General features: G+C 65.2%; 47 protein-coding genes (1 of these 47 running past the window's edge). 28 read left to right on the top strand and 19 right to left on the bottom strand.

The features are described 5' to 3' along the window. Nucleotides 1-34: 34 nt before the first annotated feature. The 3 genes from HU760_RS17590 (at nt 35) to HU760_RS17580 (ending at nt 3,652) form a co-directional block, all read left to right on the top strand. The gene (locus tag HU760_RS17590) at nt 35-496 is read left to right on the top strand and encodes a DUF6196 family protein (RefSeq protein WP_186679483.1); all 462 of its coding nucleotides are present in this window, start codon (nt 35-37) and stop codon (nt 494-496) included. Nucleotides 497-670: 174 nt separating this feature from the next. Next, nucleotides 671-2,707 carry an NADPH-dependent 2,4-dienoyl-CoA reductase gene (locus HU760_RS17585; RefSeq protein WP_186679481.1) on the top strand — a complete coding sequence of 679 codons (2,037 nt, stop codon included), beginning with the start codon at nt 671-673 and terminating at the stop codon, nt 2,705-2,707. 51 nt (nt 2,708-2,758) lie between these two features. Then, a complete protein-coding gene (locus HU760_RS17580) occupies nt 2,759-3,652 on the top strand; it encodes a 1-aminocyclopropane-1-carboxylate deaminase/D-cysteine desulfhydrase (RefSeq protein ID WP_186679479.1) in 894 nt (297 codons plus the stop codon). Here the strand turns inward: HU760_RS17580 and HU760_RS17575 are convergent. After that, nucleotides 3,643-4,188 carry a cytochrome b gene (locus HU760_RS17575; protein ID WP_186679477.1) on the bottom strand — a complete coding sequence of 182 codons (546 nt, stop codon included), beginning with the start codon at nt 4,186-4,188 and terminating at the stop codon, nt 3,643-3,645. The genes HU760_RS17580 and HU760_RS17575 overlap by 10 nt on opposite strands. A 123-nt stretch (nt 4,189-4,311) precedes the next feature. Beyond that, entirely contained in the window at nt 4,312-5,289 is a 978-nt protein-coding gene (locus HU760_RS17570; protein ID WP_186679474.1) for a DUF1853 family protein, read from the bottom strand. Nucleotides 5,290-5,332: 43 nt separating this feature from the next. Between HU760_RS17570 and HU760_RS17565 the strand changes: the two genes are divergently transcribed. The 11 genes from HU760_RS17565 (at nt 5,333) to HU760_RS17515 (ending at nt 17,323) form a co-directional block, all read left to right on the top strand. Continuing rightward, nucleotides 5,333-6,223 carry an NAD(+) kinase gene (locus HU760_RS17565; RefSeq protein ID WP_011532967.1) on the top strand — a complete coding sequence of 297 codons (891 nt, stop codon included), beginning with the start codon at nt 5,333-5,335 and terminating at the stop codon, nt 6,221-6,223. Beyond that, nucleotides 6,223-7,194 (top strand): metallophosphoesterase, encoded by a 972-nt coding sequence (locus tag HU760_RS17560; RefSeq protein WP_186679471.1) that lies wholly within the window; start codon nt 6,223-6,225, stop codon nt 7,192-7,194. The genes HU760_RS17565 and HU760_RS17560 overlap by 1 nt, the downstream gene beginning before the upstream one ends. Then, the gene (locus tag HU760_RS17555; protein ID WP_186679469.1) at nt 7,191-8,069 is read left to right on the top strand and encodes a rhomboid family intramembrane serine protease; all 879 of its coding nucleotides are present in this window, start codon (nt 7,191-7,193) and stop codon (nt 8,067-8,069) included. Before HU760_RS17560 ends, HU760_RS17555 begins: the two co-directional genes overlap by 4 nt. A gap of 13 nt (nt 8,070-8,082) precedes the next feature. Continuing rightward, a complete protein-coding gene (locus HU760_RS17550; RefSeq protein ID WP_003247224.1) occupies nt 8,083-8,343 on the top strand; it encodes a YeaC family protein in 261 nt (86 codons plus the stop codon). After that, complete coding sequence (locus HU760_RS17545; RefSeq protein ID WP_186679462.1) at nt 8,340-9,170, top strand: DUF2797 domain-containing protein; 831 nt, start codon at nt 8,340-8,342, stop codon at nt 9,168-9,170. The genes HU760_RS17550 and HU760_RS17545 overlap by 4 nt, the downstream gene beginning before the upstream one ends. 13 nt (nt 9,171-9,183) lie before the next feature. Further along, nucleotides 9,184-11,841, top strand: a complete 2,658-nt coding sequence (gene pepN, locus HU760_RS17540; protein WP_186679461.1) for an aminopeptidase N — start codon at nt 9,184-9,186, stop codon at nt 11,839-11,841. Between the two features lie 293 nt (nt 11,842-12,134). Next, complete coding sequence (locus HU760_RS17535) at nt 12,135-13,154, top strand: WD40/YVTN/BNR-like repeat-containing protein (protein ID WP_186679460.1); 1,020 nt, start codon at nt 12,135-12,137, stop codon at nt 13,152-13,154. 20 nt (nt 13,155-13,174) lie between these two features. Further along, a complete protein-coding gene (locus tag HU760_RS17530) occupies nt 13,175-15,550 on the top strand; it encodes an efflux RND transporter permease subunit (protein WP_186679549.1) in 2,376 nt (791 codons plus the stop codon). A gap of 84 nt (nt 15,551-15,634) precedes the next feature. Continuing rightward, nucleotides 15,635-15,925, top strand: coding sequence for a DUF5629 family protein (locus HU760_RS17525; RefSeq protein WP_186679458.1), 291 nt, complete (start codon nt 15,635-15,637; stop codon nt 15,923-15,925). Further along, nucleotides 15,891-17,021, top strand: a complete 1,131-nt coding sequence (locus HU760_RS17520) for a lactonase family protein (protein WP_202883416.1) — start codon at nt 15,891-15,893, stop codon at nt 17,019-17,021. Before HU760_RS17525 ends, HU760_RS17520 begins: the two co-directional genes overlap by 35 nt. Nucleotides 17,022-17,143: 122 nt before the next feature. Further along, nucleotides 17,144-17,323, top strand: a complete 180-nt coding sequence (locus HU760_RS17515; protein WP_186679456.1) for a hypothetical protein — start codon at nt 17,144-17,146, stop codon at nt 17,321-17,323. Between the two features lie 48 nt (nt 17,324-17,371). Here the strand turns inward: HU760_RS17515 and HU760_RS17510 are convergent, their stop codons facing one another. From HU760_RS17510 to HU760_RS17470, 9 genes are all read right to left on the bottom strand, one after another. Beyond that, entirely contained in the window at nt 17,372-17,965 is a 594-nt protein-coding gene (locus tag HU760_RS17510; RefSeq protein ID WP_186679454.1) for a glutathione S-transferase, read from the bottom strand. Then, the gene (locus HU760_RS17505; RefSeq protein WP_186679452.1) at nt 17,962-21,606 is read right to left on the bottom strand and encodes an AAA family ATPase; all 3,645 of its coding nucleotides are present in this window, start codon (nt 21,604-21,606) and stop codon (nt 17,962-17,964) included. The genes HU760_RS17510 and HU760_RS17505 overlap by 4 nt, the downstream gene beginning before the upstream one ends. Further along, the gene (locus HU760_RS17500) at nt 21,603-22,841 is read right to left on the bottom strand and encodes an exonuclease SbcCD subunit D C-terminal domain-containing protein (RefSeq protein WP_186679450.1); all 1,239 of its coding nucleotides are present in this window, start codon (nt 22,839-22,841) and stop codon (nt 21,603-21,605) included. The genes HU760_RS17505 and HU760_RS17500 overlap by 4 nt, the downstream gene beginning before the upstream one ends. Before the next feature lie 431 nt (nt 22,842-23,272). Continuing rightward, on the bottom strand, nt 23,273-24,907 hold the full coding sequence (locus HU760_RS17495; protein ID WP_186679448.1) for a BatD family protein: 1,635 nt from the start codon (nt 24,905-24,907) through the stop codon (nt 23,273-23,275). Next, nucleotides 24,904-26,622 (bottom strand): tetratricopeptide repeat protein, encoded by a 1,719-nt coding sequence (locus HU760_RS17490; RefSeq protein WP_186679445.1) that lies wholly within the window; start codon nt 26,620-26,622, stop codon nt 24,904-24,906. The genes HU760_RS17495 and HU760_RS17490 overlap by 4 nt, the downstream gene beginning before the upstream one ends. Continuing rightward, nucleotides 26,619-27,695, bottom strand: a complete 1,077-nt coding sequence (locus HU760_RS17485; RefSeq protein WP_186679432.1) for a vWA domain-containing protein — start codon at nt 27,693-27,695, stop codon at nt 26,619-26,621. Before HU760_RS17485 ends, HU760_RS17490 begins: the two co-directional genes overlap by 4 nt. Beyond that, nucleotides 27,688-28,182 carry a DUF4381 domain-containing protein gene (locus tag HU760_RS17480; protein ID WP_186679430.1) on the bottom strand — a complete coding sequence of 165 codons (495 nt, stop codon included), beginning with the start codon at nt 28,180-28,182 and terminating at the stop codon, nt 27,688-27,690. Before HU760_RS17480 ends, HU760_RS17485 begins: the two co-directional genes overlap by 8 nt. 13 nt (nt 28,183-28,195) lie before the next feature. Further along, nucleotides 28,196-29,140: a DUF58 domain-containing protein gene (locus tag HU760_RS17475; RefSeq protein WP_170029014.1), complete on the bottom strand. Its 945-nt coding sequence runs from the start codon at nt 29,138-29,140 to the stop codon at nt 28,196-28,198. 4 nt (nt 29,141-29,144) lie between these two features. Then, nucleotides 29,145-30,104, bottom strand: a complete 960-nt coding sequence (locus HU760_RS17470) for an AAA family ATPase (RefSeq protein ID WP_186679428.1) — start codon at nt 30,102-30,104, stop codon at nt 29,145-29,147. Nucleotides 30,105-30,332: 228 nt separating this feature from the next. Between HU760_RS17470 and HU760_RS17465 the strand changes: the two genes are divergently transcribed. After that, nucleotides 30,333-31,628 (top strand): phospholipase effector Tle1 domain-containing protein, encoded by a 1,296-nt coding sequence (locus tag HU760_RS17465; protein ID WP_186679426.1) that lies wholly within the window; start codon nt 30,333-30,335, stop codon nt 31,626-31,628. A gap of 66 nt (nt 31,629-31,694) precedes the next feature. On the opposite strand, the gene HU760_RS17460 is transcribed toward HU760_RS17465, so the two are convergent. Beyond that, entirely contained in the window at nt 31,695-32,555 is an 861-nt protein-coding gene (locus tag HU760_RS17460; RefSeq protein ID WP_186679424.1) for a CAP domain-containing protein, read from the bottom strand. Nucleotides 32,556-32,796: 241 nt separating this feature from the next. Between HU760_RS17460 and HU760_RS17455 the strand changes: the two genes are divergently transcribed. Beyond that, entirely contained in the window at nt 32,797-33,942 is a 1,146-nt protein-coding gene (locus HU760_RS17455) for a sensor histidine kinase (RefSeq protein ID WP_186679423.1), read from the top strand. A gap of 80 nt (nt 33,943-34,022) precedes the next feature. Beyond that, on the top strand, nt 34,023-34,580 hold the full coding sequence (locus tag HU760_RS17450) for a GNAT family N-acetyltransferase (RefSeq protein ID WP_186679421.1): 558 nt from the start codon (nt 34,023-34,025) through the stop codon (nt 34,578-34,580). A 29-nt stretch (nt 34,581-34,609) separates the two neighbouring features. Here HU760_RS17450 and HU760_RS17445 read toward each other — a convergent pair whose 3' ends face one another. Next, nucleotides 34,610-36,175, bottom strand: coding sequence for a winged helix-turn-helix domain-containing tetratricopeptide repeat protein (locus HU760_RS17445; RefSeq protein ID WP_186679419.1), 1,566 nt, complete (start codon nt 36,173-36,175; stop codon nt 34,610-34,612). Between the two features lie 243 nt (nt 36,176-36,418). Here HU760_RS17445 and HU760_RS17440 point away from each other — a divergent pair, with 243 nt between their 5' ends. From HU760_RS17440 to tcuB, 5 genes are all read left to right on the top strand, one after another. Then, a complete protein-coding gene (locus HU760_RS17440) occupies nt 36,419-37,162 on the top strand; it encodes an SDR family oxidoreductase (RefSeq protein ID WP_186679417.1) in 744 nt (247 codons plus the stop codon). A 38-nt stretch (nt 37,163-37,200) separates the two neighbouring features. After that, nucleotides 37,201-37,614, top strand: a complete 414-nt coding sequence (locus HU760_RS17435; protein WP_170029028.1) for a cupin domain-containing protein — start codon at nt 37,201-37,203, stop codon at nt 37,612-37,614. Between the two features lie 62 nt (nt 37,615-37,676). Beyond that, nucleotides 37,677-38,597 (top strand): LysR family transcriptional regulator, encoded by a 921-nt coding sequence (locus tag HU760_RS17430; RefSeq protein WP_186679415.1) that lies wholly within the window; start codon nt 37,677-37,679, stop codon nt 38,595-38,597. Between the two features lie 145 nt (nt 38,598-38,742). Next, the gene (tcuA, locus tag HU760_RS17425; RefSeq protein WP_186679413.1) at nt 38,743-40,197 is read left to right on the top strand and encodes an FAD-dependent tricarballylate dehydrogenase TcuA; all 1,455 of its coding nucleotides are present in this window, start codon (nt 38,743-38,745) and stop codon (nt 40,195-40,197) included. Beyond that, nucleotides 40,178-41,359 carry a tricarballylate utilization 4Fe-4S protein TcuB gene (gene tcuB / locus HU760_RS17420; protein ID WP_186679411.1) on the top strand — a complete coding sequence of 394 codons (1,182 nt, stop codon included), beginning with the start codon at nt 40,178-40,180 and terminating at the stop codon, nt 41,357-41,359. Before tcuA ends, tcuB begins: the two co-directional genes overlap by 20 nt. A gap of 60 nt (nt 41,360-41,419) precedes the next feature. Here the strand turns inward: tcuB and HU760_RS17415 are convergent, their stop codons facing one another. After that, nucleotides 41,420-42,313, bottom strand: coding sequence for a LysR family transcriptional regulator (locus HU760_RS17415; RefSeq protein WP_170029032.1), 894 nt, complete (start codon nt 42,311-42,313; stop codon nt 41,420-41,422). Between the two features lie 146 nt (nt 42,314-42,459). Here HU760_RS17415 and HU760_RS17410 point away from each other — a divergent pair, with 146 nt between their 5' ends. The 4 genes from HU760_RS17410 to HU760_RS17395 all read left to right on the top strand — a co-directional run bounded on the left by HU760_RS17410 (nt 42,460) and on the right by HU760_RS17395 (nt 47,660). After that, complete coding sequence (locus HU760_RS17410) at nt 42,460-43,539, top strand: 4-oxalomesaconate tautomerase (protein WP_186679401.1); 1,080 nt, start codon at nt 42,460-42,462, stop codon at nt 43,537-43,539. A 72-nt stretch (nt 43,540-43,611) separates the two neighbouring features. Then, nucleotides 43,612-44,919: a dicarboxylate/amino acid:cation symporter gene (locus HU760_RS17405; protein WP_186679397.1), complete on the top strand. Its 1,308-nt coding sequence runs from the start codon at nt 43,612-43,614 to the stop codon at nt 44,917-44,919. Nucleotides 44,920-45,036: 117 nt separating this feature from the next. Continuing rightward, a complete protein-coding gene (locus HU760_RS17400; RefSeq protein ID WP_186679394.1) occupies nt 45,037-46,341 on the top strand; it encodes a CitMHS family transporter in 1,305 nt (434 codons plus the stop codon). A gap of 65 nt (nt 46,342-46,406) precedes the next feature. Continuing rightward, on the top strand, nt 46,407-47,660 hold the full coding sequence (locus HU760_RS17395; RefSeq protein ID WP_186679391.1) for an OprD family porin: 1,254 nt from the start codon (nt 46,407-46,409) through the stop codon (nt 47,658-47,660). A gap of 184 nt (nt 47,661-47,844) precedes the next feature. On the opposite strand, the gene soxR is transcribed toward HU760_RS17395, so the two are convergent. From soxR to lysA, 3 genes are all read right to left on the bottom strand, one after another. Further along, on the bottom strand, nt 47,845-48,300 hold the full coding sequence (gene soxR, locus HU760_RS17390) for a redox-sensitive transcriptional activator SoxR (protein ID WP_186679388.1): 456 nt from the start codon (nt 48,298-48,300) through the stop codon (nt 47,845-47,847). Between the two features lie 33 nt (nt 48,301-48,333). Beyond that, a complete protein-coding gene (locus HU760_RS17385) occupies nt 48,334-49,071 on the bottom strand; it encodes a GntR family transcriptional regulator (protein WP_186679385.1) in 738 nt (245 codons plus the stop codon). Nucleotides 49,072-49,144: 73 nt separating this feature from the next. Continuing rightward, nucleotides 49,145-50,368 (bottom strand): diaminopimelate decarboxylase, encoded by a 1,224-nt coding sequence (gene lysA, locus HU760_RS17380; protein ID WP_186679383.1) that lies wholly within the window; start codon nt 50,366-50,368, stop codon nt 49,145-49,147. A 123-nt stretch (nt 50,369-50,491) separates the two neighbouring features. On the opposite strand from lysA, the gene HU760_RS17375 reads away from it, so the two are divergent. Beyond that, on the top strand, nt 50,492-51,397 hold the full coding sequence (locus HU760_RS17375) for a LysR family transcriptional regulator (protein WP_186679381.1): 906 nt from the start codon (nt 50,492-50,494) through the stop codon (nt 51,395-51,397). A gap of 104 nt (nt 51,398-51,501) precedes the next feature. On the opposite strand, the gene HU760_RS17370 is transcribed toward HU760_RS17375, so the two are convergent. Next, the gene (locus HU760_RS17370) at nt 51,502-51,855 is read right to left on the bottom strand and encodes a hypothetical protein (protein ID WP_186679378.1); all 354 of its coding nucleotides are present in this window, start codon (nt 51,853-51,855) and stop codon (nt 51,502-51,504) included. 274 nt (nt 51,856-52,129) lie between these two features. On the opposite strand from HU760_RS17370, the gene HU760_RS17365 reads away from it, so the two are divergent. Next, the gene (locus HU760_RS17365; protein WP_186679375.1) at nt 52,130-56,995 is read left to right on the top strand and encodes an NAD-glutamate dehydrogenase; all 4,866 of its coding nucleotides are present in this window, start codon (nt 52,130-52,132) and stop codon (nt 56,993-56,995) included. 170 nt (nt 56,996-57,165) lie between these two features. Here the strand turns inward: HU760_RS17365 and ppsR are convergent, their stop codons facing one another. Next, on the bottom strand, nt 57,166-57,671 hold the 3' portion of the coding sequence (ppsR, locus tag HU760_RS17360; protein ID WP_016714844.1) for a posphoenolpyruvate synthetase regulatory kinase/phosphorylase PpsR. The gene runs 313 nt beyond the window's last position; 506 of the gene's 819 nt are visible here — the last part of the coding sequence; the start codon falls outside the window, past its right edge; its stop codon occupies nt 57,166-57,168.

Here is a 57,671-nt window from a genome sequence, read left to right as displayed (position 1 = left end):
AGCGCTGCGCGCTTTACTGAACGGAGAGTCTGGAATGGTGAACATTTCCCATGAAACGGTCGAAGATACGGAGCGCCGCTTGTTGCGCGTCATTACCCAAGCCCATGTGCGATTCTTCCCTGGCTCTTACACCTTTTTGGAGTTTCCGTTTTCATCGTTTCCTGATGCTGCCTGCCGCGATGCGCTGGCGCTCGTACGGGATGACCAGGTATGGAGTCAACTGGTCCCCTGTGGTGATGTCGAGCAAGAGCTGTTCGGTGTTTTCCGATTCCATTTTCCGCAAGGCGCCGACAACAGCGGTTTCGTGGGCTGGTTGGCAATGCGCCTGAAGCAGAAGTTTGGGACCGGCGTTTTTGTGACCTGTGGCCAGAATCGAGATGAGGGTGGGATCTTCGATTATTGGGGCGTCCCGGCCAGCCTGGCTTCAGATGTCTTTGCAGAGATCCAGGCTTTGGTGGACGGCCGAGCGGACGGGGAGGTGGGAGTTTCCTTGTAGCGGATGCGTTCGCGTATGCCGAGATCTTAGCTGTGCACCAGGATCATCAACTTGTCAGTTTCGATCATTGAGCCGGTTCAAACGGCTGTTTAATGTCGCAGGCAGACAAACGACGGGGGCCCATCGGCTGATGAGGCGCCCGCATCCCGTGATCACGCCACCAGGGGACCTTCCATGGCCGCCGACCGCTACCCACACCTGCTTGCCCCGCTGGACCTGGGCTTCACCACCTTGCGCAACCGCACCCTGATGGGCTCGATGCACACCGGCCTGGAAGAGCGCCCTGGCGGCTTCGAGCGCATGGCCGCGTATTTTGCCGAGCGCGCACGAGGCGGCGTAGGCCTGATGGTCACGGGTGGTATCGCGCCCAATGATGAAGGCGGGGTGTACTCCGGCGCGGCCAAGCTCAGCACCGCGGAGGAGGCCGACAAGCACCGCATCGTCACCGAGGCGGTACACGCCGCCGGCGGCAAGATCTGCCTGCAGATCCTGCACGCCGGGCGCTATGCCTACAGCCCACGGCAAGTGGCACCCAGCGCGATCCAGGCGCCGATCAACCCGTTCAAGCCCAGGGAACTGGACGAGGCGGGGATCGAGAAGCAGATCGCCGACTTCGTCAATTGCGCCGTGCTCGCCCAGCGGGCCGGCTACGATGGCGTCGAGATCATGGGTTCGGAAGGCTATTTCATCAACCAGTTCCTCGCCGCCCACACCAACCAGCGCACCGACCGTTGGGGCGGCAGCTATGAGAACCGCATGCGCCTGGCCGTGGAAGTCGTCAGCCGGGTGCGTGCCGCGGTAGGGCCGAACTTCATCATCATCTTCCGCCTGTCGATGCTCGACCTGGTCGAGGGCGGCAGCACCTGGGACGAGATCGAGTTGCTGGCCAAGGCCATCGAACAGGCCGGTGCGACCCTGATCAACACCGGTATCGGCTGGCACGAGGCGCGCATCCCAACCATCGCCACCAAGGTACCGCGCGCGGCGTTCAGCAAGGTTACCGCCAAGCTGCGGGGCGTGGTCGGCATTCCGCTGATCACCACCAACCGCATCAACACCCCGGAAGTGGCCGAGGCGGTGCTGGCCGAGGGTGATGCCGACATGGTCTCGATGGCCCGGCCGTTCCTGGCCGACCCGGACTTCGTCAACAAGGCCGCCGCCGGGCGCAGCGACGAAATCAATACCTGCATCGGCTGCAACCAGGCCTGCCTGGACCACACCTTCGGCGGCAAGCTGACCAGTTGCCTGGTCAACCCGCGTGCCTGCCACGAGACCGAGCTCAACTACCTGCCGGTGCGCTCGGTGAAGCGCATTGCCGTGGTTGGCGCTGGCCCGGCCGGCCTGGCCGCTGCGACGGTGGCAGCCGAGCGCGGCCACGCGGTGACCCTGTTCGATGCCGCCAGCGAGATCGGCGGGCAGTTCAATGTGGCCAAGCGGGTGCCGGGCAAGGAAGAATTTCATGAAACCCTGCGTTATTTCCGCAACAAGGTAAAAAGCACAGGCGTGGACCTGCGCCTGAACACACGCGTCGATGTGCAGGGCCTGGTCGCCGGAGACTACGACGAGATCATCCTGGCCACCGGCATCGCTCCGCGCACGCCGGCCATTCCGGGTGTCGAGCATGCCAAGGTGCTCAGCTACCTGGATGTGCTGCTTGAACGCAAGCCGGTCGGCAAGGCTGTCGCGGTGATCGGCGCGGGAGGTATCGGCTTCGACGTTTCCGAATACCTGGTGCATCAAGGTGTGGCCACCAGCCAGGACCGTGACGCGTTCTGGAAGGAATGGGGCATCGATAGCCAGCTGGAAGCACGCGGTGGCGTCGCCGGGGTGAAGCCCGAGCCCCATGCCCCGGCGCGGCAGGTTTACCTGTTGCAGCGCAAGAAATCCAAGGTGGGCGACGGCCTGGGCAAGACCACCGGCTGGATTCACCGCACCGGGCTGAAGAACAAACAGGTACAGATGCTCAACAGCGTCGAGTACCTGGGCATCGACGATGCCGGCCTGCACATTCGCGTGGCCGATGGCGAGCCGCAGGTGCTGGCGGTGGACAATGTGGTGATCTGTGCCGGGCAGGAGCCTCTGCGCGAGCTGCAGGAAGGGCTGGTGGCGGCGGGGCAGTCGGTGCACCTGATTGGCGGCGCGGATGTGGCGGCGGAGCTGGATGCCAAGCGGGCGATCAATCAAGGTTCGAGGTTGGCGGCTGAACTCTGAAACCGCCGGGGGCGCAAAGCGCCCCCAGGATTTCCCTGTAGACTGCGATTCATGCATGCATTCGACCTCCCCCAAGCCCCGCTGCACCCTCTGAATCTACCCTGGCTGGAAAACGCCAGGGTCGAAGCCGCCATCCTGCGCCTGGACCTGATCGACCCGCTGATCAGCGGCAACAAATGGTTCAAGCTGCGCCATCACCTGCAGCAGGCCACGGCCAGCAACGCCCCCGGGCTGATCAGCCTGGGCGGCAATCATTCCAACCACCTGCACGCCCTGGCCGCCGCCGGCAAACGCTTCGGTTTTGCCACCGCCGGGCTGTTGCGCGGGCACGCCCAGGACACGCCGACCGTGCGTGACCTGCAGGCGCTGGGCATGCAGCTGCACTGGCTAGGCTACGGCGGCTACCGCGCGCGCAACCAGCCCGGTTTCTGGCAACCCTGGCAGGCGCGCTATCCGGGTTGGCAGTGTATTCCCGAGGGCGGAGGCGGGCTGGCGGGTGCGCAAGGCTGTGCCCTGATCCTGCAGCAGGCCCGCGCGCAACTCGCCGCACTCGGCTGGGCTGACTATGACGCCTGGTGGCTGGCCGCTGGAACCGGGACGACCTTGGCCGGCCTGGTGCTGGCCGAGGAGGGGCGGCATGCGGTGCATGGCGCATTGGCCGTGCCCCGGGATCATGGGGTGGCGCAAGTGCTGACGGAACTGGCGGGGAGGCAGGGCTATCAGCTCCACGACGCCTGTCGTGGCGGCTTCGGCAAGTTCGACGATGAGCTGCTGGCATTCATCGCCGACTGCGAGCGGCACACTGGCGTGCCACTCGAAGCCCTTTACACCGGCAAGGCCCTGCTGGCCCTGCGGCAACAGGTCGAGGCCGGGTTGTTCGCGCCCGGCACTCGCCTGATCGTGGTGCATACCGGCGGCCTGCAGGGCCGGCGTGGTTATTTGTAAGGCAGCATGCGCAACAGCGTGTTGTCGCGCTGGATGTAGTGATGGTACAGGCCGGCCACGGCATGGATGCCGATCAACCAGTAGCCCAGGCTGCCGATGCGTTCATGCCAGCCCTTGATGAACTTGGCCTGGTCCGGGTTCGGGCCGATCAGGTGCGGCAGCTCCAGGCCGAAGAACGGCACTGGTTTATCGGCGGCGCTGAGGATCAGCCAGCCGGCCAGTGGCAGGCCGATCATCAGCAGGTACAGCGCCAGGTGTACCAGGTGCGCCAGCCCGGTCTGCCAGGCCGGCGGCTTTGGCGTGATCGGTGGTGTCGGGTTGCTCAGGCGGATGGCCAGGCGCAGCCAGACCAGCACGAACACGCTGAGCCCGAGCATGAAGTGCAAATCTTTCATCAGGTTGCGTTCGACGCTGTCCTTGGGGAACAGGCCGCGTAGCTCGATGAGGGCATAGACAGCAGCCAGCAGCACCAGCATCAGCCAGTGCAAGGCAATGGACAGGCGCGCGTAATGGGGCGCGGGGGTGGTTGAAACCATGATCGGTCCTCGTCATCAGGGTCGGGAAGGCGCTCTTGTCGGCGCTCAGGTACAACTGTAAAGGTTATCGGGAAGTGAATCTTTGCGCTGGGTCTGTGAAAATTGTGTCACCTGCGCCCAACCTCATGCCTCGGACGCAAGCGGCCAGCAGTCAGCCACCAGAAACACCCGCTCGGCTTCCTGCCAGACCCCATCGGCCTCCTGCTCCAGCCTGACCAGCAATTGCGCTGGCGCCTGCCGCTGCAGTACGTGCAGCCACGCCGCAAACTGCTCCACCTCCCAGCATTCCTGCGCTTCGATCCGCGCCGGTGCCAGCCAGGCATGCCGCTGCAGCGGCTGCCAATGCTCACCTTCAGCCAGCACCCAGTCCCGCCGCCGCAGCCAGCGCCCGCGCAGGTGCTGCGGGTTGGCGCCCTGCGGTGGCTCGGCGTGGCCAGGCCACGGGTAGAACAGATACCCCCCCAGCCAAACATGCGCCTGCACCTGGCCAACCCCCAGCTGCGCCAACACTTCGCGACTGTGTGCACTGTTCGACATGGGCAACTGGTGCCTCGCCAGGTGCGCCAGCTTGGTGCCCAGCCGGTCATGGCAACCCGGCCCCAGCCAGGTGGCAGGGTCCTGCCCGGCGTGCTCCGGTCCCAGGTACAGCTTGATGGCCAGTTCCAGGTGGTGCACGCCGTCGCGGTCGCGCAGCAGCATATCCAGCTCGCCCAAGGTGCGCCCGCCATCGCGAATCGCCAGGTTCGCCGCCAGCACTTCGATGCCCGGCGCCTGGCCCAGGGCGAATTGCCACAGGCGTTCGTAGTAATGGCCCAGGCGCCGGCTACCCAGTTGCGCCAGCCACTCGCGCAACGGCCGGTCATCGTCGTCCAGGGCCCGTAACCAGCGTTCCAGGCGTTGCGGCTGGTCTGCCCACAGGCTGCCTGCCAGCGGGTGGCGCTGGGGGCAGGGCGGGGCGCTGAGCAACGGCGGCGACAACAGCGCCCAGGCCAGGTCGCGCACAGCGGGGCGGCGTAGCTGTCGGGGCAGCGCGTGGAGCAGGGCGAATGGCATCATCCTGCGAGCATAGCCGGTTTGCCGCTGCCCGGTGGTTTCGCCCATAATCGGCGCATTGTCACCCGCCGCAGAGCCTCGCAGGAGCCCCATGGAGCAATTTCGCAATATCGGTATCATCGGCCGCCTTGGTAGCTCGCAGGTGCTCGACACCATTCGCCGACTGAAAAAATTCCTCCTCGAGCGCCATCTGCACGTGATCCTCGAGGACACCATCGCCGAAGTGTTGCCCGGCCACGGCCTGCAAACCTCCACCCGCAAGCTGCTGGGCGAGGTCTGCGACCTGGTCATCGTGGTCGGCGGCGATGGCAGCCTGCTTGGCGCTGCCCGCGCCCTGGCCCGGCACAACATTCCGGTACTCGGCATCAACCGCGGCAACCTGGGCTTTCTCACCGACATCCGCCCGGATGAACTGGAAGAGAAGGTCGCCGAAGTGCTCGACGGCCACTACCTGGTGGAAAACCGCTTCCTGCTGCAGGCCGAGGTACGCCGCCACAACGAAGCCATCGGCCAGGGCGATGCGCTGAACGACGTGGTGCTGCACCCGGGCAAGTCCACGCGCATGATCGAGTTCGAGATCTACATCGATGGCCAGTTCGTCTGCAGCCAGAAGGCCGACGGCCTGATCGTCGCCACGCCTACCGGCTCCACCGCCTACGCGCTGTCGGCTGGCGGCCCGATCATGCACCCCAAGCTCGACGCCATCGTCATCGTGCCGATGTACCCGCACACCCTGTCGGGCCGGCCGATCGTGGTCGATGGCAACAGCGAACTGAAGATCGTGGTGTCCAAGGACCTGCAGATCTACCCGCAGGTGTCCTGTGACGGCCAGAACCACTTCACCTGCGCCCCCGGCGACACCATCACGGTGAGCAAGAAACCGCAGAAACTGCGCCTGATCCATCCGCTGGACCACAACTACTACGAGGTCTGTCGCACCAAGCTCGGCTGGGGCAGCCGCCTGGGAGGCAGGGACGACTGATGCTCGATCCGGCGCGAAGTTTCGACATCATCGGCGATGTGCATGGCTGTGCGCTGACCCTCGAACGCCTGCTCGACGCCCTCGGTTACAAGCGCCAGGCCGGCGTCTGGCGTCATCCGTGGCGCCAGGCGCTGTTCCTGGGCGACATCGTCGACCGCGGGCCACGCATTCGCGAGGCGCTGCATATCGTCCATGACATGGTCGAGGCCGGCCAGGCGTTCTGCATCATGGGCAACCATGAATACAACGCCCTGGGCTGGGTGACCCCGGCGTTGCCTGGCAGCGGCAAGGCCTATGTGCGCGAGCACACGCCACGGCATGCCCGGCTGATCGACGAAACCCTGACCCAGTTCGCCCATCACCCGGCTGACTGGCACGACTTCGTCAACTGGTTCTACGAGCTGCCGCTGTTCGTCGACGCCGGGCGTTTCCGCCTGGTGCACGCCTGCTGGGACCCACGCCTGATCGAGCCGCTGCGCCAGCAATACCCCGATGGCTGCATCGACGAGCACTTCATCCAGGCTTCGGCGGTGAACGGCAGCTTTGCTGCCAACGTGTGCAACCGGCTGTTGCGCGGTACCGACATGCGCCTGCCGGACGGGCTGACCCTGACTGGCGGCGACGGCCTGACCCGGGCATTCTTCCGCACCAAGTTCTGGGAAGAAGACCCGCAGACCTACGGCGACATCGTGTTCCAGCCTGACGCCCTGCCGGCGGAAGTGGCCAATACCCCACTCAGCCACAGCCAGAAGAACGCCTTGCTGCGCTATGCCGAAGACGAGCCCATGCTGTTCGTCGGCCATTACTGGCGCAGTGGCCGCCCGGCACCGATCCGTGCCAACCTGGCCTGCCTGGACTACAGCGCCGTGCTCTACGGCAAGCTGGCCGCCTACCGGCTGGATGATGAAACCCGCATCGACCCGCACAAGTTCGTCTGGGTCGATGTCGACCGCCCACAGGCCAGCCAATGAACATTATCGAAGTGATGCGCCTGCCGCTGTCGGTTGACCTCAGCGGCTTCGTCCAGCTGCTGCAGCGCCTGCAGGTGCCGCACCGGGTCAGCGAGGAGGGTGAGGTCCAGGTGCTCTGGGCCCCCGACACCCTGGCCGCAGACGTCCGCGAACTCTACCAGCGCTACCCCGACGGCAACGCCGACCTGCCGGCCACCACCGATCCTGTGGGAGCGGGCGAGCCCGCGAAAGGGCCCTCCCTGGCGGAACAGGCCCGCGCCTGCAAGATCACCACCCTGACCCTGCTGTTGTGCTTCATCGTCGCCGGCCTCACCGGCCTTGGCGACAATTTCACCACCATCAGCTGGTTCACCTTCCTCGACTTCCGCGTGCAGGGCGACTACCTGTACTTCAGCCCACTGGCACAAAGCCTGGCGCAAGGCCAGTGGTGGCGCCTGGTCTCGCCCATGCTGCTGCACTTCGGCGTGCTGCACCTGGCGATGAACAGCCTGTGGTACTGGGAACTGGGCAAACGCATCGAATTGCGCCAGGGCCCCTGGGCGCTGCTGGGCCTGACCGTGCTGTTCAGCCTGGTGTCCAACCTGGCCCAGCACTACACCAGCGGGCCGAGCCTGTTCGGCGGCTTGTCCGGGGTGCTGTACGGCCTGCTCGGGCACATCTGGCTGTACCAGTGGCTGGCGCCCAACCGTTACTTCAACCTGCCCAAGGGCGTGCTGGCCATGATGCTGATCTGGCTGGTGGTGTGCCTGACCGGTGTGGTCGGTACCCTGGGCCTGGGCCAGATCGCCAATGCCGCGCATGTCGGCGGGCTGCTCATCGGATGCCTGACCGGGCTCTTGGGTGGGGCGCTGGCCAGGCGTAAACTGTCGGCTTGAATCAGGAGACACTATGTCCACTTTCGCGCAAATGATCGAAAACATCACGCCCGAGATCTACCAGAGCCTGAAGCTGGCGGTGGAAATCGGCAAATGGTCCGATGGCCGCAAGCTCACTGCCGAGCAGAAGGAGCTGTCGCTGCAGGCGGTCATCGCCTGGGAGATGAAAAACCTGCCCGAAGACCAGCGCACCGGTTACATGGGCCCGCAGGAATGCGCGTCGAAGTCGGCACCGATTGCCAACATTCTGTTCAAGTCGGACTCGGTACATTGATCGAACTCGCACGTGGCTCGTTGAGCAAGATGGCGGTAAGCCTGCAGGCGCCAGTGGTGCAGTACAGCTTTCGCCTGGATGACACGCAGGTGCCGGTCAACCCGCTGATCGGCCAGCGCCTGCGCCTTGAGTACCTTGGCGCCATTCACTGCAGCCATTGTGGCAAGCGCACCAAGACCAGCTTCAGCCAGGGTTACTGCTACCCGTGCATGACCAAACTGGCCCAGTGCGACGTGTGCATCATGGCCCCGGAAAAATGCCACTACGACGCCGGCACCTGCCGCGAACCGTCGTGGGGCGAACAGTTCTGCATGACCGACCATGTGGTCTACCTGGCCAACTCGTCGGGGATCAAGGTCGGTATCACCCGCGCCACCCAGCTGCCCACCCGCTGGCTCGACCAGGGCGCCAGCCAGGCCCTGCCGATCCTGCGCGTGGCTACCCGCCAGCAGTCCGGCCTGGTGGAAGATCTGCTGCGCAGCCAGGTGCCGGACCGCACCAACTGGCGCGCCCTGCTCAAGGGCGACGCCGAGGAGCTCGACCTGGTGGCCATTCGTGAACAGGTCTTTGACGCCTGTGCCGAGGGCCTGCGCGAGCTGCAGGGGCGTTTCGGCCTGCAGGCGGTTCAGCCGCTGGCCGATGCCGAAGTGGTGCAGATGAAGTACCCGGTCGAGGCCTACCCATCGAAGATCGTCAGCTTCAACCTCGACAAGGACCCGGTAGTGGAAGGCACGCTGCTGGGCATCAAGGGCCAGTACCTGATCTTCGACACCGGTGTGATCAATATTCGCAAGTACACGGCCTACCAGTTGGCCGTACTCCAGTAAAAAGGACCTGCACATGCGTACCGAACAACCGCAAGTGATCTACCTCAAGGATTACCAGGCGCCCGAGTATCTGATCGACGAGACGCACCTGACCTTCGAGCTGTTCGAGGACCATACCCTGGTTCACGCGCAACTGGTCATGCGCCGCAACCCGGCACGCGGTGCCGGCCTGCCGCCACTGGTACTCGATGGCCAGCAGCTGGAACTGCTGCGCGCCTCGCTGGATGACCAGGAACTCCAGCCGGGCGACTACCAGCTCGACGCCGACAGCCTGACCGTGCAGCCCAAGGCCAAGCACTTCACCCTCGACACCAGCGTGAAGATCCACCCCGAGAGCAACACCGCGCTGGAAGGCTTGTACAAGTCGGGCAAGATGTTCTGCACCCAGTGCGAGGCCGAAGGCTTCCGCAAGATCACCTACTACCTCGATCGTCCGGATGTGATGAGCACCTTCACCACCACGGTGATCGCCGAGCAGCATCGCTACCCGGTATTGCTGTCGAACGGCAACCCGATCGGCAGCGGGCCGGCAGACGATGGTCGCCACTGGGCGACCTGGGAAGACCCGTTCATGAAGCCGGCCTACCTGTTCGCCCTGGTGGCCGGTGACCTGTGGTGCGTCGAGGACAGCTTCACCCGCCAGTCCGGCCGCGACGTGACCCTGCGCATCTACGTCGAGCCCGAGAACATCGACAAGTGCGAGCACGCCATGGTCAGCCTGAAGAAGTCCATGCGCTGGGACGAGGAAGTCTATGGCCGCGAGTACGACCTGGACATCTTCATGATCGTCGCGGTCAACGACTTCAACATGGGCGCCATGGAAAACAAGGGCCTGAACATCTTCAACTCCAGCTGTGTGCTGGCCCGTGCCGAAACCGCTACCGATGCCGCGCACCAGCGCGTCGAGGGCGTAGTGGCCCACGAGTACTTCCACAACTGGTCAGGCAACCGCGTCACCTGCCGTGACTGGTTCCAGCTGTCGCTCAAGGAAGGCTTCACGGTGTTCCGCGATGCCGAGTTCAGTGCCGACATGAACTCGCGCACGGTCAAGCGCATCGAGGACGTCGCCTACCTGCGTACCCACCAGTTCGCCGAAGACGCCGGCCCCATGGCGCATCCGGTGCGCCCGGACAGCTTCATCGAAATTTCCAACTTCTACACCCTGACCGTGTACGAGAAGGGTGCCGAAGTGGTGCGCATGGTGCGTACCCTGCTGGGGGCCGAAGGCTTCCGCAAGGGCAGCGACCTGTACTTCGAGCGCCACGATGGCCAGGCGGTGACCACCGACGATTTCATCAAGGCCATGGAAGACGCCAACGGCGTCGACTTCACCCAGTTCAAGCGCTGGTACAACCAGGCCGGCACCCCGCGCCTGGAAGTCAGCGAGGCCTATGATGTGGCCGCGCAGACCTACAGCCTGACCTTCCGCCAGAGCTGCCCGCCGACCCCGGACAAGGCCGAGAAGCTGCCGTTCGTGATCCCGGTGGAGCTTGGCCTGCTGGATGCTGCAGGCAACGACCTGCCGCTGCAACTTGCCGGCGAAGATACGGCGCAGGGCACCAGCCGCGTGCTGTCGGTGACCGAGACCGAGCAGACCTTCACCTTCCAGGGCATCCAGGCCAAACCGCTGCCGTCGCTGCTGCGTGGTTTCAGTGCACCGGTGAAGCTGAGCTTCCCCTACGACCGGGACCAGCTGATGTTCCTGATGCAGCACGACAGCGACGGCTTCAATCGCTGGGAGGCGGGGCAGCAGTTGTCGGTGCAGGTGCTGCAGGCGCTGATCGGCCAGCATCAGCGCGGCGAGGCACTGAAGCTCGACCAGCGCCTGATCACCGCCCTGGGCACTGTGCTCGGCAACGAGTCGCTGGACCCGGCCATGGTTGCCGAAATGCTCTCGCTGCCGGGTGAGGCCTACCTCACCGAGATCAGCCAGGTGGCCGACGTGGACGGCATCCACGCTGCCCGCGAGTTCGCCCGCCAGCAGATCGCCGAGAAGCTGTTCGACGCCCTGTGGGCGCGCTACCAGGCCAACCGCGAAGTGTCGCGCAGCACCGCCTACGTGGCCTCGGCCGAGCATTTCGCTCGCCGCAGCCTGCAGAACATCGCGCTGTCGTACCTGATGCAGAGCGGCAAGCCGCAGGTGCTGCAGGCGACTTTGGAGCAGTTCGAGCACTGCGACAACATGACCGAGCGCCTGACCGCACTGGCCGTGCTGGTCAACTCGCCGTTCGAGGCCGAGCGGGCCAAGGCCCTGGAGGCCTTTGCCGAGCACTTCAAGGACAACCCGCTGGTCATGGACCAGTGGTTCAGCGTGCAGGCGGCCAGTGCGCTGCCGGGCGGGCTGGCGCGGGTCAAGGCGCTGATGCAGCACCCGGCGTTCACCCTGAAGAACCCGAACAAGGTACGTGCGTTGATCGGCGCCTTTGCCGGGCAGAACCTGGTCAACTTCCATGCCGCGGATGGTTCGGGGTATCGCTTCCTGGCCGACCTGGTGATCGAGCTGAATGCGCTGAACCCGCAGATCGCCTCGCGGCAACTGGCACCACTGACCCGCTGGCGCAAGTATGACACTGCGCGTCAGGCCCTGATGAAGGGCGAGCTGGAGCGGATTCTGGCTTCTGGTGAGCTGTCCAGTGATGTGTATGAGGTTGTGAGCAAGAGCCTGGCTTGAGCCTGGAAGAGCTTGGGGGTGCTGTGCAGCCCTTCGCGGGCACGCCCGCTCCCACAGGGTTATCACTGCTTTCAAGGCCTGTGATACCCCTGTGGGAGCGGGCGTGCCCGCGAACGGCCGCACGGCGGCCCCGGCTTTTGGAGCCGACAACAAAACATAACACCCCGCCCGTTGTGTTCCCGCAAATATCCCCGCTACGATCCCCTCAAGCTATTGCAAGCCTCTAGATCAGGCTTTTCGCAGTACCTGCAGTGCATTGACCCACCAGACAAGAACACAACAGGGGGACAGTCATGAGGGAACAGAGCAGGCGCTTTGCCTGGCCATTGGCAGCCAGCGCGGTACTGGCGCTGGGGCTCGGCGTGTGGGCTGACAGCGTGCAAGCCGCTGCCGCCGACGAATATTCCACCGAATCGGCCAAGGCCAGCCAAAGCCTGCTGATCGACGCCACCCATGCCGGCAAGCGCCTTGTGGTAGTGGGCGATCGCGGTCATATCCTTTTCTCCGACGACCAGGGCAGAACCTGGACCCAGGCGCGGGTGCCCACCCGGCAACTGCTGACGGCGGTGTTCTTCCTCGACGACAAGCGCGGCTGGGCGGTCGGCCATGATGCGCAGGTGCTCACCAGCAACGATGGCGGCGCCACCTGGAGCAAGCAGTTCGAAGACCTTTCCCGCGAAGCCCCCCTGCTCGATGTGGCCTTCCTCGACGCCCAGCATGGCTTTGCCGTGGGCGCCTACGGCGCCTTGCTGGAAACCACCGATGGCGGCCAGCACTGGCAGGACGTGGCCGAGCGCCTGGACAACCCCGACCAGTTGCACCTGAACGGCATTGCCCAGGTACGCGAGGCCGGGCTGTTCATCGTCGGCGAGCAGGGCGGCATGTTCCGCTCGGCCGACAACGGCCAGACCTGGGCCAAGGTCCAGGGCCCCTACGCGGGCTCGCTGTTCGGCGTGATCGGCACGGCACAGCCCCATGCACTGCTGGCCTACGGCCTGCGCGGCAACCTGTTCCGTTCCACTGACTTCGGTGACAGCTGGCAGCCGATCGAACTCAAGGCCGCACGCGGCAACCTCGAGTTCGGCCTGGCAGGCGCTACGCTTGTCGAGGATGGCAGCCTGGTGCTGGTCGGCAATGGCGGCAGTGTGCTGCGCAGCACCGACGATGGCCAGACCTTCAGCGTCTACAACCGCGCCGACCGCATTGCCCTGGCCGGTGTCAGTGGCCTGGCCAATGGCGGCTTGCTGCTGGTAGGGCAGGGAGGTGTGCACCTGGCCACTGCCCAGGGTGCCGACCAGGAGGTGCAGCCATGACCAGCAGGGAGAGCATCACCATGCACCCGCATCACCAGGACAAGGCCACGCTGCTGGAACGGCTGATCTTCAACAACCGCCCCGCGGTCATCGCCCTGTGCCTGCTGGTCAGCATTTTCCTGTTCTGGCAGGCCACGCAGATTCGCCCGTCCACCAGCTTCGAGAAGATGATCCCGCTGCAGCACCCGTTCATCGAGCAGATGATGGAGCACCGCAACGACCTGGCCAACCTCGGCAATACCGTGCGTATCTCGGTGGAAGCGGTGAATGGCGACATCTTCGACAAGGACTACATGGAGACCCTGCGCCAGGTCCATGACGAAGTGTTCTACATCCCCGGTGTCGACCGGGCCGGGCTGAAGTCGCTGTGGAGCCCCAGTGTGCGCTGGAGCGAGGTGACCGAAGAAGGGTTCTCCGGTGGCGAGGTCATACCCAACACCTACAACGGCTCCCAGGACAGCCTCGATACCCTGCGCGACAACGTGCTCAAGTCGGGCCAGGTAGGGCGCCTGGTGGCGAACAACTTCAAGTCCAGCATCGTCGACGTGCCGCTGCTGGAGAGCTACCCCGACCCGCAGGACCCGGGCAGGCAGGTGAAGCTGGACTACCAGCAGTTCTCGCACCAGCTGGAAGAGAAGATCCGCGACAAGTTCCAGGCACAGAACCCCAACGTCAAGGTGCATATCATCGGCTTCGCCAAGAAGGTCGGCGACCTGATCGATGGCCTGGTGATGGTGGCGCTGTTCTTCGGCATCGCCCTGGCCATCACCTGGGTGTTGTTGTACTGGTTCACCTGGTGCATCCGCAGCACCATCGCCGTGCTCATCACCACCCTGGTGGCGGTGGTCTGGCAGCTGGGCCTGATGCATGCGGTGGGCTTCGGCCTGGACCCCTACTCGATGCTGGTGCCGTTCCTGATCTTCGCCATCGGTATTTCCCACGGGGTGCAGAAAATCAACGGCATCGCCCTGCAGTCCAGCGACGCCGACAATGCCCTCACCGCGGCCCGCCGCACCTTCCGCCAGCTGTTCCTGCCGGGGATGATCGCCATCCTCGCCGATGCCGTGGGCTTCATCACCCTGCTGATCATCGACATCGGGGTGATTCGGGAACTGGCCATCGGCGCGTCCATCGGCGTGGCGGTGATCGTGTTCACCAACCTGATCCTGTTGCCGGTGGCCATCTCCTACGTCGGCATCAGCAACAAGGCTGTCGCGCGCAGCAAGCAGGATGCCACCCGCGAGCATCCGTTCTGGCGCCTGCTGTCGAACTTCGCCAGTGCCCGGGTGGCACCGGTGTCGGTGGCGCTGGCGCTGGTCGCCTTTGCCGGTGGCCTGTGGTACAGCCAGAACCTGAAGATCGGCGACCTCGACCAGGGCGCGCCGGAACTGCGCCCCGACTCGCGCTACAACCAGGACAACAACTTCATCATCAGCAACTACTCGACCAGCTCCGATGTGCTGGTGATCATGGTCAAGACCCCGGCGGAACACTGCTCGGTCCACTCGACCATGGCGCCGATCGACGAGCTGATGTGGACCATGCAGAACACCCCGGGGGTGCAATCGGCTATCTCCCTGGTGACCGTGTCCAAACAGGTGATCAAGGGCATGAACGAGGGCAGCCTGAAGTGGGAGACCTTGTCGCGTAACCCGGACATCCTCAACAACTCCATCGCCCGTGCCGATGGCCTGTACAACGGCGACTGTTCGTTGGCACCGGTGCTGGTGTTCCTCAACGACCACAAGGCCGAGACTCTGGAGCGGGTCACTGCCGTAGCCAAGGCCTTTGCCGACAGTCACAACAAGGAAGGCCTGCAGTTCCTGCTGGCGGCGGGCAACGCCGGCATCGAGGCGGCGACCAACGAAGTGATCAAGTCGGCCGAGCTGACCATCCTGATCATGGTGTACATCTGCGTGGCGGTGATGTGCCTGATCACCTTCCGCTCGTTCGCCGCCACCCTGTGCATCGTCCTGCCACTGGTGCTGACCTCGGTGCTGGGCAACGCGCTGATGGCCTACCTGGGCATCGGGGTCAAGGTGGCGACCCTGCCGGTGGTGGCGCTGGGCGTCGGCATCGGCGTGGACTACGGCATCTACATCTACAGCCGCCTGGAGAGTTTCCTGCGCGCGGGGCTGTCGTTGCAGGAAGCCTACTACCAGACCCTGCGCTCGACCGGCAAGGCGGTGCTGTTCACCGGGTTGTGCCTGGCGATTGGTGTGTGCACCTGGATCTTCTCGGCGATCAAGTTCCAGGCGGACATGGGCCTGATGCTGACCTTCATGTTGCTGTGGAACATGTTTGGTGCGCTGTGGCTGCTGCCGGCCTTGGCCAGGTTCCTGATCAAGCCGGAGAAGATGGTGGGCAAGGAAGGGGGCTCGATTTTCGCCCATTGAAGCGCACGGGGCCGCGTTGCGGCCCCATCGCCGGCAACGCAGCCCCAAGGTTATAATGCCGGTTCATTTCAGATTGGTACCGCCATGTCCCCCCTCGCCACCGCCCTGCAGTCCTGCGACATGCTCCTGATCGACGGCCTGCACGCTTTCGATTTCACCGCCGACGCCTCCGGCCTCAGCGTCGAATGCATGGACGGCCGCCAGCTGCGCCGCTGGGTGTTCACCGCCGAACAGGTCGCCGCAGCCGTCGCCATCGGTGACGAATGGCAACTCGACGATGCCAGCGGCGCGCATCGACTAGTCTGTATGAGTGCCTTTCGTGCCCCGGATGATAATGACAATGAACCGGATCTGGACGAGCCTGCTGGCCGCTAGCCTGATGAGCCTGAGCCTCAATGCCCATGCCGCCACCTTGCTGGTGGGCAGTTACACCGACGGTGCCAGCCAGGGCATCTACCGTTATCGCTTTGACAGCAAGACCGGCCACATCGACCCCACGCCGCTGCAAGTGGTGAAAAGCGTCAGCCCCTCGTGGCTGGTGCTCTCGGCCGACCAGCGCCAGCTGTTCGCGGTCAATGAAACCCCAGGCGGCCAGGTCAGCAGTTTCAGCGTCAGTGCCAAGGGCGAGATCAAGCCCCTCAACCAGGTGGCCAGCCAGGGTGACGAGCCGACCCATGCCAGCCTCAGCCGCGACCAGCGTTACCTGTTCGTCGCCAACTATGCGGTCAAGCCCGAGCCCGGCAGCAGCCTGGTGGTGATCCCGGTGGCCAGGGACGGCAAGCTCAAGCCGGTGGTGCAACATGCCCGGCACCAGGCCAGCGGGATCAACCCCGAGCGCCAGGCCAGTGCCCACGTGCATTCGCTGGTGCTGTCAGCGGACGGTCGGCACCTGTACGCCAGCGACCTGGGCGCCGACAAGGTGTTCATCTACCGCTACGACGGCGCCAGCGCCGACCACCCGTTGACGCCGGCGATCCCGGCGTCGGTGGAGCTGCCACCGGGTAGCGGGCCGCGCCACCTGTTGTTCGATGCCAAGGGCCGGCATGCCTACCTGACCTTGGAGATGAGTGCCGAGGTGGTCATGTTCGACGTGCAGGACGGCAACCTGGTCGAACGCCAGCGCCTGCCCCTGACCGAGCGCCAGCAGGCGGCGGCGAAAGCGGCGGGTGGCTTGCACCTGTCGGCGGACGGGCGCTTCCTGTACGTGAGCAACCGTGGCACGAGCAACGAGATCGTCGCCTTCAGCGTGGGCATGCAGGACGGCCAACTGAAGTTTCTGCAGCGGCGCCCGGTGGAGGGTGATCATCCCCGGGAGTTCGCTCTCGACCCGAGTGACAACTTCCTGCTGGTGGCCAACCAGAAGAGCAACCAGATCGTGGTGATACGCCGTGACCCGCGCAGCGGCGAGCTGGGGGAGACGGTGCAGACGCTGAAGCAGGACGCCCCTTCGGACCTGAAGTTCATCGAGTGATATCGATTGGCGTGATAACCGATACTGCCGCAATGAATTTCTGCCGGCGTCCTCGGCGGCGTAAGTTTGACCTAAGGCCCGATCGGGCCAACGTCAAACCACCGCCGTCGAGGTCAGCCCAGATGAACTTCAATCTCTTCCCGGTCATTGCTGCATCCGCCATTTCCGCTTCGGTCGTTCTGCCCACGCATGCCCATGCCGACAGCAGCGGCAAAGCGTCCGCTACCCACAGCTACACCGAGCAGTACCTGCGCCAGAGTGCCCATTTCCATGCGGCATTGAGTGGCAAGCACAACCACTGACTCAAGCCTGATACGGATCCTGTGGGACCGTGCAATGCTGATTATTGTTCATTTGGCCATGACTGACCTGAACAGCTCCGAAGCCAACCACCCCTCCAGCCAGCTCCGCACCCGCGGATAAGCCGCCTCGGCGAACCACTGCGGTTCGACCCCGGCAAACTGGCGCATCAGGGGTAGCAACGCGGCATCGGCAATGCTCGGGTGCGTGGCCAGCAAATAGGGCCTGCCTGCCAGCAGGCCTTCGAGTTCCGCCAGCCAGGCTTCGGCGTGCTGGCGGTAATGCTCGCGGGTATGCTCGGGGTAGCGCTCGGCATACTTGTACAGGTTCACCTGCGCCTTGAACGTGCTGTCGTTGCGCGCAATCAGTGTTTCAGCCTGCTGCGCCGCCGCAGGGTCGGCCTGCAGCCGCCAGTCCTGCGGGTCGTTTTGCGCCAGCGCCCAGTGCATGATGTCCAGGCTCTCTTCCAGCACCTCGGCACCGGTATCCAGCACTGGCACCGTGCCCTTGGGCGACAAGGCCAGCAGCTCTGCCGGCTTGTTCTTCATCGCCACCTCGCGAATCTCCACCTCGCACCCCGCATAGCGCAGGGCCAGGCGCGCGCGCATGGCCCAGGGGCAGCGGCGGAACGAGTAGAGGATCACCCGCACACCTCCACGTCACTCAGGCCGTTGCCCTGGCGGCGCACCTGGATCTGCACTGGGATGCGTTCGTGCATTTCCTGCACGTGGGAAATCACCGCCACCTTGCGGCCCTGGGCTTGCAGGCCGTCGAGGGCATCCATGGCCAGTTGCAGCGACTCGGGGTCGAGGCTGCCGAAGCCCTCATCGATGAACAGCGATTCGATGCGCAGCGTGCTGGAGGCCATCGAGGCCAGGCCCAGGGCCAGGGCCAGCGACACCAGGAAGGTTTCCCCGCCGGACAGCGAGTGCACCGAACGCAGTTCGTCGCCCATTTCGGTGTCGAGTACCAGCAGGCCGAGGGCGCTGCCGCCGCGCTTGAGGCGATAGCGGCGGGCCAGCTGGCGCAGTTGGGCGTTGGCGTGGTGCAGCAGCAGGTCGAGGTTGTAGCCCTGGGCGATCTTGCGGAACACATCGCCCGAGGCCGAGCCGATCAGGGCATTCAGGCGGGCCCAGCGCTGCCATTGCTGGTGGGCCTGCTCGATTTCCGCCGCCAGCGCCTGGTGCGCCTGTTGGCGCCGCTGGTCGTCGGCCTGCTGGGCGCGCAGTTCGGCGCATTGCTGCTCGTGGCTGGCCATGCGTTCGCGCAGTTCGGCCAGGGCCTGCTCCAAGGCATCGGCCGAGGTGTCCACGGTCATTTGCGCGGCATGTTGCTGCAGGCGTTGTTCACGTTCCTGCAGCAGCACGCGGCCCTGTTCGATGGCCTTTTCGGCGCCTTGCAGGCGCTGGCGCAGCTCATTGACCTGCGCGTCCTCCATGCCCAGCAGGCGATCCAGGCCGGCGTCGTCCAGTTCCGGGTGTTCACCGCGCCACTGGACGATCTGGCCCTGCAACTGCTGGCACTCGGCGTCCAGCGCCTGCTGCTGCTGGGTGTTGGCCTTGAGTTCGCTGGCCAGTTGCACGCCTTGGGTACGCAAATCCTGCAGGCGCTGGGCAGTGTCGGCATCGAGGGCGCGGGCCTGCTCCAGCGCGGCATCCATGTGCTGTTGCCAGGCTTCGGCGCTGGCGTGTCCGCCCAGCAGGTCGCCGAGCGAAGCCTGGGCGTGCTGGCGCTGCTCGTCGAGAGCGGCAAGTTTCTGCTGCAGCTGCTGCTGGGTCTGCACGCGAGCCTGTTGTTGGTCGCGCAGCTTGTCCAGCTGGGCCTGGCGGGCTTGCTGTTCTTCCTGTTCGTCCTTGCGCTGCTCCAGTTGTTGCAGGCGTTGGGCGATCTGCTGGTCCAGGGCGAGGAAAGCATTGGCCGGATCGTCGTTCAAGGCCTTGAGGGCCTCTTCGGGCAATACGCCGGCAAGGTCCTCAAGGCCTTGCTGCAACTGCTGCTCGTCGCTGGCCAGGGCCTGGTGCTGTTGCTCAAGTTGGCGCTGGGCCTGCTGTTGCGCCTGCTGGGCGGCCTGCAATTGCTGGTTGAGACGTGCTGCATCTTTTTGCAGGGCGAGCAGGGCGCTCTGGCGTTTCTCGTCCTGGCCGATTTCTTCCTCCAGGCGCCGCAGCTGGCTGTCGAGCCAGGCACTGCGGGCCTTGTCGTCCTGCGGGGCCAGGGCCGGCCACAGGCTGTGCGCCTGCACCTGGGTCACCAGCGGTTGCAGCTGTTCGCCCAGTTGCTGCTGTTGCTGCTGATAATCCTTGAGCTGGGCGTTGACCACGCCCAACTGGGTGCGCAGCTCCACCAGCTTGCTGTTGAGGGTTTCGACCTGCTTCTGCGCGGCCTGTTCCTCGGCCTGGTCATGGCGCCCCAGGCTTTGCAGCAGCGCTTCAGGCTGGTGGAACGGGTGCTCGGCGCTGCCGCACACCGGGCAGGGTTCGCCGTCGCGCAACTGGCCGCGCAACTCTTCGACGCTGGTGTTACGTGCCAGGCGCTGGCGTTCCAGCAACTGGCGGGTGAGGTTGAGCGCTTGCTCGGCGGCCTCCAGCTCGGCCTTGGCGGCGGTGCCTTCGGTAATCAGCTGCTGGCGCTGCTGCATGGCCTGCTGCTGACGCAGGCGCACGGCCTCCAGCTGCTGGCGCAGTTCCAGTTCACGGCCATGCAGGCGTGACAGTTCTTCCACGGCGCGCTGCTGCTTGCGGTTGTCCTGCAGCATGCCACCCAGCAGGTCGATCTGTTCTGCCAGGGCCTGGGGTTCGGCCTTGGCTTCGCGAAACAGCAGCTCGAAGGCATCGCGCTCGGCCTGCAAGTGCGCATTGGCCTGGCTGACCTGGGCCTGCAGGCCGGGCAGCTCTTCACGGCCCTTGGCCAGGCGGCCGCCGATCAGCATCACCTGTTTCAGTTGTGGCAGATAGGCATGCCAGGCGTTGGCCAGGCCTGCCAGGTGCTGGCTGTCGGCGAGCGCGGTATCGATCTGCGCCAGTTGCTGCAAGCTGCGCTGCTGGTTGTCTTCCAGCTGCTGCAGGTGTTGCTGGCCTTCGACGACCTGCTGCTCAGCCTGCTGGCTGGCGCTGCGCTGTGCTGCCAGCTCCTGGTCCAGGCGGGCCAGGTTGTCCTGGGCGACAAAGGCCTGGCGCAGGCGAGGGGCGTTCTCGCTGTGTTGGGCCTGGCTGATGGCAAGCGCCTGGCGCGCGGCGTCCAGCGCCTGTTCGAGTTCGCTGGTGCGCGCTTGCAGCTCGGCTTGCTGCTGCTGTTGCTCGGCGATCTTCGCTGCCACCGGTGCCAGTTGCGCGGTCAGTGTCTGCTGGCGGTGGAACTGGTGACGCTGCGGGGCCAGGCGCTCCAGGCGCACAAGGTCCAGGCGCTGGTCAGCCAGTTGTTGCCAGGCCTGTTCGGCGGCCTGCAGTGCGCTGCCGGCTTCGGCATGCTGGGCCTGCAACTGGCGTTGTTCATTCAGCCAGTTGCGTTGCTGTTCCAGCTGGCGCTCGGCGGCCTGGTCGGCCTTGAACTGCTGCTGTGCCAGCTCCAGCCGCTGGTCGAGTTCGGTGCGGGCTTCGGCGGCCATCGGCAGCAGGTGGCTGGCACGCTCCTTCAGGGCGTTGTGGGCTTCGCCGGCTTCGCGTGCCTTGCTGAAGGCGCGCTGGCCCAGGCGGGTGTAGATGGCGGTGTTGGTGAGTTTTTCCAGCAGCTCGCTGCGTTCTTTGTCGTCGGCCTTGAGGAAGGCGCCGAACTCGCTCTGGGCCAACATCACCGCGCGGGTGAACTGCTCGAAGTTCAGGCCCAGGCGGGCTTCGACCAGTTGTTTGTATTCGTTCTTGCCGCTGGCCAGCACCTGCTCGCTGTCCAGGTCGTAGAAGCTCTGGCGGCTGAGCTGCAGCTTGCCGTTGGCCTTGTCGCGGGCGCGGTTGGCCTCCCAGCGGGCACGGTAGCGGCGGCCGTCGATACCGACGAAGTCGACTTCGGCAAAGCCGCTACCGGTACCCCGGCGCAGCAGGTTGCGCGGGTCGGAGGTGGGAATGTCGCCGTCGGCGTCTGGTACCTTGGCCTCGCGGCCGATGTCGTTCAGCCGCGGTACGCTGCCGAACAGCGCCAGGCACAGGGCGTCGAGCAGGGTACTCTTGCCGGCGCCGGTAGGACCGGTGATGGCGAACAGGCCGGCGCTGGCCAGCGGCTCGGCGGTGAAGTCGATGTCGATCGGGCCGGCCAGCGATGCCAGATTCTTCAGGCGGATGGCGAGAATCTTCATGGCTGTTCCTCTTCCTGCTGCACGTCCTGCAACAGCAGGGCAAAGTCGGCCAGCGCCTGCTCGTCGACCGGGTTGCCGTAGGCCTGCTCCCAGGCGCGGCTGAACAGGTCCTGCGGGGTCATCTGGGCCAGTTCGACGAAGGCCAGGTCATCGTCTTCGGCGTTGTTGCGGCCGGCATATTCGGCACTGATGCGGACCAGGCGCACGGCCTTGCCGTGCAGGGCACCTTCGATCTGCTGGCGCAGGTCGGGTTGCGGTTCGTCGAGGATCACCCGCACTTCCAGCCAGGGCTGGCGGTTGGGGTCTTCGAGCAGGTCGATCACTGGCAGCTCGCCCAGTTGCGCCAGCAGTTCGCCCAGCGGTGCCGGGCCAACCCGTTGCAGGGCCACTGCGCGTGGTACCGGGCGCGGCTCGACGCTGACCAGGCCGCTGCCATCCAGTTCCACTTCCAGCACCTGGTGCGGGTAGTTGATCTCGGCGAACGACAACGGGATCGGCGAGCCGCTGTAGCGAATGCGTTCTTCGCGGTTGACCTTCTGCGGCTTGTGCAGGTGGCCCAGGGCGACATAGCTGATGGCTTTGTCGAACAGCTTGGCCGGCAGCGCTTCGGCGTTGCCGATGATCAGGCTGCGTTCGGAGTCCTCCGACACTGCGCCACCGGCCATATGCGCGTGGCTGATGGCGATCAGCGCCTGGTCTTTCTTGCGCTTCTTCTGCGCAGCGGCGATCAGTTGCTGGTGCACCTGGGTGATGCCTTGCAGGTAGTCATCGCCCAGTTGCGGGCCGGTCACCTCGGCCGGGCGCAGGAAGGGCAGTGCCAGGCACCAGGCAGCGACCTTGCCGCGGCCATTGGTCAGCGGGATCAGCAGGCGCTCGGCGTCCAGCTGGCCTTCGTCCAGCCAGTGCACGCGGCCCAGGGCATGGGTACGCAGGCGACGCATGAGTGCGGCGGGCAACTCGATGCGCGAGCCGGAGTCATGGTTGCCGGCGATCATCACGATGTCCAGCTTGGGCGATTGCTCGTGGGCCTGGACGATGAAATCGTAGAGGCGCTCCTGGGCTTTGACCGGCGGGTTGACCGTGTCGAAGATATCCCCGGCGATCAGCAGCGCATCCGGCTGACGCAGGCGCAGCTGGCCGAGCAGCCATTCGAGGAAGCAGGCGTGTTCGAAATCGCGTTCCTGGCCGTGCAGGCTTTGGCCCAGGTGCCAGTCGGAGGTATGAAACAGACGCATGGATGACCTGTTGGTGTCGAGTCGAGCAAGCGAGGGCTTGGCTTGGGTGATGGGCGTTGCGCAAGCGGGGTATGGTAACCCAAGCGTGGGGGCAACGGTGCTCGGCTGGAGATGTTCGGTGTGGGTGAGATCGTGCGCCGCCCGCGCGGCGCATCGCGAGCTGCGCTCGCTCCTACGTCTGTTTCGGGCCAGTAACGCCTGTGGCAGGCGCGCGCGACCGCCTGGTTCATACCACGTGATATCCCGTCATGCGCCAAGGCGTTCGCGCGCAAATCCCCCAGGAATAATTCGCCCGAAACAAACGTAGGAGCGAGCGCAGCTCGCGATGCGCCGCGCGGGCGGCGCTCGATCTCGCAGGCGCTGAACCTGCCTAGACGAACCCCTGGCAACCCTGCGATCCCGTTTGCGGCGTGAACGGCTGCAGGCAGCAATTACTTGGGATAAAGCGGTGGCAAGCTGCCGTTTTCCCCAGCCGGCAACAACACCTGCTCAGCCGGCGGAATGGTACCGATCGCCCGCCACAGATCCTCACCCTGCCAATACTGCCCGCTCTCGCTGTACAGCGCCCCGTTCAAGCCATCCAGCGCGTCCGACAACGGCACGAACCGGGCGGCCATTTCGGCCAGGGTTTCCGGCTGTTGGCGGGCCCAGGCGTCCAATGCCTGGCGGGTGGCCTGGGGATCGTTGGCCTGGCACGCGCGCTTGAGGTCATCCAGCAAGGTACGCGGGCTCGGCCCGGTCTGCGCGGCGCGCAGCACGGCCGGTTGCGAACGGGCGCGCCACCACAGGGCGAAGCCCAGCACGCTGGTCAGGGCAAACAGCAACGTGGCCAGCTGCCACGGCCACAGCAGGCTGCTGGCGCTGCTGCTGTCGCCCGCCGGGGTGTCGGCGCTCAGTGCCGGGTTGTCCTGCACGTTGAGTGCGCGCGCCGGCAGGCTGCTGTGCTCCAGGTGGTCCTCGCGGGTGTTCCACCAGGCTACTTCCAGTACCGGCAGGGCCAGTGCGCCGCTGTGGGTCGGCACCAGCGCCTCGCGTTCTTCACGGTTGGCGGTCATGCCCCGTTCGCCTATCTCGTTGCGCAGCAGCGGCTGGTCGGGGTAACGGCGCAGCCCGGTGATTTCGGTGGCCGGCAACTGTGGCAGCTGAGTGCTGGACAAGCCTTCGGCACGCAAGGTGATGTTACGGGTCAGCGAGTCGCCAATCTGTACCTGCTGGTCGCCGGGGTCGGGGTTCCAGTGCTCTTCCAGGCTCAGGCTACGGGCCGGTAGCCACGGCACGCCAGCGGGCCACGCCGCCGGAATTGGCCGTACGGCCAGGCGCAATGGCAGCGAGCTGACCTGCACCTGGCGACCGGCCCGGGCCGTGCCGTTGGCGGCCGAGGCAGCGTCGGGGCTGGCGGCAGCGGTGGCAGTGAACGTCAACGACGGTATCTCGAGGGTGCCGCTCTGCTGGGCATAAATGGCATAGCGGGTTTCGATCACGCCATGGCGTACGCCGTTGATTTCCTTTTCATAGGTGCGCGATTCACCCAGCGGTTCGACCTTGGCATTCTCCAGTTGCAGCGGGCTCAGGCTGCTGTCGTCGTACAGTGCCACCGAGTGGTAGATGCGCAGGGTCAGCACGGCCTGGGCCTGGACATAGACATCGGAACTGTCGAGGCTCGCTTCGATGAACACCTGGGAGGCGCTGTCCTGGCGGCTGGCGTCGGCCTGCAGGACTTGCAGTTCGATGGCTTGGCTGTGCGACTGGCCCAGTTGCAGCTCGGGGATGCGCAGGCTGCCACTGCGCCGTGGCAGCAGGGTGATGATCCAGCGGGTGCTGGCGCGGGTTTCGCCATCAAGGCTGTGCAGGCTGTTCAGCTGGCGCGTGCCGCGTACTTCGAAGTCGTTATCCAGCGCGCGCAGGTCGGGCTTGCCAAATTCGGTGACGTCCTGGCTTTCCAGGGTCAGCTCCAGGCTTTCGCCGGCCTCCAGGCGGGTTCGGTCAACACTGGCTCGCAGCAGCGGTTCTGCCTGGGCCAGCACGGCCCACAGCAGGCTGAGTAGAAAGACGCCGAAGCGACTCATTGTGGATTTTCCTGTTGCAATTGCTGTTCATACCAGAATTTGCGCCGCAGCAGCTCGGCCGGGTTGTCGGGAATCTCGCGCAGCCACTGTTCCAGGGCCTGGCGCTGTTCGGCATCAAGGCTGGTTGACACCGGGCGCTGCGGCGGCTGGATCACGCTGTCATCTGCGCCTGCCTGGTTGCCGGAAGCTGCCTGGCTGTTGCCGCTGCCTTCACCGGACTGTTCGCTGCCAGGCTGTTCATCATCGCCGGGGTTGCCTTGGGCCGGGCTGCTGGCCGAGCTGCTGTTGCCTTCGGTTTCGCTGCCGGGCGTGCCCTGGGCGTCGCTGCTGGCCGGTTGCTGGTCGGCCTTGGCCTCCCGCTGTTGCAGCAGTTGCTGCACCAGCGCCTGGTTGTCCAGCGCCGCTTGCAGGTCGGGCTGGCGTTCCAGGGCCTGTTCGTAGGCGTCCAGCGCAGCTTCCAACTCGCCGCTGCGGGCCAACGCATTGCCTCGATTGTAGTGGGCTGCGGCCGTATCGCCCTGGGAAAACGCTTCGGCGGCAGCGGCATAGTCGCCGGCCTGGTACAGGGCCATGCCGCGCCATTGCGGGTCGTGGAAGTGGCGCGCGGCGCTGGCCGGGCGGTTCTGCTCGAGCAGGCGCTGGCCTTGCTGGTCGGGACGCAGCCACAGGTCATTGAAATCGAAGGCGTAGCTGGGTTGTGGCACGGCCAATAGCAATGGCAGGCAGAACAGCCAGCCGCGTCGGCCGGCACAGGCGGCCAGCAGCAACAGCGGCAGCAACAGCCAATAACCCTGGTCGGCCCAGCTGTCCAGTTGCAAGGTCTGGCCGTCACTGCGCCCGGCACGCGGGCTGTCGAACAGGCCCAGGCCGCGCAGGTCCAGGTCGTCGATCCGGGCATGCCGGTAGCGCCCGCCGGTGCCGCTGATGAAGCCCTTGAGGCTGGCGCTGTCCAACCGTGGCAAGAGGATGCCGCCCTGGTCGTCCTTGAGGTATTCGCCGTTGGCCTGGCGCACTGGCGCACCTTCGCGGCTGCCGATGCCCAGCATCAGCAGGCTCGGGCCCTGGCGGCCAAGGGCCTGGGCGATACCCTGGCGCTCCGGGGCACTTAGCGAAGAACCGATCAGCAGCAGGCGGCCCTGGCCCAGGCCGCTCTGGGCCAGCAGGGCAAGGCCTTTCTGCACGGCGAGATCGGCGCGCTGGCCGGGTTTGGGCATGATCGACGGATCGATCGCCTCCAGCAGGTTGCGGGTGGTCGCCAGGTCGTCGGAGAGCGGCACCAGGGTGTGCGCCGAGCCGGCGTAAACCACCAGTGCAGTCTGGCTGTCGCGGCGGTGCTCCAGCACATCGAGGATCTTGCGCCGGGCCTGTTCCAGGCGGTTGGGTGGGCTGTCCTCGGCGAGCATCTGCGGGGTCAGTTCAAGCAGGATCACCAGCGGGTCGGCCGGGCGCTGGCGGCTTTCCTCCACGCGCTGCCAGCTGGGCCCGAGCAGGGCCAGGACCACCAGCGCCCAGGCCAGGCCCAGTGCCACCCACGGCAGCTTGCTGGTGCTGCCACTGCCACCGCCGAGCAGCACGCCATGAAACGCTGGCGGCAGGATCATCTGCCAGCGCCCGGCGCGCTTGCGCCGGTGCCATAGCTTGTACAGCAGCCAGCCAAGCAGGGGCACAGCCAGCAGCCATAACGGGCGCAACCATTCAGGCCACAGTTCGGTCATCGCCGCCTCCTCAGGCGCAGGCGCTTCAGGCGCTGGCGCCACTCCGGGTGCGGCTGCAGGAAGCGCGGTTTACGCAGCACGCGCTGCAGCAGGTTGTCGGGCCATTGCACGGCGACCACCAGCAGCACGCTCAACAGCAGCGCCAGGGCCAGCGGCCAGGCGTAAAGGGCCTTGGCGGTGCGCGACTGGGTCGGCTGCTGGGCTACCGGTTCAAGTTGGTCAAGGGTGTCGCCAATGGCGTCCAGCTCGGCGCCGTCATGCGCGCGGAAGTAGCTGCCGTGGGTGATCTCGGCAATTTCCTTGAGCGAGGCTTCGTCCAGGTCCAGGCTCGGGTTGAGGCCGAGCAGGCCTGGGGTGCCACTGGCTTCGGGGTTGGCGCCGATGCCGATGGTGTAGATGCGCACGCCTTCCTGCGCGGCCAGGCGGGCGGCGGTCAGTGGGTGGATCTGCCCGCCGTTGTTGGCGCCGTCGGTGATCAGCACCAGCACCCGGCTTTGTGCCGGGCGCTGGCGCAGGCGCTTGACCGCCAGGCCAATGGCGTCGCCGATCGCCGTGTTCTTGCCGGCGATGCCGATCTGGGCTTCGTCGAGGAAGGTCCGTACGGTGCGCCGGTCGAAGGTGAGCGGGGCTTGCAGGTAGGCCTGGCTGCCGAACAGGATCAGGCCCACGCGGTCGCCTTCGCGGTCCTGCAGAAAGTCGCCGAGCAGCGCCTTGACCAGGTCGAGGCGGCTGATCTCTTCGTTCTGCCATTGCATGTCGGGGAAATCCATCGACCCGGACACGTCCACCGCCACCAGCAGGTCACGACCGCTGGCGGCCACCGGAACCGGGTCGCCCAGCCACTGCGGGCGTGCGGCGGCACACAACAGCAACAGCCAGATGACGACAAACGGTGCCTGCTGGCGCCAGGTCGGCAGGTTCAGCCGCGCGCGGCGCCCGGCCAGGCTTTCCAGTTCGTCGAGGAAGCCTACCTTGAGCACCGGCTCGCCGCTGTCGGCGGCCGGCAGCACCAGACGGGCCAGCCACGGCAACGGCAACAGGGCGAAGACCCACGGCCAGGCCAGTTCAAACATGCTTGCGAATCCAGGTTTCGACGGCTTGACTGAGCCCGGCGATGGCTTTGTCGTCGAGCTTGCACTCGGGTTTGTAGGCGCCTTCGACCAGCACCATCCAGCGGGTCAGGCCGGCGGCCGGGCAGCGGTTGTCGAGAAACGCCAGCCACTGGCGGCCATTGAGGGTATGGCTGTTGGCCCCCGGGTAGTGGATGCGGCACAGGCGCTTGAGCAATGCGTTGATCTGTTGCAGCCAGGCACCAGCGGGGGCGCCGTCATAGGGGCGCGGCAGGCGGGCCAGCTCGGCCAGTGCCTCTACCCGCACCGGGTCCAGTGGTTGCTCGGCGCGCACGATGCGGCGTTTGCCCGGGCGCCAGCGGCGTACCCGCCACAGGCCCCAGGCCAGCAGCGGCAGCACGGCCAGCAACACCCACCAGCCAGGGGCCGGCGGCCACAGGCCGACCGGCGCCGGGGCGATCAGCGGTTGCAGTTGGTCAAGCGGGTTCATTGGCCACTGCTCTTCATGACGCGCTCCGTGGCCGCTGGGCATTCAGGTATTCGCGCAGTTGCTCGATCATTTCGCTCTGGGTGCTCAGTGGCATCAGCAGCACGCGCAGCTTCTGCGCCATCAGCTCCCAGCGCTCGATGCGCGCCTCGGCCTGCTGGCGGTACGCCTGGCGCAGGTTGGCGTCGAGGGTGTCGAGCTCCAGTTGCGCACTGCGCTGGGCAAAACGCAACAGGCCGGCGGCGGGCAGGGCGTGGTCGAGCGGGTCGGATACTGGCATCAGCAGCAGGTCGCAATGGCGCGAGAGCATGGCCAGGTGCTGTTCCACCTGGGCGGTGAGCGAGCGTTCGTCGCAGATGATGATGGCCAGGCTGCCGGGGCGCAGCACTTCGCGGGCGCGGCGCAGGGCCAGGCCCAGGCTGTCTGTGCCTGGGGTGGCCTCGGTGTGCAGCGCCTGGTTGACCTTGGCCAGGCGGTTGAGCAACTGCAGCAGGCTCTGCTTGCTGCGTCGCGGCTTGATTTCGTGGTGTTCGTTGTCGCCGAACACCAGCCCGCCGATGCGGTCGTTGTGGCCCAGCGCGGCCCAGCCGAACAGCGCTGCAGCCTGGGCGGCCAGCACCGACTTGAACATCAGCCCCGAGCCGAAGAACAGCCGTTGGCTCTGCTCGACGAGGATGAAGATCGGCCGTTCGCGTTCTTCGTGGAACAGCTTGGTGTGCGGTTCCTGGGTGCGCGCGGTGACCCGCCAGTCGATGTTGCGCACATCGTCGCCGGCCTGGTACACGCGCACCTGATCGAAGTCCACGCCGCGCCCGCGCAGCTTGGAATGGTGCAGGCCCACCAGCGGGCTGCGCTGGCCGGGCCGGGAAAACAGCTGGATTTCACGCACGCGGTGGCGCATGTCGATCAGCTCGGCAAGGCCGATACGGATGCCGGGTTCGGCCAGCGAAGCGGTGGGCATGGGCTCAGGCAACGGCGACGACGTCGAGGATACGCTGGACCACGCGGTCCTGGTCGATCCCGGCGGCCTCGGCCTCGAACGAGAGGATGATGCGGTGGCGCAGTACGTCGAACAGCACCGCCTGGATGTCCTCGGGGCTGACGAAGTCGCGCCCGGCCAGCCAGGCATGCGCGCGCGCGCAGCGGTCCAGCGAAATGGAACCGCGTGGGCTGGCTCCGTAGGCGATCCAGTCGGCCAGCTCGGTGTCGAACTTGGCCGGGGTGCGGGTGGCCATTACCAGCTGCACCAGGTATTCCTCCACCGCGTCGGCCATGTACAGGCCGAGGATTTCCTTGCGGGCGGCAAAAATCGCCTGCTGGCTGACCCGGCGCTCGGGCTTGGTCTCGCCACCCAGGGCTTCACCTCGGGCCTGCAACAGGATGCGCCGTTCTACCGCGGCGTCGGGGAAGCCGATTTTCACGTGCATCAGGAAGCGGTCAAGCTGGGCTTCGGGCAGCGGATAGGTACCTTCCTGCTCGATCGGGTTCTGCGTGGCCATGACCAGGAACAACGGCGACAGGTCGTAGGTGCTGCGGCCCACGCTGACCTGGCGCTCGGCCATGGCTTCGAGCAGCGCCGACTGCACCTTGGCTGGGGCGCGGTTGATTTCGTCGGCCAGCACCAGGTTGTGGAAGATCGGCCCTTGCTGGAACACGAAGCTGCCGGTTTCCGGGCGGTAGATCTCGGTGCCGGTAATATCGGCCGGGAGCAGGTCGGGGGTGAACTGGATGCGATGGAACTGCGCCTCGATGCCTTCGGCGAGCTCTTTGATGGCCTTGGTCTTGGCCAGGCCCGGCGCGCCCTCGACCAGCATGTGGCCATCGGCCAGGAGCACGATCAGCAGTCGCTCGACCAGTTTTTCCTGGCCCAGGATCTGGGAAGAAAGAAAAGTGCGCAGCGCGATCAGCGCTTCACGGTGTTCCATCGGCGACGGTTCCTGGTGTGGGGCCGCAGGCAACTGAAAGCAGCTGCCCTGGCAAGGGCTGATACTTTAATCCATCCGGGGGGGTGGCGACCAATGGCGGCAGGGAAATTTATCCTTGCCGGGGGCCATGCACGTCCGGAATTTTCCGGATCATGGCTGGCCATTGGCTGATGTTCCGCCGCAGCGTGCTCGCGCTTGCTTGTGCTTCTTCAGCAAGCAGGAAGCACGATGATGGTACTGAACAGCTGTAACAATGAATGCATGTCCCCGGTAGCCCTGCGGTTTGGGGTGTTCTTCGATGGTACCGGTAACAACCAGAACAATGTGGCGCAGGTGGAGGCGTTGGAGAGCTTGGGGGCCAGTTATGCCAATGCACTGAGCAATGTGGCCCTGTTGCATGCGCTGTACCCGGCGCAGGGGAGCGATGGTCGCATGGCGTTTCTGAAACGTTATGTCGAAGGCGTGGGTACCCTGGCGGGCGAGGCGGACCAGATGTACGCGTTTGCCACCGGGAGTGGCGCGACGGGGGTGGAGGCGCGGGTAGCCGAGGCGCTGGCCGATGTGGCCGAGCAACTGCGTGGCTGGTGCCAGGCGCATCCACAGGCCAGGCCGGAGCGCGTCGAGTTCGATCTGTTCGGCTTCAGTCGGGGGGCAGCGGCAGCCCGGCATCTGGCCAACCTGCTGCACGACAGCGGAGAACGGCTGATGCCGGTGCCCTGTCGGGTGGTGATCAATTTCATCGGCTTGTTCGACACCGTGGCGGGGATCGTCGCGCCGTTGCAGGGCGACTTCGATCCGGCGGATGACCGCTACGCGAGCTTGCGCCTGGGGCTGGGGCCAGGCATTGCCCGGCAAACGGTGCAATTGGTGGCGCGGGACGAGCAGCGGCACAACTACCCGCTGGTGTGCAGTGGCCATGACATTGTGCTACCGGGCGTGCACTCGAACATCGGCGGTGGTTATCCGGAGACCATGCAGGAGCAGGTACTGCTGTGCAAACCGCAATCACAGCGCGTGCCGTGGGATGTGCGCGCCGAGCAGACAGGCGTATATGCCACGATGAACGCCTTGCTGGCTTCGATGGCGGAGGCACGTGGGAGCCAGGTGCTGGCCTGGGAGGTGCCGGTTGCTGGCGACCGGCTGGATGGGGCGCAAAAGCAGGTGTATGCGGCGGTATACCGTGAACGGCAGGTGGCGGGGCAGCTATCTCGGGTATACCTGAGCATCATGCGCGAACTGGCGGTGCGGGCGGGGGTGCCGTTGGCGCCATTGGGCGGGCAGACCGAGCATCGGTTGCCGGAGGAGTTGCTGGAGATCAGCCGCAAGTTGCATGCCTTTGCCATGGGCGACCGGCAACAGCCGGGGTTGACGGTGGAGGAGGAGCAGCTGTTGCGTCACAGGTACATACATGCGTCGGCGAACTGGAATGCGCTGAAGGGGTTGCATGGCAGTGTGCTGGATGTGTTGTTCGTCAATCGGCCCGGGGTGGGCGGGCGAGTAGCGCATCCCAACCCGGTCGCATGAGACTGCAGGAGTGGGTTTGCCTGCCACCGCCTGCGCCGTTGTTCGCGGGTGATCCCGCTCCCACTGTCAAGGCGCGCCAAACAGCATCGTCCAGTAAACCCCGTCATCGCTCCGCGAATTTTCCGCCACGGCGGCCCCCACCTGGGTGAACATCGGGTTCATCAGGTTGGCGCAATGCCCCGGGCTGGCCAGCCAGCCTGCCATCGCCTTGCTCGCTGAGCCCTGCCCGGCGGCGATGTTCTCGCCGATCTGGCGCCCCCGGTAGCCGGCATCCCGCGCCCGGTCTGCCGGCAGGTCACCGTCGAGGTCGCGGTGGGCGAAGAAGTTTTCGTTGGCCATCGCCCGGCTATGGCGCTGTGCAGCCGCGCCCAGGGCAGTGTTCCAGGTCAACGGGCGTGCGGCGGCGAAGCGCTGGCGCCCGCACAGGCGCGGCTTGGCCCGGGCAGCGTTGACCTGGGCCAGCAACGCCTGGCCAGTGCTGCGCCGGTCGCCGAGACGCGCATCCAGCAAGGGGCGCGCCAGCACCACCTGCCACTCATTGCGGGCCCGCCGCACGCCAATGTCGGCATACTGGCTATCGAGCAACGCAGCGCAGTAGTCGCTGCGCAGCATGTCGAAGGCCTCCTCGGCATCGTGCGCACCAACCAGGCGGATAGCCCGCACCTTCACTGCCTGATAGCCAACCGCCTTCAAGCCGTCGCGCAAGCCACCACCGTAGCCGATCGGCAGCGCCAGGTTTGCCTTCATCGCCAGCGGCGTCGAGACCCGAACCAGGCGCCGCTCGCAGCGCTGTGGCTGGGCGCGGTAGTCGTTGATCGCGGCCACCAGCTGGCGTTCCCCGCTGGCATGGGCGGGGTTGGTCAACAGCGGCAGGAGCGGCAACAGGCAGAGCGAGACAAGGCGGGAGCAGCGGGCAGCTTGGCGCATGGGGCAGACAGCTCGGCAGAGGGGGGGCAGTGAGGCCGATAAAAAAGGCCCCGGCTATGACTGCGCCACCCGACACTGGTTCACGAGCAAGCAGTACATTTCTACCTGCCGAGAAACTGCCAGGCGGTAGCACTACAAGCGCCAGGCGGGTGGTGCTCGGCTCGAAAACCGGGCTTTGCAGCGCTACGCTTATCCCACCCAATCGAAAACTGCCCTGGTCAAGCAGCGGAGGAATGACTGCATGCGGTTGTCTACGTTCATCATTCAGCAGATGGAAAGGATCCTCCAGGCTTGGGAGGACTTCGCCCGAACGGTTGAGCTGCCCAGGGAAGCACTGAGCATATCGGGCCTGAGAAACCATGCTGCGCACATTCTCCTGGCCGTGGCTCGGGACATGCAAACCCACCAGACCGTACAACAGGAGATAGACAAATCCCAGGGCCTGGCGCCGGTGTCGGCGAGCGAAACTGCAGCAGAAACCCACGCGGTGATGCGCCTGATGGATGGCTTCAGCATGGACCAGATGGTGTCGGAGTACCGGGCCCTTCGATCAAGCGTGCTGCGCCTGTGGCTTTCGCAGGAAGCGTCGGTCGACCAGTCCGAGCGGGTGACGGAAATCATTCGCTTCAACGAAGCCATCGACCAGGCTCTGGTCGAGTCCATCGCTTCGTATGGCAAGGCCGTCGAGACCACACGAAAGATGGTGCTGGGGGTGCTCGGCCATGATCTTCGCTCGCCACTGACAGCGATCACCATGGGGGCCGGTATGCTTGCCAAGAGTCAACAGCTGGGCCCCCGGGAACAGACCGTGGTCACCCAGATCTACGCGAGCGTCGGGCGCGCCAACGACCTGGTGAACGATTTGCTCGACCTGGCCCGATGCAATCTGAGCCTGGGCATACCCATACAGCGTGAACCGAATGAGCTCAGCGCACTGTGTAACGCTATCGTCAAGGAAGTCAGCCTGGCCCATCCACAGCTAGACCTGCGCTTGGAGCAGGCGGCGCCATTGCCGGCCAGCTTCGATCCCTCACGCATGTCACAGGCGGTGTCGAACCTGGTCAACAATGCCATACGCCATGGCGATACCCGCTTGCCGATCCTGGTGCGGCTTGCGAGCGAGGACAATTGCGCGGTGATCGAGATTCACAACCGGGGCAACCCCATTTCGCCAGACCGCATGACGGACCTGTTCAATCCCGAGGCACGCTTGGCCCGGGCAGCCCAAGCCGAAGGTGGAAAACCGCATGGGCTGGGGCTTGGCTTGTTCATTGCCAACGAGATTGTCACCAGCCATGGTGGCACGATCGAGGTCGTTTCCAGTGCAGAACGGGGTACGACCTTCAGGGTTGTCTTTCCTCTTGAGCCAGGTACGTCTGCCGGTTGACGGCGCCGTGCCTGGCACCGGCTGTGCCGGCGTTCGCGGGCATGCCGTTCCGATTGCTGGGGATATTCGGGAGCGAAAGCATGGATGGCCTTCCTGCCTTGTTCACAGAGCGTCTGCTGCTGACGCCGCTTCGATTGGAGGATGCCCAGGCAATACAGGCGTTGTTCCCCCAATGGGAGATCGTGCGCTACCTTGACCGTCGCGTGCCATGGCCATATCCGCCAGACGGGGCGCTGAGCTATGTGCGTGATATCGCCCTGCCTGCGATGGCCGCCGGCCGAGAGTGGCACTGGATGATCCGTCTGCGCGACGAAGACCAGCGCACCATCGGCAGCATCAGCCTGTATGACCAGGCTGGAAACAACCGGGGATTCTGGCTGGCGCCGCAGTGGTGGGGCAAAGGCTATATGCGGGAAGCATGCCGGGCCATCAATGCTTATTGGTTCGAGACTTTGTCGCGCCCTGTCATGCGGGTTCCCAAGGCGGTTGCCAACAAAGCGTCTCGCAAGGTTTCAGAGCACGAAGGCATGCGCCTGGTCGAGGTACGCGATGGCGATTTCGTCTCCGGGCCAATGCGCGTCGAGATCTGGGAAATGACCCGCAGCGACTGGCTGGGCAGCGTGAAGCCAGGCCGCTAGTGGCTTGAGCCTGGTCAGCGGCTTTCCAGTCACACTGGCAGCCCTGCCAGTTGCAGGCCCTCGGCCAGCCGGGCCAGGTCTTCATCGCGATAGATCGGCAACCATTCACGCAGGGTCGACACGCGTAATCCTGGATCTTGCTCGCGCAGGCGCGCCATGGCCCGGTGGGCGCTGTCCATCCGCCCGCTCAGGGCATGGCTGGCAGCCACCAGGGCCACCGCCACCAGCAGGTTGGGCAGGTTGCCCAGGGATTTTTCCGCCCACTCCACCGCCTCATCCAGGCGCCCGGCAAAGAAGTGCGCCAATGCCATACCCACCTGCATGCGAAACATCTCCGGGTCCAGCGGGCTCAGCCGAGTGGCGTGGCTGAGGTTGTCGATGGCAGTCTGGGTCTCGCCACGCAGTGCCCGCAACACCCCGCCCAGGTACCAGGCCGGTGCCAGGTTGGGGTTGAGCAGGCGTGCCCGATCGAGCAAGGCGATGGCTCCGTCCAGGTCGCCGGCCAGATGGCCAAGGGCATGGCCACCGCGGGTCAGGGCCACGGCATCGTCACGCCCCAGCGCCACGGCAAGGCGGGCGAGCCGGGCGCCCTCGGCGATCTCCTCGGTGCGGTTGTCCATCCAGCCATTGAGCTTGCGCCAGAAGTAGCACCATGCGGCCATGCCATACGCCGAAGCGAATTCCGCGTCGCGCTCGATGGCGTGGTAATACAGCGTCAACGCCTCGGCGATCGCCTCGCGGGTGCCGTGGTGCAGCTTGGCCGTGCCGCGCAGGTAGAAATCGTAGGCGCCAAGGTCGGCGGTAGGCTTGCGTTTGGCCCGCTCGATCTCGGCCCGCTCCAGCTGTGGCGCGATCGCCCCTACCACGCTTTCCGTGACCTGGTCCTGCAACTCGAACACATCATCCAGCGACCCTTCGAAACGCTCGGCCCACAGGTGCTCGCCGCTGCTGGCGTCGATCAGCTGGCCGGTGATGCGCAGCCGCTGGCCGGCCTGGCGCACGCTGCCTTCGAGTACATAGCGCACGCCCAGGGCCTGGCCCACCTGCTGCACGTCGATGGGCTGGCCCTTGAAGGTGAAGCTGGAGTTGCGGGCGATGACGAACAGCCAGCGGATGCGTGACAGGGCGGCGATGATGTCCTCGACCATGCCGTCGGCGAAATAGTCCTGCTCGGGGTCACCGCTGAGGTTGTGGAACGGCAGCACGGTGATCGACGGCTTGTCCGGCAGCGCAGGCCCGCTGGGCGCCGGCGCCGTTTCGGCCGCAGCTTGCGTTGGGCCGGTGGCTGGTTCACGGACCTCGCCGACGAAGCGATAGCCCTTGCGCGCCACGGTACGCAGCAGCCGTTGTTCCTCGCCGGAGTCGCCGATAGCTTTGCGCAGGGCATTGATGTGGCTGGTGATGGTCGATTCGGAGACCACCTTGCCGTTCCACACCCGTGCCAGCAATTCGTCGCGGCCCAGCACCCGGTCGCGGTGGCTGACCAGTTGTACCAGCAGGTCGAACACCTGCGGGCCGATGGCCACGGCCTGGCCCTGGCGGGTCAGTTCCCGGCGCTGCTCGTCGAGCTGATAGTCGTCAAACACGAATGGCACGTGGGCATCCCTCGCACGCCCTGGGCCTGGTGGCCGAGGCGCCTGGTTTCAGGTTTCGCTCGATGATACGGCAGCCGCCCAGGCGGCAGTACTGGCCTGCGCTCGGTTTGAATAGTTTGGACGCAAATTAAAGCCTGCGTGGAGGCAAATCCAGCCCGCGAACAAGGACTCGCTGTGCCAGGCGGCGCATGCTGCAGCCAGACGACGGCAATGGTTGCGGTCGTGCATGTGGAGACAGCCCCAATGAAAATCGTGGTCATCGGAGGCACAGGCCTCATTGGTTCGAAGCTTGTCAACGGCCTGCGTGAGCGCGGCCACCAGGCCGTCGCGGCAGCGCCGAGCACCGGGGTCAACAGCATCACCCGCCAGGGCCTGGCCGAGGCGATGGATGGTGCGGATGTGGTGGTGGACGTGGCCAACGCCCCGTCCTGGGAGGACCAGGCGGTGCTGGACTTCTTCGAGACCTCCACGCGCAACCTGCTGGCAGCCGAGAAAGCCGCCGGGGTGAAGCATCATGTGGCGTTGTCGATCGTCGGTACCGAACGGCTGCCGGACAACGGCTACTTCCGCGCCAAGGTCGCCCAGGAGGCGCTGATCAAGGACTCGGCGCTGCCGTACACCGTGCTGCGGGCCACGCAGTTCTTCGAGTTCGTCGAAGGCATCGCCCAGGCGGGTACTGTCGGTGAGGAAGTCCACCTGTCGCCGGCGCTGTTCCAGCCGCTGGCTTCCGACGACGTGGTGGCGGCGCTGATCGACGTGGCCCTGGCACCTGCGGCCAACGCTACGCTGGAAGTGGCCGGGCCAGAGGCGCTGCCGATGGACGAGCTGGTGCGCCGCTTCCTGCGCCTGCGTGGCGACAGCCGCAAGGTGGTGGCCGACGTGCACGCTCGCTATTTCGGCGCCGAGCTCGACGACAAGGCACTCACCCCCGGCAGCGGCGCGCGGCTTGGCGCCATCCGTTTCGAAGACTGGCTGGCGCGCCAGTGAGCCGCCCAGCCCCCACCCGTTAACCAAGGAGCATCAGCATGTTCAATCGCACTCTCCTGGCCGCCGCGTTCAGCGTGCTGGCCATCACCCCGGCAATCGCCGCCGAACGCCCGCTGAGCAAGGTCACGGTGGTGTTCGACAAGCCGCTGCCTAACGTGCCAGGCAAGAGCATGCGCGGGGTCATCGTCGATTATGCGCCGGGCGCTGCGTCACCTGCGCACCGCCACCCGAATTCGGCTTTCATCTACGCCACCGTGCTCGAAGGCGAAGTACGCAGCAGCGTCAATGGCGAGCCGGCCAAGGTCTACAAGCCCGGCGAGAACTGGTACGAAGCCCCGGGTGCGTTCCATGGCGTCAGCGCCAACGCCAGCGACAGCAAGCCTGCCAAGCTGATGGCGGTGTTCGTGCTCGACAGCAACGAGACGGTACTGGTCACCCCGAGCGACAAGTAGGCCGCGGACAGGCGCCGATCCTGCGTACAATGCGGGCAGGGCAGGGGCATCGCGAGGTCAATGTGGAGTTACGCCAGTTTCGCTACTTTTTGAGTGTGCTGGAGCACGGCAGCCTGGGCAGGGCCGCGCTCGAGCTCGGGGTGGGCGCGTCCGCCCTGAGCCAGCAGCTGTCGAAGCTGGAAAGCGAGCTGAGCACCCGCCTGCTGACCCGCTCGAGTACCGGCGTTACGCCGACGGCGGCGGGCCTGGCCTTCGAATACCACGCCCGGCTGGCGCTGCGCCAGGCCGAGCACGCCATGCTGGCGGCGCAGAGCGGGCGCATGAGCGGCTACGTCAGCGTCGGCCTGGCGCCGACCAGCGCATCGGTGCTGGGCCTGGCCCTGATCGAGCGGATGCGCCAGCGTTATCCGGATATCCACCTGCACCTGGTGGAAATGCTCTCGGGCTATCTGGTGAGCCAGCTCAACGCCCGGCACCTGGACCTGGCGGTATTGTTCCAGGTGGAAGCGGGGGCGCGGCTGGAGGTGCGCCCGCTGCTGCAGGAGCGCTTGTTCGCCCTGGTGCCGCAGCGCCTGGTGCAGGAGGGCTGGGGCGAAGCGCTGACCCTGCAGCAGATCGCCACCCTGCCGCTGGTAATGCCCAGTACCCAGCACGGCCTGCGCTCGACGTTGCAGGCGATCCTGGCCCGGGCCGGGCTGGAAGCCGACATCGTCATGGAGGTCGACGGCTTGTCGCTGCTCATGGATTGCGTGGCGGCGGGTCACGCCGCCACCCTGCAGCCCGGTGCCGCGGTAGCCCGGGCAGCCCAGGCTGGCGTGCGAGTATTCGCCATCGACGATGCCCAGGCGCAGCGCCGCAACCTGGTGGTGAGCCTGAGTGAGGACGAACTCTCGCCAGCTGCGCTGGCCACCCGGATCGTGCTGCATGAGGTGGCCCGCGACCTAGTCGCCCAAGACCAATGGCCAGGGGCGCGCCTGCTCTGACGGGGGCGTGCCGCCCCGCCACCCTTTAGAAAAACTGAACACCTACCCCCGCTGATCGCGTTTCGTCACCCGCACGGTGTCATTAGATTCCGTGGTCCGCGAGGAGCACACCGACCGTTCTGGCTCCTCGAGACCTGGAGGCAAAATGATCGATGTGCTTGTCATTGGCGGTGGCAATGCCGCCCTGTGCGCTGCGTTGATGGCGCGTGAGGCCGGCGCCAGCGTGCTGCTGCTGGAGGCCGCGCCGCGTGCCTGGCGTGGTGGCAACTCGCAACACACCCGCAACCTGCGGTGCATGCACGATGCACCCCAGGATGTACTGGTCGATGCATACCCGGAAGAAGAGTTCTGGCAAGACCTGCTGAAGGTCACCGACGGCCAGACCAACGAAAAACTGGCGCGGCTGGTGATCAGGGAGTCGTCCGATTGCCGCGACTGGATGCGGCGCCACGGTGTGCATTTCCAGCCGTCGTTGTCCGGGGCCTTGCACACGGCGCGTACCAATGCGTTTTTCATGGGCGGCGGCAAGGCCTTGGTCAATGCCTATTTCCGCAGCGCCGAACGCCTCGGCGTGCAGGTTCGCTACGACACCCCGGTGTGCGACATCGAGCTGCAGGGCGACCGCTTCGTGGCCGCTCATGTGCCGCCGCGCGAGGTGGGCGGGCGGCAGTTGCCGGCCGAACGTATCCAGGCGCGCAGCTGCGTGCTGGCCGCCGGTGGCTTCGAATCCAACCGCCGCTGGCTGCGTGAGGCCTGGGGGCAGAACGAACGCGGCGAATGGCCGGCGGACAACTTCCTGGTGCGTGGTACCCGCTTCAATGACGGCGTGCTGCTGCGGCGCATGATCGACCTGGGCGCCGACACCATCGGTGACCCGACCCAGGCACACATGGTGGCCATCGATGCGCGCGCGCCCCTTTACGACGGCGGCATCTGCACCCGCATCGACTGCGTGTCGCTGGGGGTGGTGGTCAATCGCGACGGGCGGCGCTTCTACGATGAGGGCGAAGACTTCTGGCCCAAACGCTACGCGATCTGGGGGCGCCTGGTGGCCCATCAGCCGGGCCAGGTCGGGTTTTCCATCATCGACCAGAAGGCCCTGGGCCGGTTCATGCCGCCGGTGTTTCCGGGCACCGCCGCCAATACCCTGGAAGAACTGGCGGGCCTGCTTGGGCTGCCGCCGGCGGCCTTCGTGGACAGCGTGCAGGCCTACAACCAGGCCTGCCAACCTGGCACCTTCGACCATACCCGGCTGGACGACTGCCACACCGTCGGCATCGCCCCCGCCAAGAGCCACTGGGCCCTGCCCATCGATACGCCGCCGTTCTACGGCTACCCGTTGCGCCCTGGTGTCACCTTCACCTACCTGGGCCTGCGCACCGACGAGAGCGCCGCCGTGCACTTCGCCGGTCGGCGCAGCCCGAACCTGTTCGTGGCCGGTGAAATGATGGCCGGCAACGTACTCGGCAAGGGCTACACCGCCGGTGTCGGCATGTCCATCGGCACCGCCTTCGGCCGTATTGCCGGCACCCGCGCCGCTGCCGCTGCCGAGCGCATTTCATCCCCAGACGAGGCCCGCCATGACCGCGCAACTGCCTGAACCCCGCCAGTACCAGCCTGCCGCAAGCGGCGCCGAACTGATCCCGTTGCTGAATCTGGACGAACAGGAAGTGCAGCGGCAGATGAGCATCTGCAACGCCTGTCGCTATTGTGAAGGGTTTTGCGCCGTGTTCCCGGCGATGACCCGCCGGCTGAACTTCGGCAAGGCCGATATTCATTACCTGGCCAACCTGTGCCACAACTGCGGTGCCTGCCTGCACGCCTGCCAGTACGCCGCGCCCCATGAGTTCGCCGTCAACGTGCCACAGGCCATGGCCAAGGTGCGCGGCCAGACCTATGCCGACTATGCCTGGCCGGCGGCGTTCGGCCGGTTGTACCGGCACAATGGCGCCTATGTCGCCGGCGCGCTGGCCGTGGCACTGTCGCTGTTCTTGCTGCTGGCCCTGGCGGTCAATGGCACCTTGCTGCCGGGTCGGCTGGCGGGTGACTTCTATGCGGTGTTCCCGCACAACACCCTGGCGCTGTTGTTCGGTAGCGTCTTCAGCCTTGCCGGTGTGGCGCTGGCGGTGGCGGTGCGGCGCTTCTGGCGCCAGGTTTCGCCCGCCGAGCGCCAGGCAGCGCCGGCCGATGGCGCTGTGTTCGAGGCATCGGCGGCAGTACTGACACTCAAGTACCTCGACGGAGGGCATGGCCAGGGGTGCAACAATGAGGATGATCGCTACACGCTCTGGCGTCGGCGCTTCCATCATCTGACCTTCTACGGCTTCCTGCTGTGCTTCGCGGCCACGCTGGTCGCCACCGGTTATCACTACCTGCTCGGCCTGGCAGCGCCTTACCCGGTGCTGAGCCTGCCGGTGCTGCTGGGCACGGTCGGTGGGGCTGGCCTGGTTATCGGCCCGGTCGGGCTGCTGGCGCTGAACCTGCGCCGGGCGCCGGAGCACGGCGATGCTCGGCAAAGGCCGATGGACCGGGCCTTCATCCTGCTGCTGTTGCTGGTCAGCGTCACCGGGCTGGCACTGCTGGCGCTGCGTGACAGCGGGGCCATGGCCATTCTGCTGGCCATCCACCTGGGCACGGTGATGGCGCTGTTCCTCACGCTGCCGTACGGCAAGTTCGCCCACGGCCTGTTCCGCAGCGCCGCGTTGCTGAAGTTCGCCATCGAGAAACGCCGGCCCGACCCGCATGGCCTGGGTGGGGACTGAAGCATGGGCACGACGCTGGTGTTTTTCCGGGTCGGGCATCGGCCTGGTGGCCGCCCTCGTTCAGCGGTTGGGCCACTTTTCCAGGAGGATCGAAACGAACTTTTCCGCGGCAGGCGACAGCGACGCCCCGCGCCGGTACACCAGGCCCAGGGTGCGCGTTACCTGGGGTTCGATCAGCGGCACGCTGACCAGCGTCGGATGGTCGGCGCTGGGCATGGCCAGGCTGGGCATGGCGGATACCCCCAGCCCGGCCTCGACCATCCCCAGCGAGGTGGACAGGTGCTGCACCTCGTAGAACCACTTGGGGCGCAGGTTGAGGCCGGAGAGGGCGTGGTCGAGCAGCATGCGGTTGCCGCTCAGGCGGCCGACGCCAATCAGCCGGTAGTCGGCAAGCTCGGTCCAGGTAACGGCCTCACGCCCCGCCAGTTTGTGGTCACGCCGGCAGGCCAGGACAAAGTGCTCCTGCACCAGCGAGACGAATTCGATGTCCGGGTGTTGCCCGCTCATCATGTTGATGCCGAAGTCGGCTTCGCCGCGCAGCACGGCTTCCAGCCCATCATTGGCGCTGAGGTCGAGCAGGCGGATACGGATTTTCGGGTACTGCTCGTTGTAGTCGCGAATCACCGACGGCAGGAAGTAGAACGCGGCCGTGGGAATGCAGGCGAGGGTGACCTGGCCGGTCTGGCGCTCAGCCAGCTCGCGGATGCTGAGGATCGAGTCCTCGAAATCATCCAGCAGCCGCCTGGCCTTGGGCAGGAAGTCGCGCCCGACACTGGTCAGGCTGACCCGACGGGTGGTGCGTTCCAGCAACGATGTACCCAGGCCTTCTTCCAGCTTCTTGATCCGCCGACTCAGGGCCGGTTGCGACAAGTGCAGTGCTTCGGCGGCTTCATGGAAGCTGCCGAGTTCGGCGATTTTCACGAAAGATCGGATGTCTTGCAGCTCATATTCCATAAATAAACCACAGCCCGTACGACGGAGGATTGTTTTGTGAAAAGCAATAATGACTACGATATTTGCATTGGATTGATTTATCCATCCCTGTCACTCTTTTGTTCACAGCATCAATGATGTCCATTGATCAACAAGAGTGCGAAATCATGCAACGAATTCCTTGCGTACTCATGCGCGGCGGCACCTCCAAGGGGCCGTTCTTTCACGCCTGGGACCTGCCTGCCAATGTGGTCGAGCGCGACGAATTGCTGATCAACCTGATGGGCTCCGGTCACGAACTGGAAATCGACGGCATCGGTGGCGGCAGCCCGCAGACCAGCAAGGTCGCCATCATCAGCCCGTCGTTGCATGCCGACGCCGACGTCGACTACCTGTTCGTCCAGGTCATGGTCGCCCAGCGCCGGGTCGACACTGCCCCCAACTGCGGCAACATGCTGTGTGCCGTGGGGCCGTTCGCCATCGAGCAAGGCCTGGTCAAAGGCCAGGACGGCAAGACGCTGGTGCGTATTCGCAACCTCAACACCGGTACCTTCGTCAATTCGCTGGTGGAAACCCCCGGCGGTATCGTGCGCTACGAAGGCCGCACGGCGATCGATGGCGTACCGGGCACTGCCGCCCCGGTGCACCTGACCTTCCTCGACGCGGTCGGCAGCAAGACCGGCAAGCTGTTCCCCACCGGCCAGGCCAAGGACGTGATCGACGGTGTGCCCGTCACCTGCATCGACATGGCCATGCCGATGATGGTGGTGCAAGCCAGCGAACTGGGGGTCAGCGGCTCGGAAACCCCGGCCGAACTCGACGCCAACGGTGCGCTGCTCGCACGCCTCGAGGCGTTGCGCCTGAAGGCCGGCAAGGCCATGGGCCTGGGTGATGTCAGTGGCATGGTCATTCCCAAGCCGGTGCTGGTGTCCAAACCACGCTACGACGGCACCGTGCAGGTTCGCTACTTCATGCCGCACAACTGCCATCGCGCCCTGGCCATCACCGGCGCGGTAGGGCTGGCGACTGCCTGCGTCAGCCCCGGTACGGTGATCGGCGACTTGCTGGGCGAGGGCGCCGGGCAACTCACCGAGGTGCGCCTGGAACACCCGAGCGGTGGCATCGATGTCGCGCTGTCGCGCAGCGGCGCCGATGGCAAGACGATCCAGGCCTCGGTGGTGCGAACCGCCCGGCGGCTCTTCTCAGGGTTCGTCTACGCCCCTACATTCCGCAGGTTGGCGGGGTAAGCCCAGGCGTTATCCAGACCTGCACATTCGCAACAAGCGCATCCGCACAATTTCAACAATGGGTGATGCCACATGAAACTCGCCAAATCGCTGTACTTCCAGATCCTCTGCGCCGTCCTGCTGGGCGTGGTGGTCGGCCATTTCTGGGCGCAACAGGCGGTGGCCCTGAAGCCGCTGGGTGATGCGTTCATCAAACTGATCAAGATGATGATCGCCCCGGTGGTGTTCTGCACCATCGTCACCGGCATCGCCGGCATGACCGACAAGCGCTCCCTGGGGCGCCTGATGAGCAAGACCCTGCTGCTGTTCCTGGGCCTGACCGTGGTCAGCCTGGTGATCGGCCTGGCGGCGGTGTACCTGTTCAAGCCCGGCGTCGGCATGAACATCGACCCGGCCACCCTGAGCACCGCCGGCCTCAGCCAGTACACCGCGTCGGCTGCCAAGCTGAGCGTGGTGGACTTCTTCATGCACATCATCCCGGACACCTTCATCGGTGCGTTCAACAAGGGTGAGGTGCTGCCGGTGCTGTTCATTGCCGTGCTCAGCGGTTTCGCCCTGTCGTCGATGGGCGAGAAGGGCAAGCCGGTACTGGATGTGCTGGAGTCGGCATCGACCATGGTGTTCCGTATCTTCGGCTACCTGATGCGTTTCGCCCCGGTCGGTGCCTTCGGTGCGCTGGCGTTCACCGTTGGCCAGTACGGCATCACCTCGCTCGGTTCGCTGGCCAAGCTGGTGGGTACGCTGTACATCGCCTGCGCATTCTTCGTCCTGGTGGTGCTGGGGGGCATCTGCCGTGCCCATGGCTTCAGCCTGTGGAAGCTGCTGCGCTACTTCCGCGAAGAGTTCCTGGTAGTGCTGGGCACGTCCTCGACCGAGCCGGTGTTGCCGCGCATGCTCGAGAAACTGGAGAAACTGGGCTGCAAGAAGGGCGTGGTCGGCCTGGTGTTGCCCACCGGCTACTCGTTCAACCTGGACGGGACCGCCATCTACCTGTCACTGGCCGCGGTGTTCATCGCCCAGGCCTGCAACATCGACCTGAGCCTGGGCCAGGTGGTCACCATGCTGGCGATCATGCTGCTGTCGTCCAAGGGCGCCGCAGGCGTGACCGGCAGCGGCTTCGTGGCGCTGGCTTCGACCCTGACCGTGATCCATGACATCCCCCTGGCCGGCCTGGCCCTGCTGATCGGCATCGACCGCTTCATGTCGGAAGCCCGTGCCCTGACCAGCCTTGCCAGCAACGCGGTGGCAACGGTGGTGGTGTCGCTGTCGGAAAACGCCTGTGACCGCGAGACCCTGCAGCGCCGCCTGAATGGCGAAGCGCCGGCCAGTCCGGTTGCGCAAACACCTGAATGGACCGTCGAGCCGCGTCGTCACGGCTGAACCGCGGTGCCCTGAACCTTTGTCGACCAATCCCCCCACCCGCTTTGGCCGGGTGGGGTAGGGGGCCGTCTGCGCTGCGCTCGGCCACACTGGAAAATAACAACAAGAGAACAAACCATGCTTGCACTTCTGGGCCTGATCATGGTGGTGACCTTCACCTACCTGATCATGAGTAAACGCCTGTCGCCGATCGTTGCACTGACCGTCGTTCCGATCGTCTTCGCCCTGATCGGCGGCTTTGCGCCCGAGCTGGGCAAGATGATGCTCGACGGGCTGAAAATGGTCGCACCGTCCGCTGCGTTGCTGCTGTTCGCGATCCTGTTTTTCGGCCTGATGATCGACGCCGGCCTGTTCGACCCGCTGATCCGCAAGATCCTCAAGCGGGTGAACGGTGACCCGGTCAAGATCGCCATCGGCACCGCACTGCTGTCGCTGCTGGTGGCACTGGACGGTGATGGCACCACCACCTACATGATCACCTGTGCCGCCATGCTGCCGCTGTACAAGCGGATCGGCATGAACCCGATGATCCTGGCCACGGTGTCGATGCTGTCGCTGAGCATCATGAGCGGCATGAGCCCCTGGGGCGGCCCGGCCACGCGTGCCATTGCCGCGCTGGGGCTGGATGCCACCGAATACTTCATCCCGATGTTGCCCACCGTCATCGGTGGCGCCGCCTGGGTGGTGTTCACCGCCTTCCTGCTGGGCCGCGCCGAACGCCGGCGTATCGGCAACATCGCGCTGGAGTCCGGTGGTGGCAACTGCTACATCAAGGAAATCCTCGGCGATAGCCCGCACAAGCGCCCGCGCCTTGCCTATGTGAACCTGGTGCTGGTGATTGCCGTGATGACCGCCCTGGTGCTGGGGCTGATGCACGCCGCCATCCTGTTCATGATCGGTTTCGTCGCCGCGCTGATGATCAACTACCCGCAGCTGGAGCTGCAGAAAGAGCGCATCCTCGCCCATTCGGGCAATGCGATGACCGTGGTGCTGCTGGTGTTCGCGGCGGGCATCTTCGCCGGAATTTTCTCCGGCACCAAGATGGTCGATGCCCTGGCGCAAACCCTGGTGGACTGGATTCCCGAAGCCTGGAGCCACTGGTTCCCGCTGGTGGTGGCGCTGACCAGCATGCCGCTGACCTTCGTGCTGTCCAACGATGCCTACTACTTCGGCGTAGTGCCGATCCTGGCCAATGCTGCGGCAGCCTATGGCATCGACCCGGTGGAAATCGCCCGCGCCTCGGTGCTGGGTCAGCCGGTGCACCTGATGAGCCCCCTGGTCGCATCGACCCTGCTGTTGGTGGGCATGGTCGACCGGGATATCGGCGACTTCCAGAAAGCCACGGTGAAATGGGCAGTACTCACCTCGCTGGTCATCACCGCGCTGGCTTTGCTCACCGGGGCCTTGTCCTTCTTCGTCTAAGCGTTACCGGGCGCTGTCAGGCGCCCGCCACTACTCATTCTGAAAACAACAACAGAGTACCGATCATGTCCCGAGCTGTGTTCCGTGGGGCCACCTGTGGCCTGCTGTGCGGCTGGCTGCCTGTTGCCGGCGCCGCTGGTTTCGTCGATGACAGCAAGCTCAAGCTGCAACTGCGCAATGTCTATTTCAACGAGAATTTCCGTGACGAGCAGGGCATGAGCGCCCGAGCCGCGGCCAATGCCAAGAGCGAGCGGGTGGAGTGGGCACAGGGCTTCCTGCTCGACTACCAGTCGGGCTTTACCAACGGCACGCTGGGCGTGGGGCTGGATGCGCTTGGCCTGTGGGGGGTACGCCTCGACTCCGGTCGTGGGCGCAGTGGCACGGGGCTGCTGCCGGTGCATGATGATGGCCGCGCTGCGGACGAGTTCGCCAGCGCTGGGGTGACGGCCAAGGCACGCCTGGGCCAGACCGTGGTCAAGCACGGCACCTTGCTGCCGAAGACACCGCTGCTGGTGTACAACGATGCGCGGTTGTTGCCGCAGACCTACCAGGGCACGCAGCTCACCAGCACCGACATTGACGGGCTGGCCTTGACGGCTGGCCACCTGGACCGCTTCAAGCAGCGTGACTCCTCCGACAGCACCGGCCTTTACCTGGATGGCTATGGCGGCGACAAGTCGGGTGACTTCAATTTTGCCGGTGCCGATTATGCCGTGAACAAACAGTTGCGCCTGAGCTACTACCATGGCCAGCTCGAGCATTTCTATCGCCAGGATTTCGCCGGGGTGGTCCATGACCTGCCGCTGGCTGGCGGCGTCCTGACTACCGACCTGCGCTATTTCAAGAGCCGCGACAGCGGGGCGGCCTACGGTGGCGCCATCGACAACGACATGTTCAGCGGGCAACTGGCCTATGCCCATTCTGGCCATACCGTTGGTGCTGGCTACCAGGTGCTCGATGGCGAAGCGGGGTTGCCGTATATCAGTGGTGCGACGGTCTATTCGTTCAGTAACGTCGGTATCGGCAAGTTCATCGAGGAAGAGGAGAAGACCTGGATGGCCAGTTACGCCTACAACTTTGCCGCCGCCGGTGTGCCCGGGCTGACCTTCATGACGCGCTACCTGAGTGGCGACAATGGCCGCTCCGGTAGCGAGGGGATCAAGGAGTGGGAGCGTGACGCCGAGCTTGCCTATGTGGTGCAGGCCGGGCCGTTGAAAGGCCTGGGGGTGAAGTTGCGCAATTATGTCTACCGTTCGGATTTTGCTCGGGGGCGGGACAGTAATCGCCTTTACCTGACCTACGATATCGCCATCTGGTAAGGGGGCCGGGCTTCAGCCGCGAACCGCGTTGCCTGCATCGCGGATGAATCCGCTCCTACAAGGGTGAACGGCTTGAGGTTGAGGTTGCACCTGGTAGGAGCGGATTTATCCGCGATCACCGGCACAGCCGGTGCCATCCACCGCGCTGCCTGTTTCACGGGCACGCCTTGTCGGGGCGCATGCCTTATCGGGCCTTGCTCTCCAGGATCCGCCCACCGGTGCCTTGCTTGGCCAACACATCCTCAGGGTTGCGCAGCGGGCATTCCTCCAGTGACAGGCAACCGCAACCAATGCAATTGTCCAGGCTGTCGCGCAACGCTTCCAGCGTGCGGATGCGCGCATTCAGGTCTTCGCGCCAGGCGGTGGACATTTCCCCCCATTGCGCCGCCGTCAGCTTGCTGTTCGGCGGATACCGGCTGAACGCCTGCCTGATTTCCTCCAAGGGAATGCCGGTGCGCTGCGCCACCTTGATGATGGCTAATGTACGCAGTACCAGCGCCGGATAGCGGCGCTGATTGCCAGCGGTACGAGTGCTGGCGATCAACCCCTTGGTTTCGTAGAAATGCAGCGCAGACACGGCCACGCCGCTGCGTCTGGCCACTTCACCTACCGTTAGCATTCGTGTGCTGTCTACTGCCATGCCTGTTGGTCTCACGTTAACCTGCAGAGGTGTTCAACCCGGTGAACGATCCCGGCGCATCTGGCTGATCAAGGTAAAGCGGTCATCCGGAAGCACCGTCTCGGACACCGCCATCAGGTCGCCGTTTTCCTCGCGGTAATGACGGAGGATCTTGAGCGCTGCGGAACCTGCTTCAGCCTTCAGCGCCTGGGCGACTTGCGCTGTCAGCAAGACCGCCCGTACCTGTTGCTCGACCACCGCGATTGCCCGGTCATAGCGTTGCTCGATCAACCCTGCGATCACCTGGTCAGGGTGTGCGCGGGCCAGTTCAATGACCTCGGCATAGTCTCGCGGTACGTAAACATCGCACCAGCACTGCGGCAAGCTATCGTGCACGCGGTCGACACGGACGCTCGACACGCAGAGGTAATGCTCACCGGGTACCAGGCCCAACCGCTCGGCTTCGCTCAGGTCGGCGACGAATTGGCGCACGTCCTGTATTTGCCGGTGCTGGTTTTGCCCGAGTTGCGCAAGGTCCGCCACGCTGGCCAGTGACTGGGTATAGCCGCCACGCGGGGTGCTGGCCTCGACCCGGGTGCCCACGCGCTTGCGGCGCGACACCAGCCCCTGGTCGAGCAACTGGTCGATGGCCGTGCGCACCGTGTGCCGGCTGACATCGTACAGGTCGCACAGCTCGAGTTCGGTGGGCAGCAGGCTGCCCACCGGGTAACGGCCGCTGGTGATGCCTTGCATCAAGTCCTTTGCCACACGGGCATAGCGCGTCGGGTTCATGCCTTGCCCTATCGGCAAAATGAAAGAAGGGCAGTTTAACAGAGCCCCCCGACGCTGCAGGTTGCACTGCCTGTCACTCCAGGCTCAGCAAGTCCTGCACGGTCTGCCTGCGGCGAATCATGCGCAACGCGCCATCCTCGATCAGGAATTCCGGCAGCAGTGGCCGGCTGTTGTAGTTCGACGACATCGATGCCCCGTAAGCGCCGGCGTCGTGGATCACCAGCAGGTCGCCCACCTGTGCCTGGGGCAGGTCGTGCGGGGTCAGTTCCTGGTCATCCTGGGTAAACACGTCACCCGACTCGCACAGCGGCCCGGCCACCACGGTCGGCTGGCGTGGGCGCTCCACCGGCTGGCCGTGGGCGTCGAGCAGGGTCATGCGGTGGTAGGCGCCATACATGGCCGGGCGCATCAGGTCGTTGAAGCCGGCATCGATGATGACGAAGGTGTTGCGGCCGGCCTGCTTCACGGCACGCACTTCGGCCACCAGGTAGCCCGATTCCGCCACCAGGAAGCGCCCTGGCTCGATCTCCATGCGCACCGGGTGGCCCAGCATGGCTTCGATTTCCTGGCGCGCCACGGCCCAGGTGCGGGCGTAGCGCTGCAGGTCGACCGGTTTGTCGGTGCTGCGATACGGGGTGGAAAGCCCGCCGCCGATGGAGAAGGCTTCGATGTCCACTCCCAGGCGGCCAACCAGCTCGATCATCGCCCGGGCTACCTGCTCCAGGTGCTGGTAATCCACGCCGGAGCCGATGTGCATGTGCACGCCCACCAGATGCAGGCCGTGAGCCCTCACGCAGGCCAGCGCCTCGTCCAGTTGCTCGTGCCAGATGCCGTGCTTGCTGTTCTCGCCACCGGTGTTGGTCTTGCGGCTGTGGCCATGGCCGAAACCAGGGTTGATGCGCAGCCATACGCGATGGCCGGGGGAGCGTTCACCCAACTGGCGGAGCATGTCGATGGAGCCGGCATTCACCTCGATTTTCGACGCCACCACCCGTTCCAGGGTCGGCCGGTCCAGCGCATCGCAGGTCAGTACCACGCCGGCGGGGTCGCCATCCACGCTTGCACCGGCAGCGAAGGCACGCTCCATCTCGCCCAGCGATACCGCGTCCAGCACCAGGCCATGGGCGCGCATCAGCCGCAGCACATGCAGGTTGGGGTTGGCCTTCTGGGCGAAACGCACGGTGTCGAACACCTTCAGTTGTTCGACCCGTTCGGCGATGGTGCTGGCGTCGTAGGCCCACAGCGGCGTGCCGTGCTGGTGGGCCGCCTCGGCCAGAAGGGAGAAGGGTGCGGTCATGGTGGCGCTACTCAAATCAAGGAAGGGTTCGAGGATGGGCCAAAGTGGAAATTCAGAAAAATAGCTATTTTTCCGTTAGCTATTCATATCTGATATGCCATCCACCATGTGCCGGGGACCGCCGTGAAACTCTCCATTCGCCATATCGAAGTGTTCCGCGCCATCATGGCCGCTGGCAGTGTCACCGGTGCGGCGCGCCTGCTGTTTACCTCGCAGCCCACCGTCAGCCGTGAACTGGCGCGCCTGGAGCAGGTGACTGGCCTGAACCTGTTCGAGCGCGAGGGTGGGCGCCTGGTGGCGACGGCCCAGGCGTTGCTGTTGCTTGAGGAGGTGGAGCGCGCCTACCTCGGGCTGGAGCGGATCGAGCGCTTTGCCCAGGCCATCCGCAATTTCGAGCAAGGCCGGCTGGCCATCACCTGCTTGCCGCTGTTTTCCCAGACCTTGTTGCCCAAGGCGTGCCAGCGCTTTCATCAGCAGCACCGGGGTGTGAGCGTGAGCATTCTGGCTCAGGAATCGCCGTTGCTGGAGGAGTCGCTGGTCGCCCAGCAGCATGACCTGGGGCTGACCGAGGTCGAGCAGATACCACGCGGCGCGTACGGCGAATTGCTGTTCAGCGCCAACATGGTCTGCGTGCTGCCCGCGGGGCACCCGCTGCAGGCCAAGGCCGAACTGGAGCTGAGCGATTTCCATGAGGTCGACTTCATCAACCTGGCCAGCCTGGACACTTACCGGCAACGCCTGGACCAGCACTTCCGGGCGGCGGGGGTGAACCGCCGCACGGTCATCGAGACCACCAGTGCCGCCTCGGTGTGCGCCATGGTCAGGCAAGGCCTGGGGGTGGCGATCATCAACCCGCTGAGCGGGCTGGAAGCCGCGCAGGGCGGGTTGCCGATCCGCCGGTTGCGGGTATCGGTGCCGTACCAGGTGATGTTGATACGGCCGGACCACCGGCCGGCGTCGGCGGCGGTGGAACCGTTCTGCGCGGCGTTGCGGGTGCAGGCGCAGGTGATGCAGGCGGCGTTGATGTAGCGCTCGCCGCGCAGGTTCGGGCCTCACGCGGTCCCTGTGGGAGCGGCTTTAGCCGCGAACACCGGCAAAGCCGGTGCCATCCACCACGGTGCCTGCCTGGTAGCTCAAAACTCGCAGACGAAGGTGCCGGTCCCGGCCAGGATGTTCTCCAGGGTCTGCTTCACCTCATCCATGTCGCTCAGCGCGCTGGTCAGGTTGATCTCCAGCGTTTCATCCCCCTTCAGCGCATCGCGGTCACCGGCCGCCACCTCGATCAGCAGGCGCTTGGCGCCCAAGGTCACTTTCAACCCATCCAGCGTCGACGGTTCGTCGTCCAGGGTCAGGTCGACGGTGTCTTCGTCCGGGTAGCGGGTCAGCAGGAACATCTGGCCCTTGTCGCTGTGGCAGCACAGGGTCGCCATGTTGTCTTCCTCGTCATCGCAAGGGGTGGCGAACAGCAGGGCAGTATTGATTTGCATGGACAAGGCTCGGATCAAAGGAAACGGAGGTGAATTCTGACAGTCTTGTCAGCAGGCATAAACGTAAAGTTACCGCCCCTTGACCGAAATTGTCGCAGCGCTGCAAGCCTAAATGACCGGTCAGTCGGTAAGCTTCGGCGAGCCCTGGGCGTGCCTGCGCACGTTCAACGTCTGGTTTTACCGTCCGCCTTGCCACGGGTTGGCTATCGTTGATCCGTACATGGCGCACGCAGCGACGCTTCAACTATTACAAAGCCCAAGCGGAGTACCACAGATGGCGTTCTTCACCGCAGCCAGCAAAGCCGACTTCCAGCATCAACTGCAAGCGGCCCTGGCGCAGCACATCAGCGAACAGTCCCTGCCACAAGTGGCGCTGTTCGCCGAGCAGTTCTTCGGCATCATCTCTCTGGACGAACTCACCCAGCGCAGGCTTTCCGACCTGGCCGGCTGCACTCTTTCAGCCTGGCGCATCATCGAACGTTTCGACCCCGAGTACCCGCAAGTACGGGTGTACAACCCCGATTACGAACGCAATGGCTGGCAGTCGACCCACACGGTGGTCGAGGTGCTGCACCACGACCTGCCGTTCCTGGTCGACTCGGTGCGTACCGAACTCAACCGTCGCGGCTACAGCATCCACACCCTGCAGACCACCGTGCTCAGCGTGCGCCGTGGCGCCAAGGGCGAATTGCTCGAACTGCTGCCCAAGGGTACCCAGGGCGAGGGCGTACGCCACGAATCGCTGATGTACCTGGAAATCGACCGTTGCGCCAATGCCGCCGAACTGACGGTGCTGGCCCGCGAGATCGAGCAGGTACTGGCCGAGGTGCGCGTGGTGGTGGCCGACTTCGAGCCGATGAAGGCCAAGCTGCGCCAGGTGGTGGCGGAGGTGGAACAGACCGCCTTTGCCCCGGCGCAGCACGAAAAGGGCGAGGTCAAGGCGTTCCTCGAGTGGCTGCTGGACAACCACTTCACCTTCCTCGGCTATGAAGAATTTACCGTCAAGGGCGACGCCGATGGCGGCCAGATGGTCTACGACGAGCAGTCGTTCCTTGGCCTGCCGCGCCGCTTGCGCGTAGGCCTGACCAGCGACGAGCTGCGCATCGAAGACTACGCCGTGGCCTACCTCAACGAGCCGCTGCTGCTGTCGTTCGCCAAGGCCGCGCTGCCCAGCCGCGTGCACCGCCCGGCCTACCCGGACTATGTGTCGATCCGCCAGCTGGACGCCGACGGCAAGGTCATCAAGGAACACCGCTTCATGGGCCTGTACACCTCGTCGGTGTATGGCGAAAGCGTGCATGCCATCCCCTATATCCGGGTCAAGGTCAACGAAGTCGAGCGCCGCTCGGGCTTCGACCCCAAGGCGCACCTGGGCAAGGAACTGGCTCAGGTGCTGGAAGTGCTGCCGCGCGACGACCTGTTCCAGACACCGGTCGACGAGCTGTTCAGCACCGTCATGTCGATCGTGCAGATCCAGGAGCGCAACAAGATCCGTGTGTTCCTGCGCAAGGACCCCTACGGCCGCTTCTGCTACTGCCTGGCCTACGTGCCGCGGGAAATCTACTCCACCGAAGTGCGGCAGAAGATCCAGCAGGTACTGATGGAGCGCCTGAAGGCCAGCGACTGCGAGTTCTGGACTTTCTTCTCCGAGTCGGTGCTGGCGCGTGTCCAGCTGATCCTGCGGGTGGACCCGAAGAACCGCATCGACATCGACCCGCAGCAGCTGGAACGCGAAGTGATCCAGGCCTGCCGCTCCTGGCACGACGACTACTCCGCGCTGGTGATCGAGAACTTCGGCGAAGCCCAGGGCACCAACATCCTTGCCGACTTCCCCAAAGGCTTCCCGGCCGGCTACCGCGAGCGCTTCGCCGCGCACTCGGCGGTGGTCGACCTGCAGCACGTGCTGAACCTGTCGGAAAGCAAACCCCTGGCGATGAGCTTCTACCAGCCGCTGACCCAGGTCGGCGAGCGCATCCTGCATTGCAAGCTGTACCACGCCGATACGCCGCTGGCGTTGTCCGATGTGCTGCCGATCCTGGAGAATCTCGGCCTGCGCGTGCTTGGCGAGTTCCCGTACCGGCTGCGCCATGCCAGCGGCCGTGAGTACTGGATCCATGACTTCGCCTTCACCTACAGCGAAGGCCTGAGCCTGGATATCCAGCAGCTCAACGACATCCTCCAGGATGCCTTCATCCATATCGTCCGTGGCGATGCCGAGAACGACGCCTTCAACCGCCTGGTGCTGACCGCCGGCCTGCCATGGCGTGACGTGGCGCTGCTGCGCGCCTATGCCCGCTACCTGAAGCAGATCCGCCTGGGCTTCGACCTGGGCTATATCGCCAGCACCCTGAACAACCACACTGACATCGCCCGCGAGCTGACCCGGCTGTTCAAGACCCGCTTCTACCTGGCGCGCAAGCTCACCCAGGAAGACCTGGATGACAAGCAACTGCGCCTGGAGCAGGCCATCCTGACGGCGCTGGACGATGTGCAGGTGCTCAACGAAGACCGCATCCTGCGCCGCTACCTGGACCTGATCAAGGCCACCCTGCGCACCAACTTCTACCAGCCGGATGCCAACGGCCAGAACAAGTCGTACTTCAGCTTCAAGTTCAACCCCAAGCTGATCCCCGAGCTGCCCAAGCCGGTGCCCAAGTTCGAGATCTTCGTCTACTCGCCACGGGTCGAGGGCGTGCACCTGCGCTTTGGCAACGTGGCCCGTGGCGGCCTGCGCTGGTCCGACCGAGAGGAAGACTTCCGTACCGAGGTGCTGGGCCTGGTGAAAGCCCAGCAGGTGAAGAACTCGGTGATCGTACCGGTCGGTGCCAAGGGCGGCTTCCTGCCGCGCCGTCTGCCGCTGGGCGGCAGCCGTGACGAGATCGCTGCCGAAGGCGTGGCGTGCTACCGCATCTTCATTTCCGGCCTGCTCGACATCACCGACAATCTCAAGGACGGTGGCGTGGTGCCGCCGGCCAACGTGGTACGCCACGACGATGACGACCCGTACCTGGTGGTGGCCGCCGACAAAGGCACCGCGACCTTCTCCGACATCGCCAACGGCATCGCCATCGACTACGGCTTCTGGCTGGGCGACGCCTTCGCCTCGGGCGGTTCGGCCGGTTACGACCACAAGAAGATGGGCATTACCGCCCGCGGCGCCTGGGTTGGCGTGCAGCGTCACTTCCGCGAGCGCGGTATCAATGTGCAGGAAGACCCGATCACCGTGATCGGCATCGGCGACATGGCTGGCGACGTGTTCGGCAATGGCCTGCTGATGTCCGACAAACTGCAGTTGGTGGCCGCGTTCAACCACTTGCATATCTTCATCGACCCGAACCCGGAGCCGGCCTCCAGCTTTGCCGAGCGCAAGCGCCTGTTCGACCTGCCGCGTTCGGCCTGGAGCGACTACGACACCAGCATCATGTCCGAAGGCGGCGGGATCTTCCCGCGCAGTGCCAAGAGCATCGCCATCAGCCCGCAGATGAAAGAGCGCTTCGCCATCGAAGCCGATCGCCTGACCCCGACCGAGCTGCTCAATGCGCTGCTCAAGGCACCGGTAGACCTGCTGTGGAACGGTGGCATCGGTACCTACGTCAAGGCCAGCACCGAGAGCCACGCCGATGTCGGCGACAAGGCCAACGACGCGCTGCGGGTCAATGGCAACGAGCTGCGCTGCAAGGTGGTGGGCGAGGGCGGCAACCTGGGCATGACCCAGCTTGGCCGGGTCGAGTTCGGCCTCAACGGCGGCGCCACCAACACCGACTTCATCGACAACGCCGGCGGCGTGGACTGCTCCGACCACGAAGTCAACATCAAGATCCTGCTCAATGAAGTGGTGCAGGGTGGCGACATGACCGAGAAGCAACGCAACCAGCTGCTGGGCAGCATGACCGACGAAGTGGCCGGGCTGGTGCTGGGCAACAACTACAAGCAGACCCAGGCGCTGTCGCTGGCGGCCCGCCGCGCCCGCGAGCGGATTGCCGAGTACAAGCGCCTGATGGCCGACCTGGAAGCCCGTGGCAAGCTGGACCGCGCCATCGAGTTCCTGCCGTCCGAAGAGCAGCTGGCCGAACGCCTGGCCGCTGGCCAGGGCCTGACCCGCGCCGAGCTGTCGGTATTGATCTCGTACAGCAAGATCGACCTCAAGGAGCAATTGCTCAAGTCGCTGGTGCCGGACGACGACTACCTGACCCGCGACATGGAAACCGCCTTCCCGCCGTCGCTGGTCAGCAAGTTCGCCGAGTCCATGCGCCGCCACCGCCTGAAACGCGAGATCGTCAGCACCCAGATCGCCAACGACCTGGTCAACAACATGGGCATCACCTTCGTCCAGCGCCTGAAAGAGTCGACCGGCATGAGCCCGGCCAACGTGGCCGGGGCCTATGTGATCGTGCGCGACATCTTCCACTTGCCGCACTGGTTCCGCCAGATCGAGGCACTCGACTACCAGGTACCGGCGGAAGTCCAGTTGACCCTGATGGACGAGCTGATGCGCCTGGGCCGCCGTGCCACTCGCTGGTTCCTGCGCAGCCGCCGCAACGAACAGGACGCCGGGCGTGACGCCGCGCACTTCGGGCCGAAGATCGCGCAGTTGGGGCTCAAGCTCGACGAGTTGCTCGAAGGGCCGACCCGCGAGCGCTGGATGGTGCGTTACCAGGGCTTTGTCGAGGCCGGTGTGCCGGAGCTGCTGGCGCGCATGGTGGCCGGTACCAGCCACCTGTACACCCTGCTGCCGATCATCGAGGCGGCTGACGTTACCGGGCATGACCCGGCGCAGGTGGCCAAGGCGTTCTTCGCCGTGGGCAGCGCGCTGGACCTGACCTGGTACCTGCAGGAAATCAGCAACCTGCCGGTGGAGAACAACTGGCAGGCGCTGGCCCGCGAAGCTTTCCGCGACGACATCGACCTGCAGCAGCGGGCGATCACCATTTCGGTACTGCAGATGGCCGACGGGCCGGAAGACATGGACGCCCGTGTGGCGCTGTGGGCCGAGCAGCACCGGGTGATGGTGGAGCGCTGGCGCACCATGCTCGACGACCTGCGCAACGCTACCGGTAACGACTATGCGATGTACGCGGTGGCCAACCGCGAGCTGGTCGACCTGGCCATGAGCGGGCAGGCGACGGTGGTGCCGTCCTGAGTCTGGTGACGCGGTAAGAAGAAAGCCCCGGCAGTGATGCCGGGGCTTTTTTTGTATTCCTGTGCTGGCCCTTTCGCGGGTAAACCCGCTCCCACAGGGATATCACAAGGCTTCAGGGCAGTGAGGTACCTGTGGGAGCGGGTTTACCCGCGAAGAGGCCGGTGCAGGCCTTACTTGAACCTGCGCTCCACGCCTTTTTCCACCAAAATCTTCGCCGAAATCTCCTCCACCGAAAAATGCGTGGAATTGATGTTGGGAATGTTTTCCCGGCGGAACAGGTTCTCCACCTCGCGCACTTCGAACTCGCACTGGGCAAAGCTCGAATAGCGGCTGTTGGGTTTGCGCTCGTGGCGAATGGCGGTCAGGCGGTCGGGGTCGATGGTCAGGCCGAACAGCTTGTTGTGGTGCTTTTTCAGCACCGCCGGCAGCTGCAGGCGCTCCATGTCGTCTTCGGTCAGCGGGTAGTTGGCCGCCCGGATGCCGAACTGCATGGCCATGTACAGGCAGGTCGGGGTCTTGCCGCAGCGCGACACGCCAACCAGGATCAGGTCGGCCTTGTCATAGTAATGGGTGCGCGCGCCATCGTCGTTGTCCAGGGCGAAGTTGACCGCCTCGATGCGCTCCATGTAGTTGGAGTTGCCGCCAATCGAGTGCGATTTACCGACGGAATACGACG

It is taken from the genome of Pseudomonas oryzicola (assembly GCF_014269185.2).
In the GTDB taxonomy this organism is placed as follows: Bacteria; Pseudomonadota; Gammaproteobacteria; order Pseudomonadales; family Pseudomonadaceae; genus Aquipseudomonas; species Aquipseudomonas oryzicola.
This window is presented reverse-complemented; position numbering and strand designations above follow the sequence as displayed.

Coding starts and splice junctions, on each gene's coding strand:
- HU760_RS17440 (WP_186679417.1), top strand. CDS start 36,419: ATGAAAATCGTGGTCATCGGAGGCACAGGCCTCATTGGTTCGAAGCTT.
- HU760_RS17480 (WP_186679430.1), bottom strand. CDS start 28,182: ATGAACCCGCTTGACCAACTGCAACCGCTGATCGCCCCGGCGCCGGTC.
- HU760_RS17465 (WP_186679426.1), top strand. CDS start 30,333: ATGATGGTACTGAACAGCTGTAACAATGAATGCATGTCCCCGGTAGCC.
- HU760_RS17580 (WP_186679479.1), top strand. CDS start 2,759: ATGCATGCATTCGACCTCCCCCAAGCCCCGCTGCACCCTCTGAATCTA.
- HU760_RS17485 (WP_186679432.1), bottom strand. CDS start 27,695: ATGTTTGAACTGGCCTGGCCGTGGGTCTTCGCCCTGTTGCCGTTGCCG.
- HU760_RS17575 (WP_186679477.1), bottom strand. CDS start 4,188: ATGGTTTCAACCACCCCCGCGCCCCATTACGCGCGCCTGTCCATTGCC.
- HU760_RS17590 (WP_186679483.1), top strand. CDS start 35: ATGGTGAACATTTCCCATGAAACGGTCGAAGATACGGAGCGCCGCTTG.
- HU760_RS17550 (WP_003247224.1), top strand. CDS start 8,083: ATGTCCACTTTCGCGCAAATGATCGAAAACATCACGCCCGAGATCTAC.
- HU760_RS17460 (WP_186679424.1), bottom strand. CDS start 32,555: ATGCGCCAAGCTGCCCGCTGCTCCCGCCTTGTCTCGCTCTGCCTGTTG.
- HU760_RS17505 (WP_186679452.1), bottom strand. CDS start 21,606: ATGAAGATTCTCGCCATCCGCCTGAAGAATCTGGCATCGCTGGCCGGC.
- HU760_RS17585 (WP_186679481.1), top strand. CDS start 671: ATGGCCGCCGACCGCTACCCACACCTGCTTGCCCCGCTGGACCTGGGC.
- HU760_RS17455 (WP_186679423.1), top strand. CDS start 32,797: ATGCGGTTGTCTACGTTCATCATTCAGCAGATGGAAAGGATCCTCCAG.
- HU760_RS17475 (WP_170029014.1), bottom strand. CDS start 29,140: ATGCCCACCGCTTCGCTGGCCGAACCCGGCATCCGTATCGGCCTTGCC.
- HU760_RS17395 (WP_186679391.1), top strand. CDS start 46,407: ATGTCCCGAGCTGTGTTCCGTGGGGCCACCTGTGGCCTGCTGTGCGGC.
- HU760_RS17565 (WP_011532967.1), top strand. CDS start 5,333: ATGGAGCAATTTCGCAATATCGGTATCATCGGCCGCCTTGGTAGCTCG.
- HU760_RS17415 (WP_170029032.1), bottom strand. CDS start 42,313: ATGGAATATGAGCTGCAAGACATCCGATCTTTCGTGAAAATCGCCGAA.
- HU760_RS17535 (WP_186679460.1), top strand. CDS start 12,135: ATGAGGGAACAGAGCAGGCGCTTTGCCTGGCCATTGGCAGCCAGCGCG.
- HU760_RS17470 (WP_186679428.1), bottom strand. CDS start 30,104: ATGGAACACCGTGAAGCGCTGATCGCGCTGCGCACTTTTCTTTCTTCC.
- tcuB (WP_186679411.1), top strand. CDS start 40,178: ATGACCGCGCAACTGCCTGAACCCCGCCAGTACCAGCCTGCCGCAAGC.
- soxR (WP_186679388.1), bottom strand. CDS start 48,300: ATGGCAGTAGACAGCACACGAATGCTAACGGTAGGTGAAGTGGCCAGA.
- HU760_RS17435 (WP_170029028.1), top strand. CDS start 37,201: ATGTTCAATCGCACTCTCCTGGCCGCCGCGTTCAGCGTGCTGGCCATC.
- HU760_RS17370 (WP_186679378.1), bottom strand. CDS start 51,855: ATGCAAATCAATACTGCCCTGCTGTTCGCCACCCCTTGCGATGACGAG.
- HU760_RS17570 (WP_186679474.1), bottom strand. CDS start 5,289: ATGGGCGAAACCACCGGGCAGCGGCAAACCGGCTATGCTCGCAGGATG.
- HU760_RS17385 (WP_186679385.1), bottom strand. CDS start 49,071: ATGAACCCGACGCGCTATGCCCGTGTGGCAAAGGACTTGATGCAAGGC.
- HU760_RS17515 (WP_186679456.1), top strand. CDS start 17,144: ATGAACTTCAATCTCTTCCCGGTCATTGCTGCATCCGCCATTTCCGCT.
- lysA (WP_186679383.1), bottom strand. CDS start 50,368: ATGACCGCACCCTTCTCCCTTCTGGCCGAGGCGGCCCACCAGCACGGC.
- HU760_RS17555 (WP_186679469.1), top strand. CDS start 7,191: ATGAACATTATCGAAGTGATGCGCCTGCCGCTGTCGGTTGACCTCAGC.
- HU760_RS17530 (WP_186679549.1), top strand. CDS start 13,175: ATGCACCCGCATCACCAGGACAAGGCCACGCTGCTGGAACGGCTGATC.
- HU760_RS17495 (WP_186679448.1), bottom strand. CDS start 24,907: ATGAGTCGCTTCGGCGTCTTTCTACTCAGCCTGCTGTGGGCCGTGCTG.
- pepN (WP_186679461.1), top strand. CDS start 9,184: ATGCGTACCGAACAACCGCAAGTGATCTACCTCAAGGATTACCAGGCG.
- HU760_RS17490 (WP_186679445.1), bottom strand. CDS start 26,622: ATGACCGAACTGTGGCCTGAATGGTTGCGCCCGTTATGGCTGCTGGCT.
- HU760_RS17405 (WP_186679397.1), top strand. CDS start 43,612: ATGAAACTCGCCAAATCGCTGTACTTCCAGATCCTCTGCGCCGTCCTG.
- HU760_RS17365 (WP_186679375.1), top strand. CDS start 52,130: ATGGCGTTCTTCACCGCAGCCAGCAAAGCCGACTTCCAGCATCAACTG.
- tcuA (WP_186679413.1), top strand. CDS start 38,743: ATGATCGATGTGCTTGTCATTGGCGGTGGCAATGCCGCCCTGTGCGCT.
- HU760_RS17525 (WP_186679458.1), top strand. CDS start 15,635: ATGTCCCCCCTCGCCACCGCCCTGCAGTCCTGCGACATGCTCCTGATC.
- HU760_RS17400 (WP_186679394.1), top strand. CDS start 45,037: ATGCTTGCACTTCTGGGCCTGATCATGGTGGTGACCTTCACCTACCTG.
- HU760_RS17410 (WP_186679401.1), top strand. CDS start 42,460: ATGCAACGAATTCCTTGCGTACTCATGCGCGGCGGCACCTCCAAGGGG.
- HU760_RS17560 (WP_186679471.1), top strand. CDS start 6,223: ATGCTCGATCCGGCGCGAAGTTTCGACATCATCGGCGATGTGCATGGC.
- HU760_RS17520 (WP_202883416.1), top strand. CDS start 15,891: ATGAACCGGATCTGGACGAGCCTGCTGGCCGCTAGCCTGATGAGCCTG.
- HU760_RS17500 (WP_186679450.1), bottom strand. CDS start 22,841: ATGCGTCTGTTTCATACCTCCGACTGGCACCTGGGCCAAAGCCTGCAC.
- HU760_RS17450 (WP_186679421.1), top strand. CDS start 34,023: ATGGATGGCCTTCCTGCCTTGTTCACAGAGCGTCTGCTGCTGACGCCG.